General features: G+C 63.0%; 57 protein-coding genes and 1 pseudogene (2 of these 58 running past the window's edge). 21 read left to right on the top strand and 37 right to left on the bottom strand.

Going from position 1 to position 55,887, the window contains the following annotated elements; all coding sequences use genetic code 11:
• Positions 1-312, bottom strand: partial view of a non-ribosomal peptide synthetase gene (locus tag BMX59_RS18580; protein ID WP_093124426.1) — the 5' portion only. It extends 5,898 nt beyond the left edge of the window; 312 of the gene's 6,210 nt are visible here — the first part of the coding sequence; its start codon is at positions 310-312; the stop codon falls past the left edge of the window.
• A 487-nt stretch (positions 313-799) separates the two neighbouring features.
• Here BMX59_RS18580 and BMX59_RS18585 point away from each other — a divergent pair, with 487 nt between their 5' ends.
• Positions 800-1,591 carry a helix-turn-helix transcriptional regulator gene (locus BMX59_RS18585; RefSeq protein ID WP_092244553.1) on the top strand — a complete coding sequence of 264 codons (792 nt, stop codon included), beginning with the start codon at positions 800-802 and terminating at the stop codon, positions 1,589-1,591.
• Positions 1,591-3,042, top strand: a complete 1,452-nt coding sequence (locus tag BMX59_RS18590; protein ID WP_093124432.1) for an efflux transporter outer membrane subunit — start codon at positions 1,591-1,593, stop codon at positions 3,040-3,042. The genes BMX59_RS18585 and BMX59_RS18590 overlap by 1 nt, the downstream gene beginning before the upstream one ends.
• On the opposite strand, the gene hpaA is transcribed toward BMX59_RS18590, so the two are convergent.
• Positions 2,969-3,829, bottom strand: coding sequence for a 4-hydroxyphenylacetate catabolism regulatory protein HpaA (gene hpaA / locus BMX59_RS18595; protein WP_092244547.1), 861 nt, complete (start codon positions 3,827-3,829; stop codon positions 2,969-2,971). The genes BMX59_RS18590 and hpaA overlap by 74 nt on opposite strands.
• 128 nt (positions 3,830-3,957) lie before the next feature.
• On the opposite strand from hpaA, the gene BMX59_RS18600 reads away from it, so the two are divergent.
• The 8 genes from BMX59_RS18600 to hpaI are packed head-to-tail and all read left to right on the top strand — an operon-like array spanning position 3,958 to position 11,152.
• Positions 3,958-4,623, top strand: a complete 666-nt coding sequence (locus tag BMX59_RS18600) for a fumarylacetoacetate hydrolase family protein (RefSeq protein WP_092244544.1) — start codon at positions 3,958-3,960, stop codon at positions 4,621-4,623.
• The gene (locus BMX59_RS18605) at positions 4,620-5,390 is read left to right on the top strand and encodes a fumarylacetoacetate hydrolase family protein (RefSeq protein ID WP_092244541.1); all 771 of its coding nucleotides are present in this window, start codon (positions 4,620-4,622) and stop codon (positions 5,388-5,390) included. The genes BMX59_RS18600 and BMX59_RS18605 overlap by 4 nt, the downstream gene beginning before the upstream one ends.
• 5 nt (positions 5,391-5,395) lie before the next feature.
• Positions 5,396-6,856, top strand: a complete 1,461-nt coding sequence (hpaE, locus tag BMX59_RS18610) for a 5-carboxymethyl-2-hydroxymuconate semialdehyde dehydrogenase (protein ID WP_093124948.1) — start codon at positions 5,396-5,398, stop codon at positions 6,854-6,856.
• A 47-nt stretch (positions 6,857-6,903) separates the two neighbouring features.
• Positions 6,904-7,761 (top strand): 3,4-dihydroxyphenylacetate 2,3-dioxygenase, encoded by an 858-nt coding sequence (gene hpaD, locus BMX59_RS18615; RefSeq protein ID WP_093124439.1) that lies wholly within the window; start codon positions 6,904-6,906, stop codon positions 7,759-7,761.
• 15 nt (positions 7,762-7,776) lie between these two features.
• Positions 7,777-8,169: a tautomerase family protein gene (locus BMX59_RS18620; RefSeq protein WP_092244535.1), complete on the top strand. Its 393-nt coding sequence runs from the start codon at positions 7,777-7,779 to the stop codon at positions 8,167-8,169.
• A gap of 46 nt (positions 8,170-8,215) precedes the next feature.
• Complete coding sequence (locus tag BMX59_RS18625; protein WP_093124444.1) at positions 8,216-9,520, top strand: MFS transporter; 1,305 nt, start codon at positions 8,216-8,218, stop codon at positions 9,518-9,520.
• An 11-nt stretch (positions 9,521-9,531) separates the two neighbouring features.
• On the top strand, positions 9,532-10,335 hold the full coding sequence (hpaH, locus tag BMX59_RS18630) for a 2-oxo-hept-4-ene-1,7-dioate hydratase (RefSeq protein ID WP_093124448.1): 804 nt from the start codon (positions 9,532-9,534) through the stop codon (positions 10,333-10,335).
• Positions 10,336-10,351: 16 nt separating this feature from the next.
• Positions 10,352-11,152, top strand: coding sequence for a 4-hydroxy-2-oxoheptanedioate aldolase (hpaI, locus tag BMX59_RS18635; protein WP_093124451.1), 801 nt, complete (start codon positions 10,352-10,354; stop codon positions 11,150-11,152).
• Positions 11,153-11,275: 123 nt separating this feature from the next.
• On the opposite strand, the gene hpaR is transcribed toward hpaI, so the two are convergent.
• Positions 11,276-11,698 carry a homoprotocatechuate degradation operon regulator HpaR gene (hpaR, locus tag BMX59_RS18640; RefSeq protein ID WP_092244522.1) on the bottom strand — a complete coding sequence of 141 codons (423 nt, stop codon included), beginning with the start codon at positions 11,696-11,698 and terminating at the stop codon, positions 11,276-11,278.
• 207 nt (positions 11,699-11,905) lie between these two features.
• On the opposite strand from hpaR, the gene BMX59_RS18645 reads away from it, so the two are divergent.
• From BMX59_RS18645 to BMX59_RS18655, 3 genes are read left to right on the top strand one after another with little or no spacing between them, the layout of a single operon-like run.
• A complete protein-coding gene (locus BMX59_RS18645; RefSeq protein WP_093124456.1) occupies positions 11,906-13,204 on the top strand; it encodes an NAD(P)/FAD-dependent oxidoreductase in 1,299 nt (432 codons plus the stop codon).
• 30 nt (positions 13,205-13,234) lie between these two features.
• Positions 13,235-13,600 (top strand): cupin domain-containing protein, encoded by a 366-nt coding sequence (locus BMX59_RS18650; protein ID WP_093124459.1) that lies wholly within the window; start codon positions 13,235-13,237, stop codon positions 13,598-13,600.
• 13 nt (positions 13,601-13,613) lie between these two features.
• Positions 13,614-14,435 (top strand): molybdenum cofactor biosynthesis F family protein, encoded by an 822-nt coding sequence (locus BMX59_RS18655; RefSeq protein WP_093124462.1) that lies wholly within the window; start codon positions 13,614-13,616, stop codon positions 14,433-14,435.
• A 134-nt stretch (positions 14,436-14,569) separates the two neighbouring features.
• On the opposite strand, the gene feaR is transcribed toward BMX59_RS18655, so the two are convergent.
• The 3 genes from feaR to BMX59_RS18670 form a co-directional block, all read right to left on the bottom strand.
• Entirely contained in the window at positions 14,570-15,511 is a 942-nt protein-coding gene (feaR, locus tag BMX59_RS18660; protein ID WP_092244508.1) for a transcriptional regulator FeaR, read from the bottom strand.
• A gap of 113 nt (positions 15,512-15,624) precedes the next feature.
• Positions 15,625-16,191 (bottom strand): DUF3156 family protein, encoded by a 567-nt coding sequence (locus tag BMX59_RS18665; RefSeq protein WP_093124466.1) that lies wholly within the window; start codon positions 16,189-16,191, stop codon positions 15,625-15,627.
• Complete coding sequence (locus tag BMX59_RS18670) at positions 16,154-17,653, bottom strand: APC family permease (protein WP_093124471.1); 1,500 nt, start codon at positions 17,651-17,653, stop codon at positions 16,154-16,156. Before BMX59_RS18670 ends, BMX59_RS18665 begins: the two co-directional genes overlap by 38 nt.
• A gap of 217 nt (positions 17,654-17,870) precedes the next feature.
• Here BMX59_RS18670 and BMX59_RS18675 point away from each other — a divergent pair, with 217 nt between their 5' ends.
• On the top strand, positions 17,871-19,193 hold the full coding sequence (locus BMX59_RS18675) for an alginate export family protein (protein ID WP_093124475.1): 1,323 nt from the start codon (positions 17,871-17,873) through the stop codon (positions 19,191-19,193).
• Between the two features lie 32 nt (positions 19,194-19,225).
• Here the strand turns inward: BMX59_RS18675 and BMX59_RS18680 are convergent.
• A pseudogene (locus BMX59_RS18680) lies at positions 19,226-19,705 on the bottom strand (flavin reductase family protein); the annotation flags it as partial.
• A gap of 57 nt (positions 19,706-19,762) precedes the next feature.
• Positions 19,763-20,932 carry a p-hydroxyphenylacetate 3-hydroxylase oxygenase component gene (locus BMX59_RS18685; RefSeq protein ID WP_093124481.1) on the bottom strand — a complete coding sequence of 390 codons (1,170 nt, stop codon included), beginning with the start codon at positions 20,930-20,932 and terminating at the stop codon, positions 19,763-19,765.
• A gap of 236 nt (positions 20,933-21,168) precedes the next feature.
• Here BMX59_RS18685 and BMX59_RS18690 point away from each other — a divergent pair, with 236 nt between their 5' ends.
• Positions 21,169-22,656: an aldehyde dehydrogenase family protein gene (locus BMX59_RS18690; RefSeq protein WP_093124484.1), complete on the top strand. Its 1,488-nt coding sequence runs from the start codon at positions 21,169-21,171 to the stop codon at positions 22,654-22,656.
• Between the two features lie 174 nt (positions 22,657-22,830).
• On the opposite strand, the gene BMX59_RS18695 is transcribed toward BMX59_RS18690, so the two are convergent.
• From BMX59_RS18695 to BMX59_RS18720, 6 genes are all read right to left on the bottom strand, one after another.
• The gene (locus BMX59_RS18695) at positions 22,831-23,763 is read right to left on the bottom strand and encodes a pyridoxamine 5'-phosphate oxidase family protein (RefSeq protein ID WP_093124487.1); all 933 of its coding nucleotides are present in this window, start codon (positions 23,761-23,763) and stop codon (positions 22,831-22,833) included.
• Between the two features lie 79 nt (positions 23,764-23,842).
• Positions 23,843-24,727, bottom strand: coding sequence for a LysR family transcriptional regulator (locus BMX59_RS18700; protein ID WP_093124490.1), 885 nt, complete (start codon positions 24,725-24,727; stop codon positions 23,843-23,845).
• Positions 24,727-25,647 carry a LysR family transcriptional regulator gene (locus BMX59_RS18705; RefSeq protein ID WP_093124493.1) on the bottom strand — a complete coding sequence of 307 codons (921 nt, stop codon included), beginning with the start codon at positions 25,645-25,647 and terminating at the stop codon, positions 24,727-24,729. Before BMX59_RS18705 ends, BMX59_RS18700 begins: the two co-directional genes overlap by 1 nt.
• A gap of 91 nt (positions 25,648-25,738) precedes the next feature.
• On the bottom strand, positions 25,739-26,359 hold the full coding sequence (locus BMX59_RS18710; RefSeq protein WP_092244478.1) for a glutathione S-transferase family protein: 621 nt from the start codon (positions 26,357-26,359) through the stop codon (positions 25,739-25,741).
• A 113-nt stretch (positions 26,360-26,472) separates the two neighbouring features.
• Positions 26,473-27,264, bottom strand: coding sequence for an ABC transporter permease (fetB, locus tag BMX59_RS18715; protein ID WP_071492141.1), 792 nt, complete (start codon positions 27,262-27,264; stop codon positions 26,473-26,475).
• Positions 27,261-27,938: an ABC transporter ATP-binding protein gene (locus tag BMX59_RS18720; RefSeq protein ID WP_093124496.1), complete on the bottom strand. Its 678-nt coding sequence runs from the start codon at positions 27,936-27,938 to the stop codon at positions 27,261-27,263. The genes fetB and BMX59_RS18720 overlap by 4 nt, the downstream gene beginning before the upstream one ends.
• A gap of 131 nt (positions 27,939-28,069) precedes the next feature.
• On the opposite strand from BMX59_RS18720, the gene BMX59_RS18725 reads away from it, so the two are divergent.
• The 4 genes from BMX59_RS18725 (at position 28,070) to BMX59_RS18740 (ending at position 31,658) form a co-directional block, all read left to right on the top strand.
• Positions 28,070-29,146, top strand: coding sequence for an aldo/keto reductase (locus BMX59_RS18725; RefSeq protein ID WP_092244472.1), 1,077 nt, complete (start codon positions 28,070-28,072; stop codon positions 29,144-29,146).
• 51 nt (positions 29,147-29,197) lie between these two features.
• Positions 29,198-29,440 (top strand): hypothetical protein, encoded by a 243-nt coding sequence (locus BMX59_RS18730; RefSeq protein ID WP_058426121.1) that lies wholly within the window; start codon positions 29,198-29,200, stop codon positions 29,438-29,440.
• A 150-nt stretch (positions 29,441-29,590) separates the two neighbouring features.
• Positions 29,591-30,787 (top strand): DUF1835 domain-containing protein, encoded by a 1,197-nt coding sequence (locus BMX59_RS18735; protein WP_092244469.1) that lies wholly within the window; start codon positions 29,591-29,593, stop codon positions 30,785-30,787.
• A gap of 46 nt (positions 30,788-30,833) precedes the next feature.
• Entirely contained in the window at positions 30,834-31,658 is an 825-nt protein-coding gene (locus BMX59_RS18740) for a 5'-nucleotidase, lipoprotein e(P4) family (protein ID WP_092244466.1), read from the top strand.
• 16 nt (positions 31,659-31,674) lie between these two features.
• Here the strand turns inward: BMX59_RS18740 and BMX59_RS18745 are convergent, their stop codons facing one another.
• Positions 31,675-31,959: a hypothetical protein gene (locus BMX59_RS18745; protein WP_092244463.1), complete on the bottom strand. Its 285-nt coding sequence runs from the start codon at positions 31,957-31,959 to the stop codon at positions 31,675-31,677.
• Between the two features lie 19 nt (positions 31,960-31,978).
• The gene (locus BMX59_RS18750; RefSeq protein WP_092244460.1) at positions 31,979-32,467 is read right to left on the bottom strand and encodes an Hcp family type VI secretion system effector; all 489 of its coding nucleotides are present in this window, start codon (positions 32,465-32,467) and stop codon (positions 31,979-31,981) included.
• Between the two features lie 184 nt (positions 32,468-32,651).
• On the opposite strand from BMX59_RS18750, the gene BMX59_RS18755 reads away from it, so the two are divergent.
• Positions 32,652-33,566, top strand: a complete 915-nt coding sequence (locus BMX59_RS18755; protein ID WP_093124503.1) for an Ssp4 family T6SS effector — start codon at positions 32,652-32,654, stop codon at positions 33,564-33,566.
• A 78-nt stretch (positions 33,567-33,644) separates the two neighbouring features.
• Here the strand turns inward: BMX59_RS18755 and BMX59_RS18760 are convergent, their stop codons facing one another.
• On the bottom strand, positions 33,645-34,979 hold the full coding sequence (locus BMX59_RS18760) for an LLM class flavin-dependent oxidoreductase (RefSeq protein WP_139212903.1): 1,335 nt from the start codon (positions 34,977-34,979) through the stop codon (positions 33,645-33,647).
• Between the two features lie 298 nt (positions 34,980-35,277).
• Between BMX59_RS18760 and BMX59_RS18765 the strand changes: the two genes are divergently transcribed.
• Entirely contained in the window at positions 35,278-35,655 is a 378-nt protein-coding gene (locus BMX59_RS18765) for a c-type cytochrome (RefSeq protein WP_093124506.1), read from the top strand.
• A 3-nt stretch (positions 35,656-35,658) separates the two neighbouring features.
• Here the strand turns inward: BMX59_RS18765 and BMX59_RS18770 are convergent, their stop codons facing one another.
• The 20 genes from BMX59_RS18770 to fecC all read right to left on the bottom strand — a co-directional run.
• Positions 35,659-36,093 (bottom strand): RidA family protein, encoded by a 435-nt coding sequence (locus BMX59_RS18770; RefSeq protein WP_092244453.1) that lies wholly within the window; start codon positions 36,091-36,093, stop codon positions 35,659-35,661.
• Positions 36,094-36,104: 11 nt separating this feature from the next.
• On the bottom strand, positions 36,105-37,688 hold the full coding sequence (locus BMX59_RS18775) for a flavin monoamine oxidase family protein (protein WP_092244450.1): 1,584 nt from the start codon (positions 37,686-37,688) through the stop codon (positions 36,105-36,107).
• Positions 37,689-37,700: 12 nt separating this feature from the next.
• Positions 37,701-38,624, bottom strand: coding sequence for an ABC transporter substrate-binding protein (locus tag BMX59_RS18780; RefSeq protein WP_071492149.1), 924 nt, complete (start codon positions 38,622-38,624; stop codon positions 37,701-37,703).
• An 18-nt stretch (positions 38,625-38,642) separates the two neighbouring features.
• A complete protein-coding gene (locus BMX59_RS18785) occupies positions 38,643-39,416 on the bottom strand; it encodes an amino acid ABC transporter ATP-binding protein (RefSeq protein WP_092244447.1) in 774 nt (257 codons plus the stop codon).
• A complete protein-coding gene (locus tag BMX59_RS18790; protein ID WP_092244444.1) occupies positions 39,409-40,374 on the bottom strand; it encodes an amino acid ABC transporter permease in 966 nt (321 codons plus the stop codon). Before BMX59_RS18790 ends, BMX59_RS18785 begins: the two co-directional genes overlap by 8 nt.
• Before the next feature lie 16 nt (positions 40,375-40,390).
• The gene (locus BMX59_RS18795) at positions 40,391-42,784 is read right to left on the bottom strand and encodes a TonB-dependent receptor plug domain-containing protein (RefSeq protein ID WP_092244441.1); all 2,394 of its coding nucleotides are present in this window, start codon (positions 42,782-42,784) and stop codon (positions 40,391-40,393) included.
• A 1,107-nt stretch (positions 42,785-43,891) separates the two neighbouring features.
• Positions 43,892-46,003 carry a type II secretion system secretin GspD gene (gene gspD, locus BMX59_RS18805; protein WP_093124514.1) on the bottom strand — a complete coding sequence of 704 codons (2,112 nt, stop codon included), beginning with the start codon at positions 46,001-46,003 and terminating at the stop codon, positions 43,892-43,894.
• Positions 46,004-46,008: 5 nt separating this feature from the next.
• On the bottom strand, positions 46,009-46,527 hold the full coding sequence (locus BMX59_RS18810) for a general secretion pathway protein GspN (RefSeq protein ID WP_093124517.1): 519 nt from the start codon (positions 46,525-46,527) through the stop codon (positions 46,009-46,011).
• Positions 46,524-47,126: a type II secretion system protein GspM gene (gspM, locus tag BMX59_RS18815; protein WP_093124520.1), complete on the bottom strand. Its 603-nt coding sequence runs from the start codon at positions 47,124-47,126 to the stop codon at positions 46,524-46,526. The genes BMX59_RS18810 and gspM overlap by 4 nt, the downstream gene beginning before the upstream one ends.
• Positions 47,101-48,090, bottom strand: coding sequence for a type II secretion system protein GspL (locus tag BMX59_RS18820; RefSeq protein WP_093124524.1), 990 nt, complete (start codon positions 48,088-48,090; stop codon positions 47,101-47,103). Before BMX59_RS18820 ends, gspM begins: the two co-directional genes overlap by 26 nt.
• Complete coding sequence (locus BMX59_RS18825; RefSeq protein ID WP_093124527.1) at positions 48,087-48,788, bottom strand: general secretion pathway protein GspK; 702 nt, start codon at positions 48,786-48,788, stop codon at positions 48,087-48,089. The genes BMX59_RS18820 and BMX59_RS18825 overlap by 4 nt, the downstream gene beginning before the upstream one ends.
• Positions 48,785-49,354, bottom strand: a complete 570-nt coding sequence (locus tag BMX59_RS18830) for a prepilin-type N-terminal cleavage/methylation domain-containing protein (protein WP_093124530.1) — start codon at positions 49,352-49,354, stop codon at positions 48,785-48,787. Before BMX59_RS18830 ends, BMX59_RS18825 begins: the two co-directional genes overlap by 4 nt.
• A complete protein-coding gene (locus BMX59_RS18835; RefSeq protein WP_058427615.1) occupies positions 49,351-49,683 on the bottom strand; it encodes a type II secretion system protein in 333 nt (110 codons plus the stop codon). Before BMX59_RS18835 ends, BMX59_RS18830 begins: the two co-directional genes overlap by 4 nt.
• On the bottom strand, positions 49,680-50,105 hold the full coding sequence (locus tag BMX59_RS18840; RefSeq protein WP_092250470.1) for a GspH/FimT family pseudopilin: 426 nt from the start codon (positions 50,103-50,105) through the stop codon (positions 49,680-49,682). The genes BMX59_RS18835 and BMX59_RS18840 overlap by 4 nt, the downstream gene beginning before the upstream one ends.
• 7 nt (positions 50,106-50,112) lie before the next feature.
• Positions 50,113-50,502, bottom strand: coding sequence for a type II secretion system protein GspG (locus BMX59_RS18845; protein ID WP_010209194.1), 390 nt, complete (start codon positions 50,500-50,502; stop codon positions 50,113-50,115).
• 13 nt (positions 50,503-50,515) lie between these two features.
• The gene (gspF, locus tag BMX59_RS18850) at positions 50,516-51,712 is read right to left on the bottom strand and encodes a type II secretion system inner membrane protein GspF (protein WP_093124534.1); all 1,197 of its coding nucleotides are present in this window, start codon (positions 51,710-51,712) and stop codon (positions 50,516-50,518) included.
• Positions 51,709-53,370 carry a type II secretion system ATPase GspE gene (gene gspE, locus BMX59_RS18855; protein ID WP_305432721.1) on the bottom strand — a complete coding sequence of 554 codons (1,662 nt, stop codon included), beginning with the start codon at positions 53,368-53,370 and terminating at the stop codon, positions 51,709-51,711. The genes gspF and gspE overlap by 4 nt, the downstream gene beginning before the upstream one ends.
• Before the next feature lie 530 nt (positions 53,371-53,900).
• The gene (gene fecE, locus BMX59_RS18860) at positions 53,901-54,692 is read right to left on the bottom strand and encodes a Fe(3+) dicitrate ABC transporter ATP-binding protein FecE (RefSeq protein WP_093124538.1); all 792 of its coding nucleotides are present in this window, start codon (positions 54,690-54,692) and stop codon (positions 53,901-53,903) included.
• A gap of 4 nt (positions 54,693-54,696) precedes the next feature.
• Positions 54,697-55,665 carry an iron chelate uptake ABC transporter family permease subunit gene (locus BMX59_RS18865; RefSeq protein WP_093124541.1) on the bottom strand — a complete coding sequence of 323 codons (969 nt, stop codon included), beginning with the start codon at positions 55,663-55,665 and terminating at the stop codon, positions 54,697-54,699.
• Positions 55,662-55,887, bottom strand: partial view of an iron-dicitrate ABC transporter permease FecC gene (fecC, locus tag BMX59_RS18870; protein ID WP_093124544.1) — the end only. It continues 764 nt past the right edge of the window; the window shows 226 of its 990 coding nt (coding positions 765-990); its start codon lies off the right edge, out of view — the gene reads right to left on this strand; its stop codon occupies positions 55,662-55,664. The genes BMX59_RS18865 and fecC overlap by 4 nt, the downstream gene beginning before the upstream one ends.

Raw genomic sequence — 55,887 nt, forward strand, 5'->3', positions numbered from 1 at the left:
CTGCATCAGGGCGTGGCTCGCGGCCTGCGGGTCGCAAGCCTTGGAAACGTCATGCAGCGCCAGGTCCACAGCCAAGGTGGCAGCGAAGGTCTGGCGAGGCAGGCCGTCGGCGTCGCTGTGCAGTTGCGTGCGCAACGCGTCGTGCCTGGCCACCAGGCATTCAACGGCGCGCTGCATCAGGCCGGGGTCAATGGCGCCGGCAAAGTCCACATAACCACCGATGTTGTACAGCGGCGAGTCGCCTGCGCGCAGTTGGTCGAGCCAGATGTCCTGCTGGGCGGCGGTAAGGGGGAAGCTGGATGAATGCTTCATAAGATCCTTCTCATGGAGGTCAGGCACTGGCCGCGCAGGGGTGCCCATTACGACGAATGGGCCGGATTGGAGCATGGGGGCCAGGGGCTGTCTGTCACCCTAAACCCGGACATCCGAATGGATAGACCGGGCTTGGCTGATGGTTCATTGCTGAAACGATTAAAGAGTTGTAGGACATTGGCTATATCTGGCCGATGCTTTTTTGTGCGAATGCTTTCTAAAGATAATATTTTACTTATCTATCAAAGAGTTACTTAAACCTAAAAATCTCCATTGGCTATTCGTAGTGGGAATTACCTCTCAGAAACGTCGAATTAATGACGTGGTTTTTATGGCAGGTTATGTCCCTCGTTTCCGCTACATACGTAGGACAAATCCACTGGCTAAATACACTTTCGAATACCGACTCTGGTGTGTGAGCAACGGATCGCCCCGCAGAGGCCCAGAGGGTCTGTACACGGTTTTCGATATCAAGGATGAGAAGGCTATGAGTTTGACCAGCAGTATTGCCAACACCCAAAGCCCCCATTTCTACGCCGAAATGGGCGAGTTGATTGCCAGCAGTGGCCACCCGGGCTTTGCCGCCCACATGCTGCACCTGGTGGACAAGTGGGTGCCGATCCACCTGGTGGATCTGAGCGAATGGACGCTCGACGAGCTACGCGACCGTGTGCTCGATATCAAGCTGCTGGGCAGCGCCGGCCAGACGCAGGACCTGCCGCCCCTGGCCCTGAATTCCATGGACGACCATCCGCTGTTGCGCGAAATGCTCGGCATGCAGGACCCGCTGCTGATCCAGTTGAAAGCCAAGGCCAACAGCGCAGACCCGCGTGACACCTCACACCAGTGCAACCTGGTGTCGCGCCAGGGCAACCGGCGCTGTGTGATTTCGTTTTATCGCCCGCCGACCCAGCGCGGGTTTTCCCTGGCCGAGTTGTCGTTTCTCAAGTGCCTGTCGGACACCCTGCTGCCGCTGATCGAGTGCCACGCCCAGAGCCTGCGCCAGGCACCGCACACCGAGGTCGAACCGGCCCACACGTTGCTGGAGCAATCGCAATTGCAACGTGAGTTCTACAAGCGCCTGTCCCTGGGCGACATCACCTTGTCGGCGCGCGAGCAAGAGGTGTGCCTCGGCTTGCTGACCGGCGGCACCGTGCCGCAGATCGCGGAGAAACTCAGCGTGAAGAACAGCTCCATCGAAACCTACCTCAAGCGCGCCGCCGCCAAGTTGGGCGTGAGTGGAAGGCACGGTCTGGCCAAGTGGATGGTGGGCGCCTGATGCATAAATTGAGTACCTTTGCGATGGCCTGGATGCTTGGCGGCTGCTCGCTGATCCCGGACTACCAACGGCCTGCGGCGCCCGTGCCTGCGCAGTATCCCCAGGCTGGCGTGTATGCGCTGGCGCAGTCCGGCACATCGGACTGGCAGCAGCTGTTCCACGACCCGGCGCTGCAAAGGTTGATTGGCGATGCGCTGGTCAATAACCGCGACTTGCGCGTGGCTGCGTTGAACGTCGAGGCGTTCCAGGCGCAGTACCGTATCCAGCGTGCCGATCTGTTCCCGGCGGTGTCCGCTACCGGCGCCGGCCAGCGTCGGCGTGTGCCCGGGGACGTGACCGGCACCGGCAAGGCCGCCATCACCTCCAGCTATTCCGCGACCCTGGGCATCAGCGCCTATGAGCTGGACCTGTTCGGCCGCATCCGCAGCCTCAGCGAACAGGCCATGCTCTCCTACCTGGGCACCGAAGAGGCGCGGCGCAGTGCTCAATTGAGTCTGGTCGCCAACGTCGCCAATGCCTACCTGACCTGGCGTGCCGACCAGGAATTGCTGGCCCTGGCGCGGCAAACCCTGGTGGCCAACGAGCATAGCCTGCGCCTCACCAGCCGCAGCAAAACCGCCGGCAAAGCCTCGGCGCTGGACGTGGTGCAAGCCAGCACCAGCGTCGAAAGCACCCGCGCCAGCGTGGCCCGTTATGAGCGCCAGGTCGCCCAGGACCTCAACAACCTCGCCCTGCTGGTGGGCGGCCCGGTGGACGAACAATTGCCGTCGCGTCCACTCGCCGCCGACCTGGTGGCCCGCGTGCCGGCCGGCCTGCCCTCGGACTTGCTGCAGCGCCGCCCGGATATCCTCCAGGCCGAGTACCAGTTGCGCGCCGCCAACGCCAATATCGGCGCGGCACGTGCAGCGTTTTTCCCGTCGGTGAGCCTGACCGCCAACGCCGGCAGCGCCAGCACCGAACTGTCGGGGCTGTTCAAGGGCGGCTCGGGCAGCTGGACGTTCCAGCCGCAGATCAACCTGCCGATCTTCAACGCCGGCAGCCTGCGCGCCAGCCTCGACTACGCCAAACTGCAAAAAGACATCAGCGTGGCGCAGTACGAAAAATCGATCCAGACCGCCTTCCAGGAAGTCGCCGATGGCCTGGCGGCGCGGCAGACCTATACCGACCAGTTGGAGGCGCAACGGGATTTCGTCGCGGCCAACCAGCAGTATTACAACCTGGCCGAGCATCGCTACCGCAGTGGCGTCGACAGCAACCTCACCTTCCTGGATGCGCAACGTACGTTGTTCAGCTCGCAACAGGCGTTGATCGTCGACCGCCTGGCGCAACTGGTGGCGGAAGTGAAGTTGTATACAGCGCTGGGCGGCGCGTGGGACGTCAGCGCAAGCCCGACTGCCGCAGCCGATACTCCCCCGGCGTCACCCGCGCATACCGAAGGAAAAACCGGCTGAAATACGCCGGGTCCTTGAAGCCCAGCTGGTAGCAGATCTCGTTGGCGGAACTGCCGGTGAACAGCAACAGGCGCTTGGCTTCCTGCATCACACGTTCCAGGATCAGGCGCTTGGACGGCAGGTCGGCCAGGCGCCGGCACACCTCATTGAGGCGCGCCTCGGTCACGCCAATCCCCTCGGCGTAACGCGCCAGCGGCCAGTGCTCCAGATAGTGGGCCTCGATCAGTTCATTGAAGCGATGGAAGATGCGCAGGTCTTCGTGCCGGGTCGGGCGCGCGGGCAGTGAGTGGGCGCACAGGCGCAGCAGGCGAATCATGATCAGGCGCGTGAGGCTATCCAATGCGGCGGCGCGCCCTGCCCGCTCGGCGTTGATCTCATCGTTGAGTTCTTCGAACAGCTGATCCAGGCCTTGGTCACCTGCGTTCAGCGCCACGCAGGCTGCGCCGGAGGCCAGGCTGGGATCAGCGTCGATCAATCCCCACACCAACTGCTGGCGCACGGTCAGCACATGCCCATCGGCATCCGCCTCGGTGACAAAGGCGTGGGGCACCGTGGGCGGCGTGAGGAAGAACATCGGCCCGGACTCCACGAACTGGCGGTCATCCAGGTACACCCGTACCGCGCCGCTTTTCACATAATGCACCTGGAAAAACCGGTCATGCCGATGCACGGGCATGTTGCGCCCGAAAAAACCCGCCAGGTTGCCGAGCTTGTCGTAATGCACCTCGGCATCGCTGTAACGCTGGTCGTAGACCTGCCCGATGTTGATGTTGGGGATCGGCTGCACGGTGCCCTCTTCTTGTTGTTTTGATGCTGCCTGATTTTGCCACGCTTGACGGTAGTTAACATATTAATTATAACGTTAACACATTAACGAACTGCCTATGCAGCAGTCGCCACCGCCAGGAGAAACGCATGAGCCGTACCCTGCATGATGTTGCCAGCGGCACCCTGTTCGGCGTTGCGCTGAACTACCAGGGCCTGCTGGACCAGCATCTCGCCGCCTTCCAGCAGGCGCCCTACCAGAAGCCGCCGAGCAAGCCGGTGCTGTTTATCAAAACCCCGAATACGCGCAACGAGCAGGGTGGCGTGGTGCTGCACCCCCAGGGTGAACGCCTGCAACCCGGCCCCGCTCTAGGCGTGGTGATCGGCCAGCTCGCCAGTCGTGTCAGCCTGGAAAATGCCATGGCCCATGTGGCCGGCTATGTGGTGGTGAATGAATTCAGCCTGCCGGAAGACAGCTACTACCGCCCCGCCGTGAAAGCCAAGTGCCGCGATGGTTTTTGTGTCCTCGGACCGCAGTTGATCCCTCGGGACCAAGTCGCCAACCCCGGTCAACTGAGCCTCAAGCTGTGGGTCAACGGCGAACTGCGCCAGGAAAACACCACGGCGAATTGGGTGCGCGATATTGCGCAACTGCTCGCCGAAATCAGCGAATTCATGACCCTGCACCCCGGCGATGTGCTGATCACCGGCACCCCCGAAGGCCGCGTGGATGTGCTGCCGGGCGACAGGGTAGAAGTCGAGATCGACGGCGTGGGCCGTCTGCTCAATCACATTCAAGCGGAGACTCAAGCATGAAACACGCCCGTATCCGCTTTGAAGGTGACGTGCACGCCGTACAGGTGCAAGCCGACAACGCCGTGCGCCTGAGCGATGGTCGCCTGCTCGCCGAAGACCAGGTGCAATGGCTGCCACCGGCCACCGGCAGCATGTTCGCCCTGGGCTTGAACTACGCCGACCACGCGGCTGAACTGGCCTTCACCCCACCCACCGAACCCCTGGCCTTCATCAAGTCCGTCGGCACCTACACCGGCCACCGCCAGGTCACTTGGCGCCCGGACGACGTCGCCTACATGCACTACGAGTGCGAACTGGTGGCGGTGATCGGCAAGACCGCGCGCAACGTCAAGCGCGCCGACGCCCTGGACTACCTGGCCGGCTACACGGTGTGCAACGACTATGCGATCCGCGACTACCTGGAAAACTACTACCGCCCCAACCTGCGCGTGAAAAACCGCGATGCCACCACCCCGGTCGGCCCGTGGATCGTCGATGTGGCCGATGTGCCCGACCCGGGCAACCTGACCCTGCGCACCTGGATCAACGGTGAACTGCGCCAGGAAGGCAGCACCCGCGACATGATTTTCGACATCCCGTACCTCATCGAATACCTGTCCAGTTTCATGACCCTGCAACCCGGCGACATGATCGCCACCGGCACGCCCGAAGGCCTGGCCGACGTGGTGCCCGGCGATGAAGTGGTGGTGGAAGTCGAAGGCGTGGGCCGCCTGGTCAACCGGATTGTCAGCGAGGCGGAGTTTTTCTCCGCCCGGAAAGAGGCGTGAGCAGCATGATCAAACACTGGATCAACGGCCGTGAGGTCGAAAGCAAAGACACCTTCATCAACTACAACCCGGCCACCGGCGAGGCGATTGGCGAAGTCGCCAGCGGCGGTGCCGAGGAAGTGGCCCAGGCCGTAGCGGCCGCCAAAGCGGCATTCCCGAAGTGGGCCAACACCCCGGCCAGGGAACGCGCACGCCTGATGCGCAAGCTCGGCGAACTGATCGAACAGAACGTGCCGCACCTGGCCGAACTGGAAACCCTCGACACCGGCCTGCCGATCCACCAGACCAGGAACGTGTTGATCCCCCGCGCCTCGCACAACTTCGATTTCTTCGCCGAAGTCTGCACGCGCATGGATGGCCACAGCTACCCGGTGGACGATCAGATGCTCAACTACACCCTGTACCAGCCGGTGGGCGTGTGCGGGTTGGTGTCGCCGTGGAACGTGCCGTTCATGACCGCCACCTGGAAGACCGCGCCGTGCCTGGCGTTGGGTAATACGGCGGTGTTGAAGATGTCGGAGCTGTCGCCGCTGACCGCCAATGAACTGGGGCGCCTGGCGGTGGAAGCCGGGATTCCCAACGGCGTGCTCAACGTGATCCAGGGCTACGGCGCCACCGCCGGTGACGCGCTGGTGCGGCACCCGGATGTGCGTGCCATTTCGTTCACCGGTGGCACCGCTACCGGCAAGAAGATCATGCAGACCGCCGGCCTGAAAAAATACTCCATGGAACTGGGCGGCAAGTCGCCGGTGCTGATCTTCGAGGATGCCGAGCTTGAGCGCGCCCTTGATGCGGCGCTGTTCACCATCTTCTCCCTGAATGGCGAACGTTGCACCGCCGGCAGCCGCATCTTTATCCAGGAAAGCGTCTACCCGCAGTTTGTCGCCGAATTCGCCGCCCGCGCCAAACGCTTGATCGTCGGTGACCCGCAGGATCCGAAGACCCAGGTCGGCTCGATGATCACCCAGGCCCACTACGACAAGGTCACCGGCTATATCAGGATCGGTATCGAGGAAGGCGCCACCCTGCTCGCCGGCGGCCTGGAACGCCCGGCCAACCTGCCGGCGCACCTGAGCAAAGGCCAGTTCATCCAGCCGACCGTGTTTGCCGATGTGAATAACCGGATGCGCATTGCCCAGGAAGAAATCTTCGGCCCGGTGGTGTGCCTGATCCCCTTCAAGGACGAAGCCGAGGCCCTGCAACTGGCCAACGACACCGAGTACGGCCTGGCCTCCTACATCTGGACCCAGGACATCGGCAAGGCCCATCGCCTGGCGCGCGGGATCGAAGCCGGCATGGTATTTATCAACAGCCAGAACGTGCGCGACCTGCGCCAGCCATTTGGCGGGGTGAAAGGTTCCGGCACCGGGCGTGAAGGCGGCCAGTACAGCTTCGAAGTGTTTGCCGAGATCAAGAACGTGTGCATTTCCATGGGCAGCCATCACATTCCGCGTTGGGGTGTTTAACCCCCGCCAAGGCGCTCCAACAACAATAATGAACCTGGAGAATCATCATGGGCGAAGTGGTCCTGGCAGCGAAGATCTGCCACGTGCCGTCGATGTACCTGTCGGAACTGCCCGGCAAGCATCACGGCTGTCGCGAAGCGGCGATTGCCGGTCACAAGGAGATCGGCCGGCGCGCCCGCGAATTGGGCGCCGACACGGCGGTGGTGTTCGACGTGCACTGGCTGGTCAACAGCGGTTACCACGTCAATTGCGGCGAGCGGTTCCAGGGCACCTACACCAGCAACGAGCTGCCGCACTTCATCAAGAACATGGAGTACGCCTACCCCGGCTGCCCCGAGCTGGGCGCGTTGATCGCCGCCGAGGCCAACCTGGCCGGCGTGCGCAGCATGGCCCATGACATCCCGAGCCTGGAGCTGGAATACGGCACGCTGGTGCCCATGCGCTACATGCACATGGACGTGCCGGAGGATGAGAAATTCAAGGTCATTTCCATCGCCGCCTGGTGCGCCTGGCACCGCCTCGAAGACAGCTTCGCATTCGGTGCCGCCGTACGCCGGGCAATCGAAAAGAGTGACCGCAAGGTGCTGGTGCTGGCCTCAGGCTCCTTGTCGCACCGTTTCTCGGACGACCGCCAGGCGGAGGCGAATATCCACACCTGGACCCGCGAGTTCGACAAGCAAGTGGACCTGCACGTAGTGGAGATGTGGAAGCAGGGCCGCTTCAAGGAGTTCTGCGCGATGCTGCCGGACTACGCCGAGCACTGCTTCGGCGAAGGCAAGATGCACGACACCGCGATGCTCCTGGGGCTGCTCGGTGGGCCGGATTACGCCAGGCCCGCCGAGATCGTCACGCCGCCGTTCGGCAGTTCGGGCACCGGCCAGGTCAATGCGATTTTCCCCCTGTAGAACCGGGAGCACCCCATGCCGCACTTTATCGCCGAGTACACCGACAACCTCGAACCACAGGCCGACCTGCCCGGTCTGTTTGAAAAAATCCACCGCGTGCTGGGCGACAGTGGCGTGTTCCCCCTCGGGGGTATTCGCAGCCGTGGCGTACGCCTGGACACCTGGCGCATGGCCGATGGCAAGCACGACTACGCCTTTGTGCACATGACCCTCAAGGTCGGCCATGGCCGCGACCTGGCCACGCGCCAGGCGGTGGCCGAAACGGTGTTCGCGGTGATCACCGCGCACTTTGCCGAGTTGCAGGCGCAACGTTTGCTGGCGCTGTCATTCGAGATGGTCGAGCTGCACCCGCAACTCAATTTCAAGCAGAACAATGTGCATGCGTTCCTGAACAACCCGGCGGGGTAAAACCCGCTGCTCTCCTCACGGCCTCTCAGACAAAAAGTACAACATCATGAGCACAGCCCACTCCACCGCCAGCCGCGTGCTGGCCGAGCACGACCGTACCCATCGTTCAGTGACGTGGCGCCTGCTGCCGCTGTTGCTGGTGTGTTACCTGTTCGCCCACTTGGACCGCATCAATATCGGCTTCGCCAAGATGCAGATGAGCAGCGACCTGCAGTTCAGCGACACGGTCTACGGCTTCGGCGCCGGGCTGTTTTTCATCGCCTATGCGCTGTTCGGCGTGCCGAGCAACATGGCCCTGGACCGCGTCGGCCCCAGGCGCTGGATCGCCAGCCTGATGGTGATGTGGGGCCTGTTGTCCACCGGCATGCTGTGGGTGGAGAGCGCCCGTGGTTTCTACGTGCTGCGCTTTTTGCTGGGGGTGGCCGAGGCCGGTTTTTTCCCGGGCATCCTGGTGTTTCTCAACCGCTGGTACCCGGCTCGCCGCCGCGGCCAGGTCACCGCGTTGTTCGCCATCGCGGTGCCCATGGCCGGGGTGTTGGGCGGGCCGTTGTCCGGGGCGATCCTCGAACACTTCCACGATGTCGGCGGGATGCGTGGCTGGCAGTGGATGTTCCTGATCGAAGGCCTGCCCGTGGTGCTGCTGGGGCTGGTGGTGCTCAAGTGGTTGCCGGACGGCTTCGACGCGGTGCACTGGCTGACCGCCGAGCAAAAACACCAGTTGCGCGACCAACTGCGCAGCGAGGAACAGCGCAAGACCATCACCTCGTTCGGCGCCATCCTGCGCGACCCGCAGGTATGGCTACTGGTAGCGGTGTACTTCGCCGTGATGCTGGCAGTGAACACCCTGGCGTTCTGGATGCCCACCCTGATCCACGGCGCCGGCATCGGCCGCGACAGCCAGGTCGGCCTGCTCAGCGCCGTGCCCTACCTGGCCGGGTGCTTCTTCATGATTGGCTGCGGGCGTTCCTCCGACCGCCATCGCGAACGCCGCTGGCACCTGTGCGTGCCACTGCTGATGGCGGCGGTCGGGATCGCCGTGGCCGGCCTGGCGCCGGGCAATCCGCTGTTGGTGATGGGCGGGCTGGTGGTTGCCGGCATGGGCGCCAGTGCCGCCCTGCCGATGTTCTGGCAACTGCCACCGGCGTATCTATCCACCACCACCCAGGCCGCCGGCATTGCCATGATCAGCTCCTTCGGCAGCGTCGCCGCGTTCCTCGCGCCGTACCTGATCGGCTGGATGCGCGACGCCACCCAGAGCGCCAGCCTGGCGCTGTACGTACTTGCCTTGTTCATCGCCCTCGGCGGCCTGCTGGTGCTGCGCACCCACGCCGCCATCGTCAACCCAGACTAGAGACCGTTGCCATGCTCGACTCCCAGCAGATCCTTGATGCCGCCCTCCGCCTGGACCGCGCCGAACGCAGCCGCGAACAAGTGCGCCAGTTTTCCCTCGACTATCCGAATATCACGATCGAAGATGCCTACACCATCCAGCGCGCCTGGGTCGCACTGAAGATCAAGGGCGGGCGCACTCTCAAAGGCCACAAGATCGGTCTCACCTCACGGGCCATGCAGGTCTCGTCGAACATCACCGAGCCCGACTACGGCGCCCTGCTCGATGACATGTTTTTCGACGAAGGCAGCGACATTCCCTTCGAACGCTTCATCGTGCCGCGAGTGGAAGTGGAGCTGGCGTTTATCCTCGGCAAACCGCTCAAGGGGCCCAACTGCACGGTGTTCGATGTGCTCGACGCCACCGAGTGGGTGATCCCCGCGTTGGAGATCATCGACGCGCGCATCCAGCAGGTAGACCCGCAGACCAACGCGACGCGCAAGGTGTTCGACACCATCTCCGACAACGCCGCCAACGCCGGCGTGGTGCTGGGTGGCCGTGCCGTGCGGCCGACCGAGATCGACCTGCGCAAGGTGCCGGCGGTGCTGTACCGCAATGGCGTGATCGAAGAGTCCGGCGTGTCGGCGGCGGTGCTCAACCACCCGGCCAAAGGCGTGGCCTGGCTGGCGAACAAACTGGCGCCGTATGACGTGACCCTGCTGCCGGGGCAAGTGATCCTCGGCGGCTCCTTCACCCGACCGGTCGCGGCCCGCCCTGGCGATACGTTCCATGTCGACTACGACCTGCTTGGGTCGATTGCCTGCCGCTTCGTCTGAACCCTGGAGGATTGCCATGGACCTGCCCATCAACCGCTTCAAACAACGCTTGCACAGTGGCGAGGTGCAAATTGGCCTGTGGCTCGGCCTGGCCGACGCCTATTGCGCAGAGCTGGCCGCCAATGCCGGTTTCGACTGGCTGCTGATCGACGGCGAACACGCGCCCAATCACCTGCACGGCATGCTCGGCCAGTTGCAGGCCATCGCGTCCTACCCCAGCCAGGCACTGATCCGCCCGGTCATCGGCGACAGCGCATTGATCAAGCAACTGCTGGATATCGGCGCCCAGACGCTGCTGGTGCCCATGGTGGAAAGCGCCGCCCAGGCTCGTGACCTGGTGCGTGCCATGCGGTACCCGCCCCAGGGCCTGCGCGGTGTCGGCAGTGCCCTGGCGCGGGCGTCGCGCTGGAACAGCATCCCCGGCTACCTGGATCAGGCGGACGAACAGATGTGTCTGCTGGTGCAGATCGAAAACCGCGAAGGCCTGGCGAACCTGGATGAAATTGCCGCCGTCGAGGGCGTGGACGGTGTGTTTATCGGCCCGGCGGATTTGAGTGCGTCGCTGGGGCACCGGGGCAATCCCGGGCATGCGGATGTGCAGGCGGCGATCGAGGATGCGATCACACGCATCGTGCAGTCGGGCAAGGCGGCGGGGATACTCAGCGCAGATGAAAACCTGGCGCGGCGCTACATTGAGCTGGGCGCGACCTTTGTCGCGGTGGGCGTGGATACCACTGTATTGATGCGTGGGTTGCAGGCGCTGGCGGGGAAATTCAAAGGCACGCCCACGGCCGGCCACAGTAGTGGCGTCTACTGAGATCTTATGTGGGAGGGAGCTGGCCCCGATAGCAGTGGTTCAGCCAAACATCTGGTGACTGACACACCGCCATCGGGGGCAAGCCCCTCCCACATTTTGCTCGGTGGGGACTCAGCTGTTACCTCAGCGGTTGATGTTCTTCAAGTCATCCAGCAGACCCAGCAGGGTCTGCAACTTCTCTTCGCCAAACTGATCCTGCAACCGCTGGTAGTTGGCCTCCATGCACTGGCTCATCGACTCGAAGCTGGCCTTGCCCTTGTCAGCCAACGTCACCAGTACCCGGCGCTGGTCCTGCTCGGCCTTGCGCCGGTGCACCATGCCGGCGGTTTCCATGCGCACCAGCACGCCGGTCATACTCGGCTTGAGGATGCAGGCCAGTTCCGCCAACTGGTAAATCTCCAGTTCACCGTATTGCTCGAGGATGCGGATGATCCGCCATTGCTGTTCGGTCAGGCCGTGTTCATTCAGGGACGGACGGAAAAAACTCATGGCGGCTTCGCGGGCTTGCAGCAAGGCCAGGGTCAGGGATTGTCGAGGTTTGGACATAGGGATCAGGGTCACGAAGTATTTAGTTAATAATTTAACGAAACTCTAACATTCCCTGCCGGCGAGCGCGCTATAACTTGTCGAGCGCACCGCCCATGGCGCGCTGAATCAAATGCCTGGGCACGCAGGGTCAAGACTTCCATCCTGCCATGGCCCCTAATGGAGGCATCCGCTTCAGAGCCTTCCTTCACTTTTTCAGGCTGCGCCATGATCAACATCGAAACCCCTACGTATTACACCGCCACCAAGAAATACAACCTGAGCTTCCCCACCCTGGAACAGGACATCGACGCCGACGTTGTGGTGATCGGCGGCGGTTTTTCCGGCATCAACACGGCCCTGGAACTGGCGGAAAAAGGCATCACCAACATCGTGGTGCTTGAAGCGCGCTACCTGGGGTTCGGCGGCACCGGCCGCAACGGCGGGCAGATCATGGCCGGTATCGGCCATGACCTGGAGAAGATCAAGAAGGACGTGGGCGAAGACGGCCTGCGCCAGGTGTTCGAGATCAGCGACCTGGGCGCAGACATCATCAAGAACCGCATCGCCAAGTACAACATCGACGCAGACTTCTGCCACGGCTACGGCTACATGGGCTTCAATGCCCGCCAGGAAAAAACCCTGCGCGCCTGGGAAAAGGACTTCAAGTCGATCAACAGCCAGCACGAAATCCGCTTTCTCGGCGGCGCCGACGTGCAACAGATCATCGGCTCCAAGGCCTACAGCAGTGCCCTGCTGCACATGGGCGGCGGACATGTGCATTCGCTCAACCTGCTGCTGGGCGAAGCCACCGCGCTGGCCGGTCATGGCGTGCGGATTTTCGAGAACAGCCCGGCGCTGGAAGTCAGCTACGGCGAACGCATCACCGTGCGCACCGGCCGTGGCTCGGTGCGCGCGAGCAAGCTGCTGTGGGCCTGCGACAGTTTCCTCAACAAGCTGGAGCCGGAGCTGCACCGTTCGACCATCAACACCTACGCGTTCCAGATGATGACCGAGCCGTTGTCAGAGGAGCTTATCCAGCGCATCAGCCCGATTCGCGGGGCCTACAGCGATATTCGCCCGGTGATCGATTACTACCGCGTCACCCAGGAAAACCGCCTGTTGTTCGGCGCGGCCACACCCTTGGTAGAGCATATTCCCGGTGACCTCAAGGCCTGGAACCGTCGACTGATGCTGAAGATTTTCCCCTACCTCAAGGACGTGAAAATCGACCTGGCCTGGGGCGGCCCCATGGCGTGCAGCCCCAACCTGTTCCCGCAGATCGGCACCTTGCCGGGGCGCAGCAACGCGTTTTTCGTGCAGGGCTATTCCGGTTTTGGCGTGACCCCGAGCCACATCATCTGCAAGGTCCTGGCCGAAGGCATGAGCGAAGGCTCGGCGCGCTACGACCTGGTCAGCTCGATTCATCGCCCGACCATCATCGGAAAGGACGCGATCCGCCCCTTGCTGCTGACGGCGGGCAAATCCTGGCACCAGCTTTCCGGTTACTGGAACGGGCGCCGCTAACCGCATTATTTACTCAACTGGAGAACTGCCATGCCCCTTACCACCCTCAAGCATAACGTCCAACTCTCGGAACTCGACCCTTGGGGCACCGTGGCCGACCTCGGCTCCGAGATCCTCGAAGGCCAAGTGCGTGCTTTCGGCAAGATGACCTTCGGCGCGCCCACCGACCCGGTCAGCAGCGCTTACTTCGGCACCACCCAGGGCAAGTTCCGCATGGTCTACCCGTTCGCCGAGCAGGCCACGGTGGTCACCGGCGAAGTGCTGCTCACCGACGAATCCACCGGCCAGTCCACGCGCTACAAGGCCGGTGACAGCTGGTTCGTGACCAAGGGCACGCCGGTGTTGTGGGAAGTGCTCAGCGAAAGCTTCGTCAAACATTACTTCGCCGTCGTGTAAGGGAGGGGTTGGCATGACAAGTTCTCCCGACTGGATCACCGTAGGCGCACTGGCTGACGGTTTCGCCCCGGACGCCTTTATCCTGCCCAACCTGGCCGAGCTGGCGGGCCAGGCCTTCACCTTGTACTTCGCCAATGGCTGGCAGATCGAACACCGTTTCGAGCAGGACCGCCTGGCCTGGCGCGCCGCCGATGGCCACTCCAGCGGCAACGCGCCTTACCGCGCCACCTCGATTCGCCCGGGCCTGTACCTGGTGGACTTCATCAAGCACGAGGCCGGGCATAGCTGGTCGATCAGCCTGGTGCTGGACACACCGAACGCCTCGTTCACTGCCGTGATCGGGCGCCTGCCGGATCAGGCCCAGACCCACGAAGGCCTCTACCACCGCGCCCTGGCCGGCAAGCCACTGAGCTCGGTGGAGGTCGACTTCCTCCACGGCAGCCTCGACCGCCCGTGGCAGGCCGGCCACTGCCTGCATGCGCCCACCGCCGAACTGGTGGGCCTGCGCAACCAATACCGCTACAGCCCCAGCGAAGTCTACGAGCACATCTATCTCAACGAGCGCTTCTACGCCTGGCAATGCCTCAAAGGCGTGGAGCAAGGCCTGTGCGACACCGACCGCTGCCATTACTACAAGATCGCCGACCAGCTGTACCTGTTCGTGTGGCAGGAGAAGATCGTACCGACCCTCGGCCTGGTGCTGATCGACCTGCAGCAGCACCGCAGCGACGGCAAGATTTTCGGCTATGCCGGCGCATCCTTCGATGCGCTGTCGAACTTCCCCATCAGCTCGTATTGCCAGGTGCTCAACCGCACGGAGTATCCCGATGACTGAGCCGCGCACGGTCTAAATGTGGGAGGGGGCTTGCCCCGATAACAGTGTGTCAGTCACCACAGGCTTGGCTGAACCACCGCTATCGGGGGCAAGCCCCCTCCCACATTTGATCTCCTTTGTTTTGAAGATCCCGTTTATGCCCCCACCGCCTGCATCCGGCTTGAGCGGAAATCCTTCGGCGACACCTCGAACTGCTTCTTGAACGACCGGCTGAAGTGCGCCGAGTCGGTAAAGCCCCACTTATAGGCAATCGAGGTGATCGACTCGCTGCGCAGGCACGGGTTGGTCAGGTCATCCGCGCTGCGCTTGAGCCGCGCACGCTGGATGTAGCGGCACACGCTGTCGTCCTGTTCTTCGAACAGACGGTACAGGTGGCGCACCGAGATATTCAGCCGGTTGGCCAGACCGATCGGGCTGAGCCCCGGCTGGCTCAGGGATTCATCGATGACCTTCTGCACATAGCTGCGCAGGTTACTGCCCTGCAACGCTGCCAGGCCCTCGCGACACTCGTCGCCCTGCTCCAGGGCCGAACCCAGCAGTGACACGAAGGCCGTTTGCAGCGCCTCCACTTCACCCGCGCCGTCTGCGGTGTCGTCCTTGCACAGTTGATCCATCAGCACATGCAGCATGCGTCCGCAGGCTTTGGTCGAGGAGATCTTGGCGAAAGCCCGTGCGTCGCCGCCCAGGTGCTTGCACACCTGCGGGCGCGAGAGTGACAACGAGGCGTGTTCGATCAAACCGAAGGGGGTGATTTCGATGGAGCCCACCGAGTCCATCAACAACATCTCGCCAGGCGCCAGGTGCAGGGTCTGGCCGTTCTGCGCGATCTGCGAATAGCCGCTGCGCTGGCTGACCAGGAAACAGTCCTGGTCGTTGTCATGGTCGGCGTGGTGCGCCGGGCGTTTGATCAGCCCGGCATTGGTGCGCAGGATGGCCACGCCGCGCGGCAAGTCTCGGATCTCGCCGATGAACAGCGAGCGGTTGAACGCCAGTTCCGTCTCGAAATAACCGCACGCCGCGCGCAGCTCGCGGTTCCAAGTGTCCAGCCCGTCGTGTGCATGCTGTGGGATGCTCATGGGGTGTCTCCGCAATGGCTTCTTTTTGTTGTTCTGATGCAATAGTTAACATGTTATCTATATGCACGCAACAACAACCTGTGTACCCATTGCGCAAGCACTAATGATGCCAATCAGAGGTTCGACAACACCCGATTCAACCCGACCAACGCCGCGAGCAAATGACTGCGCTGCACCGGGCTCAGGACGATATAACGTCGAAACGCTGGCAGACGATTGACCACCTCGCTGCCCCCCATATGCTCCAGGCGCACGCACCATTGCCGGTCGTGCAGCTCGATGCGCAGACGCTTGAAATCCAGCGGCATCAGCGCCTGGAACAAGGCCTCGTCGGCCAGCAAGCGTGCCTGCAACTCACGCCCCAGCGCCTGGTTGCCGGCACAGCGCCGCACGCGAATTCCATGGCGCCGGATCGCGCCGCCATGGTGCACCGCGAAGCTCGCCGTGCCCCCCGTTGCTGCCGGTACGCACAGGACAAACTCGGTCAGCACCAGATGCATCAACCATTGCGATTCGGTGCGCTCGACAATCTCGAACCCCACGCCGTCCACTTCAAGCGTTGCCAGCCCAAGGTTGCGCCGCAGGTGCGCCAGGGTCACCCCCGGTCGATATCCCGATGGCGCACGATCGGCACGCCACAGCTCAAACAGTCTTTGCCGCAAAGTCGCCATAACCGTCATCAGCCTGCTCCGGTTGGTTACTGAACTCCTTTGCCAATACTTCCTCCACGGAGGCCGGCTTGAAGGGGTTGACCTTCTGCACCACCAGGGTCCAGAACAGCGCATACGCCGCCGTGCCCGCCAGCATCACGCCAAACGGCACATAGATGTCTGCCGGGTTCATGCCCGGAGGCGTGATGAACCACATGCCCAGCAGGATCCCGATGCTCGACACGATCTGCGGCAGCGGAAACCACGGCGAACGATAGGCCCGTGGCAAGTCCGGCCGACGGATACGCAGGCTCACCACTGAGATCGTCACCAGCAGATAGGCAAAGCTCCACGCACACACCGCCGCCAGCACCAGGTGCATGATGTTGTCGGTGTTGCCCCCCAGGTACAACGCGTGCAGGCAGGGAATCAGCATCGCCACCAGGATGCACAGCAGCGGCGTCTTGAAGCGTGGGTGCAGGTAGGTGAAAACCTTGGGCAACGCGCCGTCCACCGCCATGCCGTAGAGGATCCGTGGCACACCGGCCATCAGGGTGTTGATGGTGGCCGCGCCGGCAAACAGAAAACCGATGCCCAGCCACAGCGGGCCGATCTGCCCCATCACCTGCTCGGCGAAGCTGGGGATGGCCATGGGCGTGTCCAGCAGGTGCACGCCTGACGTGGCGTCGAGCACCACGTTTTCCACCTGGCGTTTCATCGCCCCACCATAGATGAACATGCAGGTGGCCACGCCCATCAGCCCCAGCATCATTGCGCGCGGCATCACCTTGGCCGATTGGCGCAGGTCCGGCGCCAGGGGCGTGACGAACTCGCAACCGACAAACATGAACATCGCCATGCCCACCAGCGACAGCACGGTGATCAGGTCGGTGCCTACCAGCGACTCGCCGAACCAGCCGTCCAACTGCACGGCGGGCGCGGCGATCAAGCCGAGCACGCCGAACACCATCAGGGTGATCCACATGCCGAAGGTGAGGATGATTTCCGCTCGGCCAAAAGCACTGACGCCAAACGCGTTCAGCACGCCAAAGACGATCACAAAGCCCACGCCGAGCAACCACGAGCCACCCGCCGATTCCGCCAGGGTGTTGAGATGCTCGAAGTTCACCAGGGCCATGACCCCGGACAGGATGGTTTCGGCGGTGCCGGCAAATACATGCACGATCAGGTACGCCGACAAGGTGCCGGTAATCGCGAAAAACCGCCCCATGCCGCAATTTATGTAGTCGTACACCGAGCCGGTGGTGGGCAGGATCGACGCCGCCTCGGCAAAGGTGGTGGCCTGGGCCAGCATCATCACCACGGCGATCAGCATTGCCAGGGCGAACGCACTGCCGCCGATGCCAAAGCCCATGGTGGCGGTGAGAATCACCGGGCTGGCCATGATCAGGCCAATGGTGCTGGCCAAGGCGGTGGGGAAACCTACCGTGCCCCGGTTGAGGTGCGCGGTGAGTCGGTCGTTGATCGACATGGTGGGGTCCTCGAAGACGGTTTTTTTAATGTGTCGGTACTCTGCGCCCCACTCCAATTGCTCGTCTTGCCCCTGTCTGCCGCCGCTTTTGTTGCTCCCTGCCACAGCGGGCGGCGTGGCGGCCACGGTCAATTCCCTGGCACGCAGAGAAAAGACTCAGGCCCCCGTCACTCGCCCTAATGCGCCCTCACTCTTAACCAAGCTGGGGACAATGACAATGGAGCACACACTGAAAAATCGCGGCCTGCGCCAGGCGGTCGGCCTGGGGATTGCGTTGCTGGTGGGCCAGGCCCAGGCGGTCGAGCTGTACGCCGATGCCGACACCCACGTCACCGGCAACTTCCTCGCCGTGTACGGGATGTTCAACAGCCCGAAGAACTACGATGGGCGCAGCGGCGGTTCCACTTGGCGCGAAGCCTTCATCAAGTACGGCCTGAGCGTCGACCAGAGCCTGGGCCGCTTTGGTGGCGTGTATGGCACGGCCAACCTGGTGAGTTCCGGCACCTGGGGCGATGGCGATGCCTCCGGGGTCACCACAGGCAAGGAGCGCACCACCAAGTTCGATGAAGCCTTCGCCGGCTGGCGCTCGGGCGAGCTGTTCCCGGCCTTGGGCAAGGACGGCGTGGACCTGTCGTTCGGCCGGCAGATCATCATGCTGGGCGACGGTTTCCTGATCAACGACGATGGCCCCAATCTCGGCAAGGGCGTGGGTGACGGCGAGTTCAATCGTGGTGGCGCCTACTACATCGCCGCGCGCCATGCCTTCGACAAGACCGCGGTGATCCGCCTCGGTGGCAAGGACGGCGTGCATGGCAGCCTGATGTGGATCAAGTCCGACAACCCCGCCCAGGCCATGACCGAAATGGCCGCCGGCACCCTGGAGTACAGCGCCGCGCCGGGCACTCTGGGGCTCACGTATATTCATGGGATCGATGTGGACGAGCGCTTCGCCAACGACGTGCAGCGCCAGCGCAAAGGCATGAACCTGTACAGCCTGCGCGGCGCCGGCAATGCCGGTATCGACAACGCGCACTTCGCCTTTGAACTGGCGCGCCAGGACCGCCGCGACAGCCAGGAAAATGCCGGCTACGCCGAAGGCGGCTACACCTTCGTCGACCTGCCCTGGTCGCCGGACCTGACCTACCGCTACGCGCGCTATTCAAAGAACTGGGATGCAATGTTCGCCGGTTTCAACCGTGGCTACGGCACCTGGGTGCAGGGCGAAGTGGCAGGCAACTACTCCGGCCCGTACAACACCAACACCTCCGTGCAACACCTGGCGCTCAAGGTCAAGCCGCTGGAGAACCTCACCCTGGGTGCGCTGTTCTTCGACTACAAGACCGTCAGCACCCGTGGCCAGTTGAACCTGGACGGTCGCGAGCTGGACCTGTACGCCGAGTGGGCGGTGAACGAGCACCTGATCATCACGCCGCTGCTGGGTCTCTACACACCCGACAAGAATGCAGAGACCGGTGGCAACCAGGTCGGTGGCAACGGCACCAATGTCTACAGTCAGTTGGTGGTCGCCGTACCGTTCTGAACCGTCTCGGGCGCGCAGGGACGCATCGCCTGGACCTCGGCATAGGCGCCCTGGTGATACAACAGCGGCGCACGCCCGAAATCATCGAAGGCCACCACCTTGCCGATCATGATCCAGTGGTCGCCACCGTCCACCTGCTGGTATTTTTCGCAGTGGAACCGTGCCGAACAATCGGCGAACACCGGTGAACCGCCCTCCCCCGGTTCGTACTCGATCAGGGCGAAGCGGTCTTCACGCGGGCGCGCAAAGTTGTTGGACAGGTGCACCTGATCCGCCGCCAGCACATTCACTGCGAAGTGACTGGCCTCCTCGAACACTTCGTGACTGTTGGAGCGTTTATCGATGCTCCACAGCACCAGTGGCGGGTCGAGGGACACCGAGTTGAAACTGTTGGCGGTCACGCCCACCTTGCGCCCGGACGCGGTGGCGGCGGTGACCACGGTCACGCCAGTGGCGAAGTTGCCCAGGGCGCGGCGAAAGGCCCGTGGGTCGAAAAGACTGTTGTCAGGCATGCAAGACTCCCGGGCGCCCTCGAACGGACGCCCTGATTGTTGTAGTGGAAGAACGGGTCACACCATGCTCGGGTCCGGCTCCAGGCCCATCAGCTCACGGCCGAGGATCTGCGCGCAGACGTCGTAGTCGGTGTAAGCATGGGCGCCGGTCATATGGGAATCACGGAACAGGCGCTGCATTTCGTTGTGTTCGAACCAGGCATTGCCACCGGCGGCGGCGAACAGGCGGTCCACTGCCTCGATGCACATCTTGGTGGCGTAGGCCTGGTTGGTACGCCAGAAGGCCAGGGTTTCGCGGCTCGGGTAACGCTGGGCGGCGCTGTGTTCGGCGTGGTCCTGCCAGGTCTTTTCAAGGAACGCACGGGCAGCGGCCACCTGGTGGGTGGACTCGGCCAGGCGCATCAACGCCGGCGTTGCCGCGCCCACGGCGGCACCGGTGTAGGCGCGCACGCGAGTTTTGGTTTTTTCGCGGAACACCTCCAGCATGCGCTCGGCCACGCCAAGGCTGACGGTGGAAAAACCACTGGCGAAATACGGCCGGTACGGCGCGTAGAAAATCTGGCTGTCGGGGTAGAGGCCAAAACCTGCGGACTTGCCCTCCATCATGTCCTTGGCCTTCTGGATCCGGTGCTCGGGCACCCAGGCATTGTCGATGACCAGGGTCTTGGTGCCGCTGCCCTTCATGCCGGCGGCGAACCAGTCATCGCGGATCTGGTAGTCACTGCGCGGCAGCACGGCAAAGCAGTAATCCTGGGTGCCTTCGGCGTTCTGTCGGCGGCAGCCGACAATCGCCCACTCGCCATGGTCACAGCCACTGCTCCAGCCCATTTCACCGCTGAAGTGCACACCGCCTTCGCCCTCCACCACGCGCCCGAACGGCGCAATACTGCTGCTGGCGGTGGCATCCGGGTTTTCGCCCCAGATTTCCTGCTGCAACCGGGCCGAAAACAGCGCCAGTTGGTGGCTGTGGGTGCACAGCAGGCTCATGGCCCAGGCGGTACTGGCACAACTGCCGGCGAGCAAGGCGATGCAGTCGGCGAACTCGGGCAGCGACAGTTCCAGGCCACCAAAGGCCTTGGGTTGAAAGACACGGTGCAGGCCGATGCTTTTGAGCAAGGCGATGTTCTCATCCGGCACCTGGCGTTGCTGTTCGGCACGCGTGGCATTTGTCGCAATCTGGGGCAGGAGGGGCTTGAGGTCTTCGAGGAGCGGATTTGGCTTTTTCATGGACGGCCCTGCTTATTATTGGAAGTCCGGCAGCCGCTCCAAGTCGAGGAGCAGCGCTGGATGCAGGGCCAGTATCGAACGGGTCGGGCGCGTGGAAAATGCACGTTCCACAGGCAAGGTTGTACTTTTCACAGGCGCGGCAGCCACAGGCATGACGCCTGGCAGGCACAGTCAAGCCAGGCGCGGGCGGCTTGGATACCCTCGGGTTTTCTTTTGTGAACTGCCAGGAACCCGCCATGAGTGATATCCCGCTGTTGCCTCACGTCGAAGCGTTTTTACGTCGCCCCCATGGGCTGTTCATCGACGGCGTCAACGTCCACGGCCATTCCAGCCAGACGCTGGCGGTGACCAACCCGGCCACCGGTGAAGTGATCGCCCACGTGGCGGAGGCCGACCTGGCGGATATCGATGCAGCGGTGGACTCCGCCAACCGGGGCTTTGAACTGTGGTCCCAGGCTGCGCCGGCGACACGCGGCAATGTGCTGCACAAACTCGCCGACCTGCTGGAGCGCAACCGCGAAGAACTGGCGCAGATCGAGACCTGTCAGTCCGGCAAGATCATCCAGATTGCCCGCGCGTTCGAGGTCGACCAGGCGGCGCACTTCCTGCGTTACTACGCAGGCTGGGCGACCAAGATCAGCGGCCAGACGCTCACCCCGTCGCTGCCTTCGTTCAATGGCGAACGCTACACCGCGTTCACCCTGCGCGAACCGGTGGGCGTGGTGGTGGGCATCGTGCCGTGGAATTTCTCGACCATGATCGCCGTCTGGAAACTCGCCTCGGCACTGGTGACCGGCTGCAGCATTATCATCAAGCCCAGCGAATTCACGCCGCTGACAATCCTGCGCATCGCCGAGCTGGCCATCGAAGCGGGGTTGCCGGCGGGTGTGCTCAACGTGTTGACAGGCGGCGGCAATGTCGGCAAAGGCCTGGTGGAACACCCCGGCACGCACAAGGTGTCCTTCACCGGTTCGGTGCCCACCGGCATCGCCGTGGGCCGCAGTGCCATGGGCGCCGGCCTCACCCGTGCGACCCTGGAACTGGGCGGCAAGAACGCCGCCGGGTTCCTGCGCGACGTGGAGGTGGAGAAAGCGGTGGACGGCATCATCGAAGCCGGCTTTTTGCACGCCGGGCAAATCTGCGCAGCGGCCGAACGTTTCTTCGTGCACCGTTCGCAGATCGACGCGGTGCTGGACACACTCAGCCAGCGCCTCAGCCGCCTCACCATCGGTTCGCCGCTGGACGAAAGCACCGAATTCGGCCCGGTCACCCACCATCAGCACCAACTCAAACTGCTCGGCTATTTCAGCCAGGCCCGCGCCGAAAACAACCGGATCATCCACGGCGGCAAACTCATCGACCGCCCCGGCTGCTACGTCGAGCCCACGGTGATCCTCGCCAACAGCATCAACGACACCCTGCTCAACGAAGAAACCTTCGGCCCCATCGCGACCTTCCTGCCCTACGACAGTGAAGAGGAGCTGCTCGCGCTGATGAACAACGGCCCCTACGGCCTCAGCGCCAGCCTGTGGACCAACGACTTAGGCAAGGCCCTGCGCATGGTGCCGGCGATCAAGGCCGGCACATTGTGGGTGAATATGCACACACTGCTCGACCCGGCCGTGCCGTTTGGGGGCAGTCGGTCTTCGGGGGTTGGCCGGGAGTTTGGCAGTGCATTCATCGAGGATTACACCGAGCTCAAGTCGGTGATGATTCGGTACTGAGGGTCAGCTCTTTCAAGGCCTTTGAAAACCGGCCATATCTGGCTGATACCCTCCCAATTGGGGCGGACACTGCAACTGTGGCAAGCCCGCTCGCCACAGAAAACCCACCAAAGCAATTGTTCAATCCGGCGGTTCAACATCCCGCAACATATCGGGATCATCGAGGGGTGTTGGCTACCAACTCCCCATCGCCAGACTGAACGGCGAAAACTCCGCGAACTGCCACCGCAACGCCAACGCCGCCGGGCGCCGTACGACATGCTCTACGGTGACGGTCCACAAGCGCTGGGCGCCCTCGAACAGCGCCACTTGCGGGCCGTCGAGGATCAGTGAAGTGCGCCCGGCCACCTGCAGCACATCCCCCGATTCAAAATCGATGAATAACAACCCCGCCACCGGGTTCACCTGCAGATTGCCCAGGGTGTTGAAGAACAGGTTGCCGGCAAAGTCGGGGATGGTCAGCACGTTGCCTTCGACCCGCACAAAACCCGTATTGCCGCCGCGATGGGAAACGTCCACCGAGCGCTGGCCATCCACCTCGACGTAGCTGGCGACGAAGAAGGTGTCGGCATTGCGGATCAGCGCTTGGGCCGCGTCATCCAGGCTGCTGGAACGTTCGGCCACGCTGCCGGGTTTGCGTGCGATGGCATCCACCGGCCGCAATTGGATGTACTTGGGGCAGTTGCCGAACGTGTGCACCACGTCGACCGAAAAGCCTTCGTGATCGAGCGCACCGATATGCCCGTTCATGCGGTTGCGGCGGCGGGTGTTGAGGTCGATGCCCAGCAGGCCGATGGATGCACCTTCACGCAAGGCGTTGCGAGCCGGGTCGTTGGCCGACGGCAGACTGTCGACCTGCAAGGTCTGCGGGTCCGGCGAGTGGGCAAAGCCCGGGGCGCCTTCAAGCAGCGTCGCCCAGGGAATGCCTTGCTCGTCCACCACACCCAGCATCAGGTACGGCAACAAAGGGTAGAAATCCCGATGCTGTTCGGGCAAATGATCACGGATCACCTTGGGCCCGACCACGGCCATGCGCTCGGCGACCCCCACTGCTTGTTGCATGTGCCGTTCACCGGCATGCCAGGGCGATGGTTCGATCAGGTTCATGGCAAGCACCTCATGTTGGATAGCCCGATGCTGCGCCCTGCCCGCCACCGAGGGAATCACCACGCCAGGCAATCCACTGTTACGCCAGTTGAAATGCCGGGTGTTCACGCAGCGCCGCCACGCAGTGGTCGACAAAGCTGCGCACGCGCATCGGTGCGTTGCGGCCTTCGCGGTACACCACGTGCACGGGCAATGGTGGCTGTTCAAAACCCGGCAACAGGCGACGCAATTGCCCGCTCTGCACATGCTCGTGAACCGGGTAACTCAGGCAGCGAATCACCCCCGCCCCATGCACCGCCGCATTGATCGCGCCCTGCACCGTGGCGCAGCCCAGGCGCGCACGGGCCTTGAGTGGGTAGCCCTGGAAATCCCAATGCACCTGGTCGGCAGTGGCGATCAGCCGATGGTGCTGGAGGTCGTCCGGGCGTTGAGGCTCACCGTGAATCGCCAGATAACCGGGGCTGGCGCAAAGGATATGCCGCACCTGCCCCACCGGCCGCGCGATCAACGACGAGTCGGGCAACTCACCGACGAGGATCGCCACGTCCAGCCCTTCTTCGTGCAGGTTGGGATAATAGTCGTGGTAGTGCGCCGCGAGGCTCACCTCGGGATAACGGTCCAGGTAGTCGGCCAAGACCGGCGCCATCACATGAGCGCTGAACAGAAAGGGCAAAAACACCCGCAGGTTGCCCTGGGCCTGCACATGCAAGCCTTTGGCCGAGGCTTCGGCGGCGTCCACGGCGGCGAGCAGGCGCACGCAATCGGCCAGGTACGCGTTGCCGGCGTCGGTCAGGCTCACGCCCTGCGTGCTGCGTTCAAGCAATGGCACGCGCAGGCGCGCTTCCAGGCGGGCCACCGCACGGACCAGTGTCGGCCCGGACACCTGCGCACTGCGCGCGGCGCCGGCCAGGCTCGAGTGTCCGGCCAGTGCGGCGAACAACTGCATATCGCGATAGCGCTCCATCAACCGCGCCGTTTCATCGCAGGGTTCAGGGCGGCGTCCTGGCCCAGGCGATGGCTGAGAAAGTCGACAAAGGTGTTGACCTTGGCCGGCACGCGGCCGCTTTTCTGGAACACCACCTGGATCGGCAACGGCTCGGCCTCATACGCTTGAAGGACGATCTCCAACTCGCCCGCCGCCACCGCCGTTGCGACCTGGTAGGACAGCACCCGCGTCATGCCCCAGCCCAGGCGCGCCAGGTTGATCGCGGCATTGTTTGCCGTAACGACCAGGCGCGGTTCGATGGGCACGGACAAGGGTTGGCCGGCGTCGACAAACTCCCAGCCACTCACCAGCTGGCTCGACGATGACGTGACGATCTTGGCCTCACGCAACTGCGACGGGTGCTCCGGTCGCCCGTGCTGGTCGAGATAGGCTGGCGCTGCACAGACGACCCGGCGCACTTCGCCGACCTTGATCGCCTGCTGGCCCGGCTCGTGCAGATGACCGATACGCACCGCGACATCGACGCCTTCGTCGACCAGATTGACCACGCGGTCGACCAGCAAGGCATTGATGTTCACCAACGGAAAGCGGTCCAGGTACTCCCCCAGCACCGGCGCCACATACAGCTCGCCAAACAGCACTGGCGCAGTGACCGTCAGGTGGCCGCAGGGGATGGAGTAACTGCCGGCCGCCGCTTCTTCGGCTTCATCGAGGTCTGCCAGGATACGCCGGCAATCCTCCAGGTAACGCTGGCCGGCTTCGGTCAGGTGCACGCTGCGGGTGGTGCGCGCCAGCAGTTGGGTGCCGATACGTTCCTCCATGGCGGCGATGGCCCGGGTCACGCTGGGTGGCGAGGTGTTCAGGCGGCGTGCGGCGGCGGCAAAACCCTCCTCCTCGGCCACCGCCAGGAACACCTGCATTTCATGAAATCGGTCCATCGGCACTCCTCTCGAGCAACTGCATATTGCTATTCCCCTGTGGCAAGCTCGCCTGCCACAACAGGCTCAGTGACCACAACCGGGGTTCGCGTTAGTGGGATTGCAAGCCCACGGCTGTGCGTGGCATGCCGACAAATCCCGGCAGTGCTTCGATGCTGGCGAGCCAGGCACGCACCTGAGGGTAGTCGGCCAGGGACACATTGCCTTCCGGCGCATGGGCGGTGTAGGTGTAGAAAGCGACATCGGCGATGGTCGGTTGCTCGCCGGCCAGGAAGCGGTTTTGGCTCAGTTGCGTCTCCATCAGTTTCAGCAAGGCGTGGGAACGGGCAATGGCGACGCAGGTATCGATGTCCGCGCCAAACACCGTGGCCAACCGCGCCGACGCGGGCCCGACGTGCAGTTGACCGGCGGCGGCCGAGAGCCAGCGCTGCACCCGCGCCTGCCCCACAGCATCACCCGGCAGCCACTGGCCCTTGCCGTAGGTGTTGGCCAGGTAGACCAGGATCGCATTGGAGTCGGCCAACACCACGCCGTTGTCATCAATCGCCGGCACCTGGCCGAAGCTGTTGATCGTGGCCAGATAGTCCGAGGACTTATGGGCGCCTTGCTTGAGATCCACCAGGATAAATTCCGTGGGCAAGCCCAGCAGGGACAACATCAGCTCGACCCGATGAGAGTGGCCGGACAACGGAAAACCGTAGAGTTTGATCATGAAAGGCTCCAAGAGAATGGGATGGCAACGCCGCACATGCTCTACCGCTGGCCCCTGACGTTGGAATCACCACGCTCTACAATCGAGCATTTCACCCAGTGAAACAATACCGCTCAGCGTTCCTCGAGTCTGTCCCGCAAAAACCGATGGCTCGCAGAAAACAACCGCTGGTAAGTGAGCAACACCGCCCCCACCGTACCCAACGCCGACGACGCGGCAATCAGGAACATGATCACGATCTGATAGCGCACCGCGTCCACCGGGCTTTCTCCCGCCAGCACTTGCCCGGTCATCATGCCGGGCAGGCTGACGATGCCGACCACCGTCATCTGGTTCAGCGTCGGGATCATCCCGGCGCGCACCGCCTGGCGAATGGCATCCTGCGCGGCCTCCCAGCGTGAGCCGCCGAGGGCCAGGATCATTTCGATGGTGTTGCGCCCCGAGGTCAGTTCCTGGGTCATGCGTTCGATACCCAGGGAGACCCCAGTCAGGGTGTTGCCGAGGATCATGCCAAGGATCGGGATCGCGTATTGCGGCTCGTACCAGGGGTGGATGCGGATCACCGCAAACAGGCCCACGGCGGTGACCAGCCATGAGCTGCCCCATACCGACAGGATGCTGTCGACCCGCTGGCCCCGGTAAGTCCGCCGTCCTCGCCCGGCGGCGGAGAGACCGGCGATCAGGGTCATGGCGCACATCAGCGGCAGCACCACGTACCAATAGGCGAACTCGAAGACCCAGCCCAACAGGTAACCGATGGCCAGCAGTTGCACCACCGTGCGCACCGCCGCCCACAGCAATTGGCGGCCCAGGCCCAGGCGCAACAGCAGCGACAGCGCGCCATTGATCAGGATCAGCGAGGCGGCAATGCCCATGTCCAGCGCGGTGAGGTTCTGGTAATTCATGGCTGGGCCACTCCGCTCAGTACACCGGCGCTCATCTGCAAGTGGATGTCACTCATGCGCCGGGCCTGGTCCAGGTCGTGGGAGACCCAGATGCAGGCACGGGAACTGTCCTCGGCAAACCAGGCGTCGATCAGCGCTTCCACTTCGCGGGACGAGGTGGGATCGAGGGCGGCAGTGGGCTCGTCCAGCAGCAGCACTTCGGGTTTGAGTTGCAGGGTGCGGATCAGCGAGACCACCTGGGACTCACCGCCTGAGAGGTCGGCTGCGTGTTTGGCCAGAAAGTCCGGCGTCTTGCCGGCGTGGCCCAGCAGTGCGGTCACCGTCGCCAGGTCGAAGCTGCGCTTGCGCGAGGTCTTGAGGCTGTAGGGAAAACGCAGGTTGTCTTCCACCGTACCGTCGAGCAGCGCCGGACGTTGGGAGAGGTAGCTGATATGGCAGCGGTAGTGAGGAATCTGCGCGTTGCCGATCGGCTCGCCGTTCCACAGGATCTGCCCGGACGTGGGCGCATCCAGCAACGCCAGTGCGCGCAGGAATACGCTTTTGCCGGAGCCGGATGAGCCGGTGATCGACACCCGGTCGCCGGCCTGCAGGCTGAAATCGGTGGGCTGGAGCAACGGCACCTGGCGACGCTCGTCCAGGCGCGTGAGGGCGCGGGTTTCAATCAGTGCGCTCATGGACGCGGTGTTCCTCTCAATCCGGATGATGCAATGGTGAGGCACACTCGCCAGGATTTCATGCAAAAAATTCAAACTATCGCATCCGGTGTGGCTCAGAGCTTTAGATTCAACGTTACCGAGGAGGCGACATGCAATACCGACAACTGGGCCATTCCGGCCTGCTGGTATCCGAAATCATCCTGGGCACCGTGCCCTTCGGCGGTCGCGCCGAGTTTGAACAATGCGGATCGGTGGACGTCCCCCAGGCCAAACGCATGTTCGATATCGCGTTCGACGCGGGTGTGAACATGGTCGACACCGCCGACCTCTATTCCCATGGCCTGGCCGAGGAAGTCGTCGGCAAAGCCTTGGGCGCCAAACGCAACGATATCCTGCTGGCCACCAAGGGCCGCAGCCCGGTGGACAACAACCCCAACAACTCCGGTTCTTCGCGCTACCATCTGATTCGCGCGTGCGAAGCCAGCCTGAAACGCTTGGGCACCGACCATATCGACCTCTATCAACTGCACAACTGGGACGGCATGACCCCCATCGAGGAAACCCTCGAAGCGCTGCGGCTGTTGGTAGGTTCGGGGAAAATACGCTACTTCGGCACCAGCAATTTCACCGCCTGGCAGATGATGAAGACCCTGGGCAAGGCCGAACTGCACGGCATGCTCAAACCTGTCACCCAGCAGATCTACTACACCCCGGAATCCCGCGAAGCCGAGTACGAACTGCTGCCACTGGCACTGGACCAGTCGGTGGGCACACTGGTGTGGGGCCCGATGGGCGAAGGCCTGTTGACCGGGTCTACCCGTCGGGGTCACAAGCCGCCCGCCAACACCCGCCAGGGCAGTGGCTGGCCGGAACCCTATGTGCACGATCAGGAGCGTGCGCTCGACATCATCGAAACCCTTGCCGCCGTCGGTGACGAACATGGCGTGTCGGTAGCCCGCACGTGTCTGGCGTGGCTCAAGGACCGACCGGGCATCACGTCGCTGATCGTCGGCGCCCGCACCGAAGAGCACCTGCGCGACAACCTCGCTGCGACTGAGTTGACACTGACCCAGGAACAAGCTTCACGCATCGAAGCCGTGACGCGCCGCCAGCCGTTATACCCATACTGGCATCGCTTTACCGCCGGGATCGACCGCTTTGATCCGGCGGAGCAGCCGTTTTTGGCTGAGCATCAAAAGACCATGGATGCGCGCAAGGACAAGTAATGCCTTGGCAGCCTTGCGCCAAGGCTGCCTTTTCCCATTCAAGGAGCCCCCGTGATTGCCCAAATCATGATCGCCGCCCTCGGCGTCGTTGCCATCTGGTTCAGCCAAAGCAAACGCTTGAAAGTGCGCCGCTACGCCTGCCTGTTCGGCATGGCGGGCCAGCCGTTCTGGTTCTGGTCATCCATCAATGCCGAACAGTGGGGGATTGTATTGCTGAGCTGTTTCTACACGGTGGCGTGGGCGAAGGGGATCAAGACCCATTGGGTTGATCACACGCCAGACGCGCAACACTGATTTGCAAACGAGCGCGGCACTGCCTATATTTCCCGCCTGGCGCTCTCTACGCCACCTTCCGCGGAAAGGGCTGCGCCCAGGACACTGCAACACTCTCTTTTTCTACGACTCCCCACCTTGAAGCGGAAAAGGTTTGTGCAAGGAGATCGTATGTCCCAACCACTCAACACCGATGGCCGTCTCAACCTTGAGCAACAGCGCAAGCGTGCCAAGGAACTGCTGCCACGCCTGAAAGCCGAAAACCCGAACGCTACCCTGTCCCTGGCCCAATGGGAAATCGCCAGGCAGCTGGGTTTCAGCAGTTGGCCAAAGCTCAAGGCCCATATCGATGCCATCGACTTCGCCGCCCGCCACCCCGATTTTGCCGCCAGTGATGAAGCCCGTACCACCCATTGGCGCTGCGGCAATGACATTGCCCACAGCCTGCAACTGGCAGGGTTCAAAGGGCAGTTCCGGATGCTCGCCGACCCGCTGTGCATGGGCCCGGTCCGCGATTTGCCCCGCCAGGCGTTCCGCGCCCTGCGCAGTGCCTTTATCAGCCAGGCCTTCGCCATCGATGAAGCCGATGCAGCTCGTCGCGTCGACGTTGAATATGACCACCTCGACGCATTGGCCAGCGCCGACCACAGTGTGCTGTGGTGCGAAGCGGATGCCTATGACCAGCTGTTCCTGATCCGCGCACTCGCCGGTCTTGAACAGGTGCCGCACAAACTGGAGCTCATCGAGGTGGACCGCATTCCCGGCGTGCAGCGTTTTATCGGCATCGGCCAACTGGCGCCGGATGTATTGGCGTGGCTATGGCCGCAACGGCGCTTGCTCGAGGAGGACGCCGTGCAACTGGCCAAACAGGCCTGGTCGGCGTACTGCGACAGCTCGCCAGTCAGATGGGCGCAAATAGCCCACGACAGCCACACCGCCTTGCCGTTGCTTGCCCCGGCGTTGTTGCGTCAATTACAGGAATTGCCCGGCCTGCACGACGGCCTGTCGCTGACCGAGCGCCTGGCCCTGACGTACCTCGCCGAAAACGGGCCAACGCCATTCGGTCGGGTGTTTGCCGAACTGATGGCCAAGCGTGAACCGCTGCCGTTCCTGGGGGACATGATGTTTCATGCGCTGTTGCGACCGCTGATCGATGGCGACAACCCTTTACTGACAGCCACCGAGACGCACCTGGAATGGCCACGCCAGGTGCTGGCGTTGACTGCGCTGGGGCAGGCCGTGTTGAACGGTGACGCCAACTGGCTGGATCACGCCAGCCATGTGCGATGGGTGGGTGGCATATGCCTGCGACCTCGCCAACCCCACTGGGCGATTGATGAACACATCATGCCTGTATGGCGCCCGTGATTACGCTAACGTGCTGCCCATTCAACCCTCACTTGCGAGACTGCCCATGCGCAACCTGATCTTCGCCAGCCTGCTTCTGCTGGCGGGCTGCCAACAAACGCCGCCGGCCAATGACCAACTCGATGCCGTGCTCTGGACCCAGACCTCCATCGAGCATGAGTTGATTTACCGCCAGCTCTTCGCCAATGCCACCCGTCAACTTGACGTGGCGTTGGCCGATCCCACCTGGGATGCCCTGCCCTTTCCCCCACGCAACCTGAACGGGTTACCGCCGGCGGTGGTGGTCGATATCGACGAAACCCTGCTGGACAACGTACCGCTCAACGCCCGCGATGTGGTCAACAACCAGGTCTATTCCTACGACCGTTGGAACACCTGGGTCGACCAGGCCAGGGCCCAGGCCTTGCCCGGTGCCGTGGCGTTCCTGCAGGCAGCCCGGCAAAAAGGCATCAAGGTGTATTACCTGACCAACCGCGAACACAGCCAGGTCGCCGCCACCGTGAAAAACCTGCGCCTGCGCGGTTTCCCGGTTGACAGCGACCAACAGGTCCTGGCCGCCAGCACTCCCACCGGCCACTGCGAAAGCGCCGGCTACGGCAAGAACTGCCGCCGCCAATGGGTCGCCGCCCATGCCCGCGTGTTATTGATGGCCGGGGATTCCCTGGGGGATTTCGTGCAGGCCGAGCACAACACCCTCGCGGATCAGCGCAAGGCGGTGGAGCCCTATGTGAACTGGTTGGGGCAACGCTGGTTCTTGTTGCCCAACCCGACCTATGGCAACTGGTACAGCGCGCCGTATGGGGATGATGAGAAGCTGCCGTTCGAGCAAAAGCGCAAGCTCAAGCAGCGGGCGTTGCAGTTGCAGGAGTAGCGATGGTGCCTGGATATCAACGTTTTTTGGGGCGCTCGTTTTTAGACATCGCCCTGGCGGCCCAAGCCATACCAAGGGTCAGAGCAATGAATACGGCTTCACATACTACGTTCCAGATGATCGTGAACCAGAACAGCTTCGGCTGCCCTACAAGCGTGTAGGTGATGGAAGGCCCCACGCGACTGTAAGAAATCGCCACACCGCGAATTAACCCGTCGACAATGAGATAGCCATGAAGCCCTACAACAAAGATGAGAGCGGCTGTGATACACCAAAGCGATCGGCTGTCCGACAGCCTCATAGCATTTCTCCTAGAAGCCTCAGACCTTGACGTTCTGCCGGATATTCCAACCGAACTTCACTGGGCCACCGTCCTTGGCACCATCGGCTTTCTGTGGCTGGTAGCTGACGTCGACGGTGGCAAAATTCAGCGCAACTCTGTCGTAAAGCACATCATCCTTATTTCCGGCACTCGTGCCGTAGGACACCACCATCACTTCCTTCAAGGTGATCACCAGATACTCCACAGGGCTGGAACCACCCGCCTTGCGCACCACAAGCCGTGCTTCGGGGTAATGCTTGCCGCTAGCGCAGGCCATCATCAAATTTGGGCTGGATTTATCCAGCGGCTTGGTCAGATTGAGGTTGGCAAAATCGGCCTTGCCGGCGCCGCCACCTCTCCCGGAGTGCATCGATCCTGCCTGAGACACTCCCCACGCCCACTCGGTGATATCGATCTCGTCGAGATGAGCGTGGTCGCGTGATTCACCCTTGATATCGCCCAGTTTCAAAAACATATCGACGGCCATATTGGCTCCTTGTCCTTGTCAGCGTCGGAAGTGACGCGGGGCGAACTGTTCCTTATTCGACAAAGGGCCGACAAGGTTGAAAACCGGTATTGGGACGCGCCTGTCTCGAAAAGACGAAACATCCGACATTAATTTGCGCAACCGCGCCTTTACTCTCTCGACTCCCAAAACCAGGAGTTAAGGAATGACGGCCTCACTGCTCAAGGATGGATTTCCCTCGGCCCATCGCACCACACGGCAACGTATTGAAAGCAGCATTGATCTGCCTCGATTGTTCTCAGCCATCGACGCCGACCCGTCAGTGATTGGTGCTGGCGTGGTGTATATCGATGCGGAGTTCAACGTCGTGGTCCTGCGTGAGTTTCAGGCGATTTGCAGGGTACAGCCGATCAAAATAGTACTGCGGGAGGCGCCAAGGTACGTGGGGCCAGTGGAGTTCAAGCGGATGCTGGAACATGAGACGCGGGAGTCCAGGTTGGTCGCGGAGGCGACCAACACCACAATGACTTGTGCAGGGGCATTATTGAGTTGGGTGGTAGTCTGGAGCGGGATTGCGTTCATGCCCTTCACTGCGGGAGCAAGTGCAGTGATTTCCTTTGTAGGAAAGGCTGCTGCAGTAGCGAGTACAGTTCAATGCATCGCTGGCACTGTTCGAACGGCATTTGAGGTTTACAGCCCTCAATCTAACGATAATCTGGACAATGAAGCTTGGTACCAGGCGGCAATGGTGGTGTTGGATAGCATTGCGCTGCTAGGTGTAGTTACTTCAACACTCGTGACAATCAGAGCGGTTAGCACTGCTACGCGAGTGACAGGAAAATCACTGCGCCAAGTCCTGCGAGGTCTTTCACGACCAGAGCGAGCACAACTGAACAACGAGTTACTCAGAATCCGTGACCCTCGACTCACAACGAAACTGCTCAAATTGGAACAGGCGGCAGGCCGGCTGCCCAAACGCATCAGTGCTACAGAAATGCATCAGACCACCCTTCACCACCTAACGGAGAGCTTGGCAGCAACTCTGAGCTTTACCAGTAGCGCTATGTCCGGAAACGTCAAAACACTTGCGATCGGCCTTTACGAAGAGTTGATCGATTGAACAAGCAGAAAAAACAAGAGGTATGAAAAACCTAAGCGACCCTGAAAAAACAGGGTCGCTGGAAGTGGTGGTAACCCGTCATGCCGCGACGTCACGTGCCGCCGTATGCCGATTCACCGGCACCGGCAACCCCAGGTGCCCGCGCAACGTGCTGTGACTGTACTCACTGCGAAACAACCCGCGCTCGCGCAACAGCGGCAATACCTGATCGGTAAACCGCGCAAAGTCCTCCGGCGCGCCCACATGGATGTTGAACCCATCCACCGCGCCCTCCACAAACCAGCGCTCGATCTCATCCGCCACGGTCTTGGGCGAGCCGACGAAACTGGAAAACGGCTTGGCAAACCGCAGCGCCGCCTGACGCAACGTCAGACCCTGTTCACGGGAAACTTGCTTGATGTTTTCCGCATGCCCACGATAGCCATTGCTACCCAAGTCACCCAACTCCGGGAACGGCTCATCCAACGGATATTGGCTGAAGTCGTGGTAATTGAATGGCCGGCCTAACTGCACCAGCGCTTTGTGCAGATCCAGCTCGCCATTGCGCTCGCGGTCGATGGCCTGGGCCTGCTCATCGGTATCCGCGATGATTGGAGAAATACCCGGCAGGATGGTTACGTGGTCAGGGTTACGTCCAGCGGCGGCGGTGCGTTTCTTGATGTCGCTGTAGTACGCCTGGGCATCTTCGAAATTGCCCACGCCGGCAAAAATCCCCTCGGCATAGTTCGCCGCCAGGCTGCGCCCGGATTCGGAGATTCCCGCCTGGAAAATCACCGGTTGGCCTTGGGCTGAACGGGCTATATTCAACGGTCCGGTGACCGAGAAAAACTCGCCGTGGTGATCGAGGCGGTGTTGGCGCTGCGGGTCGAGGAACACCTTGGTTTGCTTGTCACGCACAAAGGCGTCGTCTTCATAGGAGTCCCACAAGCCCTGCACCACCTCCAGATGTTCGGCCGCGCGGCGATAGCGCTCGGTGTGGTCGATGTGTTGCGCGCGGCCAAAGTTACCGGCCGCGCCTTCCAAGCCGGTGGTGACCACGTTCCAGCCGGCGCGGCCGCCACTGATGTGGTCCAGGGACGCAAACTGCCGCGCCACGTTGAAGGGTTCGGTATAGGAGGTTGTGAGCGTCGCCACCAGGCCGATTTTCGAGGTCGCCCCGGCGATGGCTGAGAGCAGCGTCAAGGGCTCCAGGCGGTTGAGGAAATGCGGCGCGGAATCCGGGGTGATGTAGGGGCTGTCGACGATGAACACCAGGTCGAACTTGGCCGCTTCTGCCTGCTGGGCCTGGGCGCGGTACCAGTCGATATCCACACTGGCATCGCCGGGGATCTGCGGGTGCAGCCATTCGTTTTGTGCAGTGCCTACACCGGTGAGAATGGCGCCGAATTTGAGTTGCCGGGGTGAGGTGGGCATCAGGGTATTCCTCCGTGGGTGGCCGCGGTGCTGGCCTGTAGAGATCGACGTTAATGCCCGCGAGCGGGGCTTGTGAAAGGCTTTGTAGATATATGCTAATTATTAAAATTACTGATATAAACCAAGAAAAAAAATCCGCAACAGGCATAAAAAACAACAGCGCTGTCGCGGGCCGTTGAAGCGGCTTTGGACACGGTCATGAGAAAACAAGGAGAATGGCGACCTTTCAAACTCAACGCGCTGGCATCAGGTTATTCCCTCGATCCCAATCTGATTCAAGCCACAAGGTCATATGGATATGAAACGGGCACTTATCGCTTGGCTCGGCCTGTTATCGCTCACCCAACCCTCACTGTCCTTCGCGGATAACCTCAACGGGAAAACCCTCTTCACCCAGCGGTGTGCGATGTGTCACGGCGCCGATATCAAAGGCACTGGCCCCCTGGCCAACAAGAGCAATCCCCCCACACCTGACCTGACCACCGCCGCGTTCAAAAAACGCCTGAATGACTACCCAGGCGTTATCGTCTCTTCAATCATACTTCGCCCCAATGGCGACCTGATCCCAAGGACGTTGCGAGAGAACGGCGTGAAGCTAGCGCCGTTCGCATGGAGGGTTAGCGACTTCCGCGATTTGAATCAATACATGAGCGGTGTGATTGCCAAGACTCGTTGAGCCTCACACCGCTCTTGCAGCAACCGCCTCGACCTCAATCAACGCACCAGGCAATGGCAACGCCACCACTTGCAGCGCCGTACGTGCCGGCTTGTTCGGTTGATCAGGAGTACCGAAGAACTGCGTGTACCCCGCCTGCAAGCCGGCGAAATCCAGCTTGCCGCCTGTCTCTTCGGCCCCTACCAGGAACACCCGCAACTGCACGATATCGCCCAGGTCCAGGTCCTGCTGGCGCAGGATCTTGCGCAGTTTGTTGAACACCGACACCGTCTGCACTTCGGTATTGCCATAGGCCGCCGGTGTGCCCGCCGGGGCGCTGGCATCGTGCAGGTCGGGCAAGGTGCCGCTGATGAAGATCAGGCTGGCGGATGCCGGCACCGTGACGGTCTGGGAAATCGGGAAATCGCCGACGCTGGTACGTTGAATGCTGTCGCTCATGATGAATCTCCTTATGAAGCGGCCAATGCCGCGCTATGACGGTGTTGAGTCACCCGTTCAGCCAGTTGCCCCACCACATGGCGCGCCGAGTTGGCCGCCGATTCCTGCCAGATACCCACGCCGCTTTGCACCAGCCCGTCGCCGGCGAAATACACCCGGCCATGCCCGGCTTCAAGCAAGGCGCTGGCGTCGGCCGGGAAATGCTCGCGCTGCAGCCACGGGCCTTCGCTGTAGGGAATCTGCTCCCAGGACACCGCCAGCGGGTTGCGCAGGTGCTTGGAATACCCGGGATGCAGCAGTTCCACGGCCTCCCTGGAGGTGGCGTACTGTTTGTCGAACGGTTGCGCGCCAAACACATCGGCGCCCTCCCCGGTCACATAGCCCGCCACCAGCAGGCCTTCGCGAGTGTTGAGGTCATTGCTCGGGTACCACAGCAGGCGCGCCGGGTGTTCGATCCACGACAGGCCGCCGTAGGTGCGGTAGTCGGTCTCCCAGAAGCGCGGCGACTGCCACGCCACTTTGGTCGCCTGGTCGCTGCGGGTGCTGAGCAGGGCGGCCTTGATCGGGTCGTTGAAGTCGGTGTCGAGCCTGGCCAGCAACGGCAGCGGCAACGTCGAGATCAGGTAGTCGGCGCGCACGACCTGCTCGCGGCCGCTGCGCTGGTCGTGATAGGTCACCGCCACGCCGTCTTCCAACTGGCGGATACGGCGCACCTGGGCGCCCAGTTGTACATGACCGCTGACGCGCTGGTAGAAGGCGTCGGTGATGCGGTCCATGCCGCCCACCGGTTGGAACATGGTGGCAGAGAACTCCGGGAATTCGGTGTGCAGCAACGCGCCCCACAGTTCCGGATGCAGCAGTTGGTCCAGCGCCAACGGGCGGCGGCTGGCGGGCAAGGCGCCGGGGTGCGCTGGCGATTCCAGGTGCCCCGAACGGATCGTGCCTTCGAAAGCCAGCTCCTGGGACAGGTCGCCATACACCCGCAGGAACGCCAGCAAGCGCGTACGCTCTTCACCGCTCAACAGATCATCGAGGGCATCGCGCTGCACAGCTTTGGCGAGCAAGCCGGACAGGTGCCCGCGCGCATCGTTGATGGCCTGGCCGACCGTGAATGCAGGCTTGCCCACATCAGGCCGTACCTGGGCGCCATGACTGCTGTTGACCAGCACTTCCAGCGGCACGCCCAGCTCATTGCAATAGTCGAGAATCGTGCGGTGCTGGCTGGGAATCCGTGCCGGCCCGGCGTTGAAGTAATGCCCCGGGTCGAATGCGGCAGTTTGCGTGCGGCCGTCCTTGTAGTCCACGCGGTCGCCGTTGCGGATCGTCCAGGTGCGGCCGCCCACCCGCTCACGGGCCTCCAGCACTTGCACCTCGAAGCCGGCGCGGGTCAGTTCCAGGGCTGTGACCAGCCCCGCGATCCCCGCGCCCAGCACCAGCACACGCGTGCCCTGCCCCAGGCCTTCCTTGAGTTTCAACGGTTGCGGACGGCGGTGTGACGACGGCCCCAGGCCCAATGCCGCCAGCGCGTCCTTGACCGCCAGCTCGCCCCCTACCGCAGCGATGCTCGACAGCGCTTCACGTCGTGTCAGTCCCATGCTCGATGCTCCTTAATCCGGCAGGCCCGGTGGGTTGATCAGCGACGTGTCGACCCGCTCGATGTCCAGGCCCCAGCGTTGCAGCACCTGCTCATATTGGCCGCCGGCAATCGCACCTTCCAGGGCGGTGTGGATCGGCTTGACCAGGCCGTTGTCCTTGCGCGTGGTCACCGCGATATCGGCCTTCAACGGCCAGCCACCATTCACCGTGCCGACGAGCTTGATACCGCCGGTGATTGCCGCCGAATAGGCATACACCGAGTTAGGCCCGAACAGCGCATCGCTGCGCCCGGACTGCACGGCCAACTGGGCGGCAGCCTGGTCGTCGAAGTATTGCAACAGCGCCGGCTTGCGCCCCTCCTTCTCGTTGGCCTCGTTCCAGGCCAGCAGGACTTTTTCCTGGTTGGTGCCGGAACCGACGATGATCTTCAACCCGGCGATGTCCGCCGCCTGCTTGATCTCGCTGATCTTGCTGGTGCTCTTCACGTAGAAGCCGAGCACATCCTGGCGGTAGGTGGCGAAGTCAAAGCGCTTCTTGCGCGCCTCGGTCACGGTGACGTTGCTGATCACCGCGTCGTACTTGCCCGAACTGACACCCAGGGGCCAGTCCTCCCAACTGGTCTGCACCACATTGAGTTGCAGGCCCAAGCTATCGGCAACAAGCTGCGCGGTGTCAGCCTCGCTGCCGATGGTGGTCTTGTCGTCGCTGGCCAGCAGCGCCAGGGGCGGCCCGGCCACGCCGGAGACGGCCACGGTGAACTTGCCCGGCTGGGCGAACTTGAAGCCCGGCGGGATCTGTGCGATGGCCGCCTCGTTACGCGGCACATGGATGCGCGGGCGGTCGGGGCTGAGGTCGACCTGTTGCACGGCGAATGCGTGTTGCGCGGTGCTGACGGCAAGCGCCAGCAGGGCCACGCGGGCAGTAGAGATAAACATGGGCAGTCACTCCTTGAACTACAGCACCTTGCCGAGAAAGGCCACAGTGCGGGGATGTCGCGGTTGGCGGAAAATCTGTTCGGGCGGGCCTTCTTCAATCAACTGGCCGTCGCAGAGGAACACCACGTGGTCGGCCACCTCACGGGCAAAGCCGATCTCGTGGGTGACGATCACCAGGGTCACGCCCAGTTGGGTCAGGCCCTTGATCACGTCGAGCACTTCGCCCACCAGTTCCGGGTCGAGGGCCGAGGTGGGTTCATCGAACAGCAGCACTTTGGGGTCCAGCGCCAGGGCACGGGCGATGGCCACGCGCTGTTGCTGGCCGCCAGAGAGCTGGCGCGGATAGGCATCGACCTTGTCCGCCAGGCCGACCTTGGCCAGCAACCCGGCCGCCTTGGCCTGGGCCTCGGCCTTGCTCCAGCGCTTGTGGGCCAGGGGCGCTTCGGCGACGTTTTCCCAGGCGGTGAGGTGGGGGAACAGGTTGAAGTTCTGGAACACGAAACCGACGTCGATACGGCGCTTGAGAATCTCCCGTTCTTTGAGTTCGTAGAGCAGATCGCCCTTTCGACGGTAACCGACGTATTCACCGTCAATGGTGATATGCCCGCTGTCGATCTTTTCCAGGTGGTTGATGGTGCGCAGCAAGGTCGACTTGCCCGAGCCGGACGGCCCGAGGATCACCGTGACCTTGCCCGGGTCGATGGTCAGGTCGATGTCTTTCAACACCTGCTGGTTGCCAAAGCGCTTGCCCACGCCCTGGATCTGGATGCGCCCGGCGCGTGCTTCAGCCATGGGTCTTCTCCTTGATCCAGCCGCGAATGCGTTGCAGCGGCGTGGGTGGCAGCACCCGTGCGGTGCCCCGCGCAAAGTGGCGTTCGACGTAGTACTGCGCGCTGGTCAGCACGGTGGTGATGATCAGGTACCAGACCGTCGCTACGATCAGCAGCGGGATCACCGCCTGGGTGCGGTTGTAGATGACCTGCACGGTGTAGAACAGCTCCGGCAGGGCCAGCACGTAGACGATGGACGTGCCCTTGACCAGGCCGATGATCTCGTTGAAACCCGACGGCAGGATCGAGCGCAGCGCCTGGGGCAGGATGATCCGGAAGATGCGCCGCGAGGCCGGCAACCCCAGGGCCGCGGCGGCTTCATGCTGGCCGGCGTCGACGCCGATCAGGCCGCCACGGATGATCTCCGCCGCATACGCCGCCTGCATCAGGCTCAAGCCCAGCACGGCCACGGTGAACTGGCTGAGCACATCCACCGTCGACCACTCGGCGAACACCACGCTGGTGAACGGCACACCGAGCACGATGTGGTCATACAGGTAGGCAAAGTTGTAGAGGATGATCAGCACCAGCAACGCCGGCATCGAGCGGAAAAACCAGATATATCCCCAGGCCAATGCCGCCAGCAGCGGCGAGCCCGACAGCCGCGCCAATGCCAGCGCGGTACCAAGGATGATGCTGAACAGCGTGCTCAGCAGGGTCAGCAACAGCGTCTGCCCCAGACCACGCAGCACCGACGGCGAAAAAAACCACTGGCCGAATACGCCCCACTCCCAGCGCGGGTTGGTGGCCAGCGAGTGCACGATGGCCAGCAGCACGAGCGCCGCAAAGATCGACCCGGCCCAGCGCCAGGGATGCCGGGCGGGCACCACCTGCAGGGCCTTGATCGGCGTGGAGACACGGGCCTGGCGCACCGGACTGGGCGCGTCGATCAGGTCATAGGGTTTGGCGACGATAGGCATGGTGTATTCCTCGGCCTCAGAAGGCATAGGTCAAGCGGGTGTAGTAGTACCCGCCGGTAAAACCGTAGGGCGAATAGACGCCATAGCTGCTGACCATGGTGCTGCTCGGCACCCCTTGTTTCTTGGGGTAGATGTCGAACAGGTTCTTGGCGCCGACGGCGATGTTCAGGTCTTTGGTGAGGTTGTAGCCAAGGTCGAGATCGGTGATCCACTTGGCGCTGTAGATGCGGTCCAGGTCGCGATTGGCCGATGAGTTCACTTCCTTGTAGGAGCCGTAGCGCGTCAGGGCCAGGTTGAGGTTGAAGCGATCGATGCTCCAGTCGCCGCCCAGGATCAACTTGGTGTTGGGCTGCACGCCGGTGATCAGGTTGCGCGCCTCGCGGTTCATCAGCTCGTAGGAGGTGCCGAGGATGTGGGTGGATTCCTTGTAGTTGAGGATTCTGGTCTGGTTCCAGTTGAATGCTGCGGTCCATTTCACCGAACCGTACCGGCCGAGGTCCTGGCTGTAGTTGCTGACCAGGTCCAGGCCTTTGGTACGGGTGTCGGCGCCATTGATGAAGTACTGCCCGCCGGAGGTGGAGTGGATGCCATTGTTCTGCAATACCTGGGTGATCTCGGGGCCGAGCAAGGTGCCCGTGAGGGTGATGCGGTCGCGCAGGTTGATCACGTAGGCGTCGGCGGTGAAGCTCAGGCGGTCGGTGGGTGTGAGGGTGAAACCCAGGCTGAAGTTGGTCGAACGCTCGGGTTTCAACTCCTGGGCACCCAGGGCTTGGGCCGCGGCGGAACCCACGGGCAACACGCCGTAGTTGATCGACTGGTACACGCCGTCCACCACGCCATAGGTGGTGGAGCGTGCGCTGAACAGGCTGTTGGCCAGGGACGGCGCTCGGAAACCGTTGCTGACAGTGGCGCGCACGGCGAACTGCGGGGTGAAGTCATAGCGGGTGGTCAGCTTGCCGCTGCGCGTGGCGCCGACGCCCTGGTTGTAGTGCTCGTAGCGAAACGCCGTGCCGACGTACCAGTCCGGCACCGGGTTGAAGCCCACGTCGACGTAACTGGCCAGGCTGTTGCGCGAGGCGCTGCTTTCTTCGTCCGGCGAAATGCCGTTGGTGACCTGCGCGCCCGACGACGCGCAATTGCCCGGCGCCACGCAGTAGCCGCCGTTGGCATAGGATTCATAGTCACCGGCCTGCACCTCATAAGTGTCGCGCCGATGCTCGAAGCCGACGCTCAGGTCCAGAGGCTTTTGCAGGCCGATGTCGAAGCCGCGCTTGAAGTCGAGGTTGGTGGTCAGCTCGGTGGCGATCCAGGTACCGGAGGTAAAGTGATTCGGCGTGGCCTCCCCCAGGGACGGGTTCTGATTATGGGTGGTGCCCTGCTCCGCCTCGTTGCGCCCGTAGGTGGTGGACAGGTCCCAGTCCCACTCGCCCACCGTGCCTTTGCCGCCGAATGCCGCCTGGAAATCATCCTCGTCGATAAACCACGTCGGCGTGTAGCCGCCGGGATAACCGTTGGGCCCGGTGGTAATGGTGTTGGTGATGGTCGGCAGGCGGAAGTTCTGCCCCTGCTCGGCCTTGCGCCGTGAATAGGTGGTGAAGGAATACAGGCTGAGGCTGTCGTCGATCGGCAACTCGGCGTTGTAGCCCAGGGTCAGCAGGTTGGTCTTGGGCGTGCCATAACCGCCGTACGTCGACCGCCCGGCCTGCTCGTAGGCCTGGGCATAGGTGTAGCCGTTGGCGCTGGCTTTGTTGTCATCGTTCTGGCTGCGCGCGTCGAGGGCGAGCTGCACGATGCCGCCGTCGCCGATCTCGAAACCCTTGTTGAGGCTTTGCTGCACCGTCTGTTTCTTGCCGTCATAGCCCTGGCCGATATTGGTCACCGCGGTGCCGCTGGTGTCGGCCTTGAGGATCACGTTGATCACCCCGGCGATGGCATCGGAACCGTACTGGGCGGCGGCGCCGTCGCGCAGGACTTCCACATGGTCGATGGCGCTGATGGGGATCAGGTCGAGGTCGGCCGGGGCCGCACCGATATTGATCCCGTTGATGTTCAAGGTGGCGGCGGTGTGACGGCGCTTGCCGTTGACCAGTACCAGCACCTCGGCGGCACTCAGGCCACGCAGGTTGGGGGCTCGGGCAATGCCGCTGGCGTCCCAGCCGGTTTTTTCCGGCAGGGTCAGCGAGGGGATCACTGCGCTCAGGGCCTCCATGAGGCCGGGCTTGCCGGTGTTCTGCAATTGCTTGGCGCTGACCACATCGATCGGCACCGGGCTGCTGGTGACGGTACGCTGCTCGGCGCCGCGGTTGCCGGTGACGACCACGGTGGACAGGGTGCTGTCATCCTGGGCGTGTGCGGTGTTGGCCAGGATGGCCAGGGTAAATGCGGCAGTGGGTTGTAGCACTCGCTTCATAGGGGTTCCTGCGTTTCCAAATCGCGAAGTCGGGCCGTCACGCGGGTGGGCGCGGTGCTCGGTTTTTTTCTGGGGTGTCAGGGCGATTTGGGGCTAGGTGTGGGGCGAGGTTTGAATTGGCAACATACGTTGAACTCCCTTCCAACGGTTCTGCTGCGGGGTGGCAGCGCAGAATCCGAGTCTAGATTGGTACCATCCGAGGTCAGGGGTAGGCTGTTGAGTTCAAACATAACGGAATGGGTTTTGAAAATATAATGCTATTTGGGCATAAGCTAATATTCTTGGATTTCATTATTTATGAATTTTGTTATTCATATAAGTAATGTTTTTTTGCGATTTGGGGATTGGGGCATATCCGTTATTTGGGTCACGGCGGCTTATGGTTCCGCCCTTACGGCGGGTCACTTTTGAAAAGAGCCCAAAAGTAACCAAATGGCTTTTGCCCCAACACTCGGCACCTCGCCTAGGCTCGGTGTGCCCGTAATCCGACAGTGATTTGGGGGGCCGCCTAAGATCAAAATCAAAAGCCAGATCAAAAGCAGACGGATATCTGACTGCTGTATGGAGATCAAACTGTGGGAGGGAGCTTGCTCCCGATAGCAGTGAAGCAGGCACAGATGCATCAACTGACAGACCGCTATCGGGAGCAAGCTCCCTCCCACATTTAACCGAGATCGACAGTAAAATACCGGCCACTCTGGGCTGAGGAATCAACCAGCTCTGCTTTTGATCTACACCACTCAGGTCGGCTACCAGGCCGCCGTGCTCTTGCTCTTGCTCTTGCTCTTGCTCTTGCTCTTGCTCTTGCTTTTGATCTTGATCTTGATCTGGGGCGCCCCGTCAAACACGCTGGCCGAACGCAGGCTTGAATCCGTGGGTAACCCGGCAGGACGCCGGGTTAGCCGCACTGGGCCATGGATGGCCCATTGCGGCGGCCCACGGATTCAAGCCGGAGTGAGGGCACACCGAGCCAAAGCGAGGTGCCGAGTGTTGGGGCGAAGGCCTTTTGCTTACTTTTGGCTGGGCCGGCTTCCGGCCTTTCCAAAAGTGAGCCGCTGTAAGAGCGGAACCATAAGTAGCCGTTACCGAAGAAACGGATATGTACACCTACCTACCCGGCCGCAACAACTGCATCTGCTGCCGATAATCATCCGTCACCTGCCGCGCCTGCCCACTACTGGTAATCACCCTGGGCGTAATCAACACAATCAACTCCGTCCGATCCTTGGACTTACTGGTACTCCCAAACAACCAGCGCAACCCTGGGACCTTTCCCAGATACGGTACGGCACTGACACTCTCCCCGTTGTCCTGCTTGATCAACCCTCCCAGCAACACCGTCTGCCCACTCTGCACCGCCACCTGCGTCGACACCGAACGCGTCGAGATACGCGGATTCACCGGCGTATCGCTAGTACCACTCTGACTCTCGGCATCACTGACCTGCTGCTGGATATCCATGTATACCAACCCCCCCGGATTGATCCGCGGCACCACATCCAGGATCACCCCGGTCTGCACATACTCGACACTGCTCAACGTGGTATCGGCGTCCCCGGTGTTGACGGTGGTCTGGCTGATTGGAATGTTGTCCCCCACCTGAATCTGCGCCGGCTGGTTGTTCATCACCACCAGCGACGGCGCCGAGAGCACCTGGGTGCGTCCATTGGTTTCCAGCGCATGCAACGCCACCTGCAGATTCGAACTGACAAATGAGTAGAACAACGAGTCCGTCGCCCCCAGCCCTGCCCCGCCACCGCCCAGCGCACCCTGGCTGCCGGAGGCATTGGCCACCGTGGTGCTGCCGGAATTGCCCGCCAGCCGCCCTAGATACCACTGCACACCCAGGTCCAGTTCACCGGTGAGCTTGACCTCAAGAATCCGTGTCTCGATCTGCACTTGCAGGGGCGGATTGTCGAGACGCTTGATCGCCGCTTCGATCTCTTTCCACTGCGCGGGACGGGTGCGCACCAACAGTTGGTTGCTGCTCTTTTGTGCGGTGATACGGGTGCCGGCTTCCAGGGCGTTGGTGGCGGCGACCGGCTGCTCTTGCGGCTCGGGTTCTTCAGCGGCAGGCGGGTTGTTCTGCAAGTCACCGGTATTGAGTGACGACAGGGTTGTCGTGCGCAGGCCAGGCGCAACCTTGGCCGGCGTGTCGTCCTTGATCGCGCCGGTGCCGTAGATCTGCCGCAGGTACTTGGCCAGGTCGGCGGCCTTCATGTTGCGCACGTCGTAGACGTACATCTGTGGCTCGTTGCCGCCGCCTTCGTCGATGGTGCGGATCCAGTCGCCGACTTCGCTGAGGTACTGGGGCTGGGAAGAAATCGCTACCACCGAGTTGGTCCGTTCAATCGGCAGAAAGCGCAGCATGCCCGCCAGGGGCATGCCGCTGTCCGGGCCGAACAGGCTTTGCAGCTGAGGCATCAACTCGGCCACCGACGCGCGTTGCAGGCCGAACACGCCCACCGACATGCCCTTGAGCCAGTCCACGTCGAAGGTGTCGATGGTGTCCTGGTAGTTGGCCAGCTCATCCGGCGTACCGGCCAGGCTCAGCACATTGCGCACCGGGTCGACCAGCAGAAACGCATTCTCGCGGGCGAAGGGCTTGAGCAGTTTCTGCATCTCGGTGGCGGAGATGTAGCGCAGCGGAAACAGCCGCGCCGACAAGCCGCTGGAAGGTTGCGCCACGCTCATCTGCGGCACCAGCTTGCCCGCCACCGCCTGGCTGGCCGGCAGGATCACGTAGCGGTCACCCTGCTTGATCATCGCGTTGTCGGTCCAGGACAGCAGGGTTTCGAGAATCGACAAGGCCTGCTGCTTGTCCACCGGCCTGGAGGTGGAAAAGCTGACGTTGCCCTTCACGCCCTGGGCGATGCTGTAGTTTTCGTGCAGCAGGTCGCCCATCACGCTGTTGATCACCGCTTCGATGGGTTGGTCGGCGAAGTTGAACACGATGTCGCCGCCCTCTGCCTTCACACCCGGCGCGGTCGCCGGCGGACGCACGAACTGCTGGTTGCCCCGAATCAACTGGCGCTGCGCGGGGGACTTGACCAAGGGCCGGGCAACTTCCACTGGGGGCGCCTCGCCGGGCGGGCGTTGCGAGCCAGTGCCCTGCATGGCCTCGTGCAGAAGCTCATCATCCGGTTCGAGACGGTCGGGGAAGCTGCCACAGCCGCCCAGGGCAAGGGCGGTGGCCAGGCATAACGTGGAGGTGCGCATGTCGATCAAGGGAGGGGCTCGCGGGGCAAAGTAAGGGGGGGTCGCTTGGACGGTGGCGGCAAGCGCTTGGCGTAGAAGCTCAAGGTCTGGGTGCGACCGTCCAGGCTGAAACGGGCGGATTGCGGAGTGAGGTGTTCCAGGCGCCAGCCGTTGGGCAGGGTCTGGCCCAGGCGCACGGTCAGCAGCGGGCCGTCGACCTGCTTGAGCATGGCCATCTGCAGGTTGCCGGTGATCATGATGCCGCTGAGGGTGAGATGGGCCAGGCTGCTGACCTGTGCCTTGCCCACCACACGATCCGGGCTGCGATCCGGGCTGAACAGCGGCGCTTGCCACGTCGCGGCCAGGTTGTCCAACGGCACACTGGGCAGCCCTTGTACTCGAGGAGTGGGATAGGCGCGCACAGGCGCTTCGGGCAGCCATTGCGGTTCATCACCGAGGCTGCTGAGGATCACCGCCATCAACACGCCCAGCAACCCCGACAGGCCGAGCAAGCCCCACTCCACGGGACGCAACCGGCTCATCATGGCGTCACCCGCGACGGTTGCAGGTAGCCGCGCACCAGCAGGTGCACCACCAGCTTGCCCGCACCACCACTGGCCGGCGCCTGCTGACTGCGGCGGATGCGCAACTCATCCACAAACAGGAACGGCGGCTGGTACTCCAGCTCATGCAGCAGCGCTTCCAGGGGTTCGATGGCGCAATCGAGTGTGAGGCTGACCTTGACCTGGCGATACGGCTCGCCATCGTCCTGCTCCGCGGTGATGGGCTTGCGCTGGGTCAGGCTGCACCCGCCGCCGAGGTTGGCGTGGCTATTGATCAGGTCAGCGAGACGCTGCATCAGATCAGCGGCGACCACGTCCGGGTCGTCCCCCGGCAGCAGGCTGGTGCTGCTGGCGGGGTCCTGGCGGGCTTGCTCAAGCTGTTGGCGTAACGCATCGCGTTGGCGCAACACACCGGCATAACGTTGCTGTTGCTCGCGCAGTTGTTCGGCCTGTTCGCCCATGTCACGCAAGGGGCCGGCAAACCAGCTGTCGACCAACAGCCAGTAGGCCGCGCCGACCACCAAGGCCAGTAGCAGCAAGGCCGCGCCGCGACGTTCACGGGGTGTGAGGGGTCGGCGCATCGGCGGCCTCCTGGCGTAGGTGGGCGCGCAAGGCAAACTGGTCCTTGCCGGTGCGCGCATCGGGCTGGATCACCCCTTCGAACTGGGCGTTTTCCAGGCTGCGGCAGCCCTTGATGCGGGTGATCAGCGCACTGGCCTTGGCACTCTGGCCGGAGATGGAAATTTCACCATCCTTCACGTCCAGTTGATCCAGCCAGGTGTCGGCGGGCAGGCAGGTGGTCAGGTCGTTGAGCAGCGCCGCCAGTGGCGGTTGCGCCAGTTTGCGCCGGGTGAGGTACTGCGCGGCGCCGCGGGTATTGAGCAGTTGCTGGCGCAGCGCGTGCACCTCGGCGACCTCGGCTTTTTGCCGTTGGACGCTGGCGTGCATCACGTCGATAACGCGCTGGCGGTCGTTGAGCCAGAGCAGCATCGCCGCGATCAGCAACGCCCCGCACAGCCACGGCAGGCTGCGTTGCAGGCCCATGCCGGTGGGCCGCTGCGGGCGCAGTGGCGCGGGCAGCAGATCAACGCCGAGGTCGGCCGCATCCACGCGGTGGGGATGCAGGCCGAGGGTGGCACAGTCGGCAAGGATCCGGTCCAGGCGCTCGCGCAGGATCGCCACCACTGTCACCTCAAGGTGGGTGGGCGTGCGCCGCTCCTGACGCGCCACAAAGTAGAGCTGGTCCGCCTCGAATGGCGTGTAGCGGTCCAGCTCATAACCGACCACGGCGCTGAGGTTGCGCGCGGCCGCCAGGGGCAGTTGTACGGTTTGCACCAGCACAGCGTCGGCGCCGAGCATCAGCACCTGGCGCGTGCTGGCTGCTGCGACCGGCGCGCTCAATGGCCAGTGATGGATCTGCTCGGGCGGCTCTTGCCACGCCAGCCACGCAGGTACACAGGCGCGCAACTCCGCGATCCATGCCTGCCAACCCTGTTGCAGCAGGCTGCCGCGCCAGTGTCGGGCGATGGGTTCCAGTCGATTCATTCTTGCCAACGCAACACCCGGTAGGGTTGTGCGCTGTCCTCCGATGGGCTCAATAAAACGGTGACTTGCAGCCGCGCCTGATAACCGCCGGGCCGCTCGGCGCGGCTGTCGACCACCAGTACTTCGCCGGGGTCCACGCCTTCGACGTCCTGGCGCGGCAGGTTCAGCGCCTTGCGCATCAGCGGGCTGGCGAAGGCGGGATCGGGGCGGTCCAGGTCGCTCCACAAGGTGATTTCGGGCAGCAAGCGGCTGTAGAGGGTTTGCGTCATGCCGGGCAACTGGCGTACTTCTTCCAGCACCCGCAACGGCGCCAGGCCCTGGTTGCGTCGTGCTTCGAGGGCCGTGGCCAGTTGCCTGGCCTGGGTCGGCGTAGCGCCACAGGCCAGGGCCAGGCGCGTGAAGTCCTGGGCATCAGCGTTGATCAGGTAGAGCTTGCCGCGCTCGCTGCGCAGGCTCACGTGCAAGATGGCGTCGTCAAAGCTCAGGGGGATATCGCGGCCATCGGCAACCCAGTGCCGCTCGGCCATGACCAGCGCGATGCCGGCTTCGGCGGCCAATACGGTCTGGGTGTGCTGGCGCAGCCACAGGGCCTGGCGACTTTCCAGCTGTACCCAGCCAGCCAGGCCGCCGAGCAACACGCTGAGCAGCGCCAGTACCCACAGCACCAGCAGCAACGCTGCACCGCGTTGGCGCCTCATTCTTCAACGCTTCCGCTGGACAGGTTCAGGCGCAGGGCAATCACCTGGGTGACCCAGGGCACCGGCCCCTCCACGCTGGCAGCGATACGCACGGCCGAAGGCAAGCGCCTGGGCCAGGGCCATTCACTCACCCAGCCGGTGGGTTGGCCCAGCGGCGACTCACCGCGATAGCTGAACTGCAACACCTCGATGTTGTTCAGCAGCACTTGGGGTTCACGCTGAGAAAACCCCACCTGCAACGCCTGTTCGACCCGTTGCAGGCTGAACCGATGGATACCGCCACCGAGCACGCCGGGCAAGGTCGAGACGAACTCCAGGCGCTGCGCCGTGCCGACAAAGAAACCATCGCCCTCGCCCACCGCCAGCGGCAACGCTTCGCTGATCGCCGTGCGCAAGAACTGTTGGGCGGCACGCACTTCATCCAGGTTCACTGTGTATGCCTGGGCCTTGGACACGGCACGATTGGCCCCCAGCAATGCACCGCCGACCAGCACCAGCAACACGCCGAGCAAGCTGAGCACCACAAGGATTTCCAGCAAGGTGAAGCCCTGTTCACGGCGCTTCACAGGCGCGCCTTCAAGGTGCTGAAGCGGGCCTGGTGCGAGCCTTCGCTGAGGACCAGGTCGAGGCGCACAATCCGTGCCTGCTGCCGGGTGCTGGTCAACTGCCAGTGGATGCCGTCGAGTTCGCCCTGACTGACGCCGTTGCTCAAGCGCCCCGCCGCTTCCTGGTCGAAAATCGTCAGCGCTGCGTGGGTCAACCGGTCGCTGTGGGCCACTTGGGACAACGAGCGCGCACTCTGGCCAAACGCAACCAGCAGCACCGTGCTGCACACCGCCATCAGCGTGAGGGCGGCGAGCATTTCCAGCAGGGTGAAACCGGCCTGGCGCTTCATGGCAGCGCCTTGGATTGCACGCTGCCGGTGAGCCAGCCGATATCGATGCGCCAACGCCGGGCGCCACTGGCCACCAGAAGATTGCCGCCGGTGGAGCTGCCGTCGGGGTAGAACTCGACGCCAGGGCCGACCTGTTCGGCGGTGTGCAGCGTGACATGCAACCGCGACGGCCACCGTTGCAACGCACGCCCCGGCGCCTGGAACGTACGGTCGCTCAGATCGAATACGGTACGCGCAGGCTGCCCGCTGACAATCGCCCCCGCCCGCGTGGTACGCAGCGCCTCCACCATCTGCCCCACCGCACGGCGTTCCTGCGCCACCTGCAAGCCCTGGCGCACGCCCAGCCCCAGCACGCTGGCAGCCAGGCTGATCAGCAGGATCACCACCAGCATTTCCAGCAGGGTGAAGCCGCGCTGCAACATGGCGGCCCTACTCCCAATTGCCCAGGTCGGCGCTGTAGCCTTCGCCGCCCGGCTGGCCGTCCTGGCCATAGAAGATCAGATCGAACGCGCCGTGTTCGCCGGGAAAGCGATAACCGAAGGCGTGCCCGAACGGGTCCTTGAGGTCCGACGGCTTGGCATAGCCACCGGGCCTGTCCACCAGCTGTTGCAGGCTGGTGGGCGGTGCACCGACGTCGAGGGCGTAGCTGTCGATCTTCATGCTCAGGCTGGCCAACTGGGCCTTGCCCGCACCGTACTTGCCCTTGTCCACATTGCCGCCGACCTGGCGCACGACGATGGTGGCGACGATGCCCAGCAGCACGATCACCGCGAGCATTTCCAACAGGGTGAAACCGCCTTGGCGGCGTGGTTTTCTCATGGGGTCAGCTCCTTTATAGATTGCTGGTCAGGCTCATCAGCGGCAGCATGATCGCCAGCATGATCACCGCCACCAGCACCGCCATGACCACTGTCAGGGACGGCACCAGCGCGGCCAACAGGCGGTCGATGCCGCGCTTGGCTTCGACGTCGAAGATGTCGGCCATCTTGAGCAACATGCCGTCGAGTTCGCCGGCCTGTTCGCCGACTTCAATCATTTGCAGGGCCAGTTCGGGCAACAGCGGCTGGCTGCCGAACGCGCTGGCGAGGGTGCCGCCGCCTTTTACCGATTCCGCCGCACGCCCGACCTGCGCCTGCAACGCGTGGTTGGTGCAGACTTGCCGCGCAATCACCAAGGCCTGCAGCAACGCCACGCCATTGCTCAGCAGCGTGCCGAGGGTGCGTGCCAGACGCGCCGCCTCGACGCGTTGCAGCAACGGGCCGACCACGCGAATACCGAGCAGCCGCCGGTCGCAATGCTCGCGAAACAGCGGATCGCGCAAGCGCGCGGCCCCCAACCAGACGATCACGATCAACCCGGCCAACAGCGCCAGGCCATAGGCGCCGAGAAACGTTCCAAGGGCCAGGATCACCTCGGTGATCAGTGGAATCGGCACGCCCAGGTCCTGGAAGATCGGCACGAACTGCGGCACCACATACGCCAGCAGCAACGCCAGGGATCCCAGCACGCCCACCACCAGGAACGCCGGATAGATCAGCGCATTGATCACTTCGCCACGCAGCAGTTGGCTGCGTTCCAGGTAATCACTGAGTTGGCGCAGGGTTGCTTCCAGCGCGCCACCGGCCTCACCGGCGCGCACCATGCTCAGGTACAACGGCGAGAACGCCGCACCCTCTTCCTCCAGCGCGGCGGACAATGGCTTGCCGGCCTTGACGCGGTCGCGCAGGCGCTCGATCAGCGCACGTACCTGGGGTGGGCCAGGCTGCTTGAGTAGCAGGCTCAACGAGCGCTCAAGCGGCTGGCCCGCCCCCAGCAGCGTCGCCAATTGCTGGGTAAAACTCACCAACGCCTGGCCCTTCAACGGCCTGTGTGCCGTGCGCAGGCCAAGGCTGCCGGCCGGTTCGATGTGCAACAGCAGCCACCCGCGCTTGTGCAGGACCGCCACCGCAGCGGTTTGATCGGTGGCCTCCAACGTACCGTTCTGCGGCGTGCCCTGGCTGTCCAGGGCGCGGTATCTGAACAGGCTCACGCATCCTCTCCACGGGTCACGCGCAGCACTTCTTCCAGCGAAGTAATCCCCGCCAGTGCCTGGCGCAAACCTTCTTCATACAAGGTGCGCAAACCGGCGCGGCGCGCGGCCTGCTCCAGGGTCGAGGCATCGGCGTGGCGCATCAGCAGGCTGCGCAGTTCGTCGTTCATCACCAGCAGTTCGGTGAGGGCGCTGCGGCCGTGATAGGCGCCGCGATAGAGCAGGATCGGGCGTTGTTCGGTGAGGCGATCCAGGCCGTGTTCGGCGATCAGTTCAGGCGGCGCTTCGAAAGCGACACGCGTGGCCGGGTCCAGGCGCCGCACCAGGCGCTGGGCGAGGATGCCGCTGACGGTCGAGGCGATCAGGTAGCTTTCCACGCCCATGTCCAGCAGCCGCGTGATGCTCGCGGCGGCGCTGTTGGTATGCAGGGTGGAGAGCACCAGGTGCCCGGTGAGGGAAGATTGGATGGCGATGCGGCAGGTTTCCAGGTCGCGGATCTCGCCGATCATGATCACGTCCGGGTCCTGGCGCACGATGGAGCGCAACGCCCCGGCGAAGTCCAGGCCGATGGCGGGCTTGACCTGGATCTGGTTGATGCCTTCGAGCTGGTACTCCACCGGGTCTTCCACGGTGATGATCTTGCGCTCGGCGGTGTTGAGCCGCGACAGCGCGGTGTAGAGCGTAGTGGTCTTGCCGGAGCCGGTGGGCCCGGTGACCAGCAGGATGCCGTGGGGCCGTTCCAGCAGGTCGAGGAAGGCGGCCAGGCGCTGGCCGTCGAAGCCCAGGCTGGGAAAGTCGAACTGCACGGTTTGCCGGTCCAGCAGGCGCAGCACCACCGACTCGCCGAAACTGGTGGGCACCGTGGACACCCGCAGGTCCAGTTCCTTGCCCTGGATACGCAACATGATGCGCCCATCCTGCGGCAGCCGGCGCTCGGCGATGTCCAGCCGCGCCATGATCTTCACCCGCGAAATCACCGCCGCCGAGGAACTGGCCGGCGGCGCTTCGGCGTCATGCAGCACACCGTCGATGCGGTAGCGCACCTTGAGCTGGTGTTCGAAGGGTTCGATGTGGATGTCCGAAGCACGTTGCTCCACGGCGCGTTGCAGGATCAGGTTGACCAGGCGGATCACCGGCGCTTCGGAGGCCAGGTCCTTGAGGTGTTCGATATCGTCCTGGGCGCCGCCCTGTTCATCGAGGTTTTCGATCAGCGTGCCCATGGCCGAACGGCCCTGGCCGTAGTAACGCTCGATCAGTGTATCGACCTCAGTGCGCGGACCGATGGCCAGCCACACCGGCACCTGGCATGCATAGGCCAGGGCCTGGAACGGATAACGCAGCGCCGGGTTGGCGGCCAGCACGCGCAGGCCACCCTGGGTCCAGCCCATGGGCGCGACCTGGTAATGGCGCATGAAGCGTTCAGTCAGGGCAGGCAAGGGATCGAGCAACGGCGGCGCGGCGTCCGCCAGCAACAGCGGCGCACCGAGCAACGCCGCCCAGGCGCGGGCCAGTTCGATATCGGAAACCAGGCCCAGGCGGGTCAGCAGGCTTAGCAGGTCATCCGACGGCAAGCGCCGGGCGCGCTCCAGGTCCACCGTTTTCAGCCCAGCATGCTGCATCAGCCACGCACACACCTGGTCGGTGTGCGGGATCTGCATCTGGCAGGCATCGATAGGCGCTGACGACATAAGGTTGAGGTATCTAGTATTGCGAGAAAGTATGGCTATTTGGAACTACTTAAACATGCCATTAGTTAGCCATAACCCAAGCGAGAGCAAGCCGGGGTTATCGACTGGAAGTTATAGCGCTAGTTCCTGAAAGAGGGGAATAAAATAAACACAATGACCAAGAACCCCGTGACAGAGCCTTAGCAGCTAATAGCCACTACTTCGCCAGTTGCAATTAGCCACTTGTGCGCTTTCCCACAATTAAACGGCAGCCCGATAAATTCACAGGACTTACTTCACCTTCGATGCGAAGCACACTTAGACTTTCTAGTGGCTGTTCACCAGGATTATCGAGCGTTGAAATGTGGGAGCGCGCGGGCTTGTCTGGGTGTCTGGTTTTGGGGGCTGCTTCGCAGCCCAACGCGGGGCAAGCCCGCTCGCCACAGCAAGCCCGCTCGCCACAGCAGGCCGGCTACACAGAACAAAAACCGTATCCACGATGCGAAGCGAGTCGGTCTTGATCAAGCCTTGGTCCGAGTGCTTTTTTCAACCAGGCACATCGGCGTGCCGGCGACCGGCTCTTGCATCACCTGCACCTGCACCTCAAATACCCGCCGCATCAACTCGGCACTGACCACCTCCGCCGGTGCGCCATCAGCGACCAGTTTGCCGCCGTGCATCACCGCCAGGTGATCGGCATAACGGCAGGCCTGGTTGATGTCATGCAGCACAGTGATGACGGTCTTGCCCTCGGCAGCCAGTTCGCCCATCAGGTCGAGCAGTTCGACCTGATGGCTGATGTCGAGGTAAGTGGTGGGTTCATCCAGCAGCACCACCGGCGCATTCTGCGCCAACACCATCGCCAGCCAGGCACGCTGGCGCTGGCCGCCGGACAGGTCCGCCAGGGCGCGATCAGCCAGCACGTCCAGTTCCAGGCGCTGCATGGCTTGGCTCACGTGAGCTTGATCACTGCCGCTCAGGCGTCCCCACAGCGAGTTATGCGGGCTGCGGCCATAGGCAACCAACTGGCGCACGCTGACGCCTTCCGGCACCGGCAACACTTGCGGCAAGAATGCGATGTGCCGGGCCAACTGGCGGGCAGACAGGCTGGCATAGGCCTGGCCATCCAGGGTCAGCTCGCCCTGAGTCGGCTTGAGGATGCGCGCGAAGGCCTTGAGCAAGGTGGACTTGCCGCAGCCATTGGGGCCGATCAACGCGGTGACCTTGCCGGCGGGCGGTGCAAAGGACAGACCTTGCACGATACGGGTGGCGCCGTAGCCGATGTCCAGCTCGCGTGCCTGGAGAATACTCATGTCATCAACCCCTGAACCGTGCCAGCAACCAAAGAAAATACGGCGCGCCGATCACCGCCGTAAGCACCCCGGCGGGGATTTCGCTGGGCGCGATCAGCGTGCGCCCCAGCGTATCGGCGAGCACCAGCAGCAACGCACCGATCAGCATCGCCGCCGGCAGCAGGTACTGGTGATGCCCGCCCACCAGCCGGCGCGCCATGTGCGGCGCGACCAGGCCGATAAAGCCAATCGGACCGATCACCCCCACGCCCAGGCTGGTGAGCAACACCGCGCAGGCCATCGCCGACCAACGCGTACGGCTCAGCGCGGTGCCCAGGCTGTGGGCCGCCTCATCGCCCAAGGCGATCAGGTTGAGCGGCTTGGCCAGGCACAGGCCCACGGGGATCAATACGAGGAACGGCAACACCAGCGCCACATGGTGCCAGTTGCGGCTCCACAGGCTGCCGGTCAGCGCGAGCAGCGCGGTGTTGATATCCAGGGGATGAGAGAGGATCAGAAACTCGGTGATACTGGACAAGGTCACCGCAATCGCCACCCCGGACAACGCAAAGCGCACCCCGGAAAAACTCACGCCGGTGTTGTACAGCGCCAGCAGCAACGCGCCGCCGGCCCCGCCCAGGCAAGCCACCAGCGGCAGCCAGGCAATCGGCAACTGCGGCCAGCCAATGATCGCCACGGTCAGCGCGAGCCCGGCGCCCTGGGTTACGCCGAGGATCTCCGGCGAGGCCAGCGGATTACGGATCACGCCCTGCACAATCGCCCCGGCCAGGCCGAAGGCCGCACCGGCGAGAATCGCGATCAGGCTGCGCGGCAGGCGGTGGTTCCACACTTCGAAGTCAAGGACGTCGTGGGCCAGCAGGCGTTCGAAAACGGTTTGCGGCGTGAGCCACAGGGTGCCGGCGCTGAGGCTGACCCCGGTTGCCAGCAGCAGCAACCCGAGCAGCAGCCACAGGCGCAGTCGTGGTCGGATCATAGGGCGCGCCTGGCAAGAAAGAGGAAAAACGGCGCGCCGATCAGCGCGGTGACCACTCCCGCCGGCGTTTCCACCGGGAAGGCAACGGCGCGGCTGAGCAGGTCGGCCCCCAGCACGATCACCGCGCCCAATGTGGCGCTCAGCGGGATCAGCCAGCGGTAGTCATTGCCCAGGAACTGACGCAGGATATTCGGCGCGATCAGCCCGACAAACCCGATCGGC

It is taken from the genome of Pseudomonas sp. NFR09 (genome assembly GCF_900111535.1).
GTDB lineage: Bacteria > Pseudomonadota > Gammaproteobacteria > Pseudomonadales > Pseudomonadaceae > Aquipseudomonas > Aquipseudomonas extremorientalis.

Bases quoted from the DNA above. Each gene is read 5' to 3' on its own strand.
- BMX59_RS18585 (WP_092244553.1), top strand. From the start codon at position 800: ATGAGTTTGACCAGCAGTATTGCCAACACCCAAAGCCCCCATTTCTAC.
- BMX59_RS18590 (WP_093124432.1), top strand. From the start codon at position 1,591: ATGCATAAATTGAGTACCTTTGCGATGGCCTGGATGCTTGGCGGCTGC.
- BMX59_RS18600 (WP_092244544.1), top strand. From the start codon at position 3,958: ATGAGCCGTACCCTGCATGATGTTGCCAGCGGCACCCTGTTCGGCGTT.
- BMX59_RS18605 (WP_092244541.1), top strand. From the start codon at position 4,620: ATGAAACACGCCCGTATCCGCTTTGAAGGTGACGTGCACGCCGTACAG.
- hpaE (WP_093124948.1), top strand. From the start codon at position 5,396: ATGATCAAACACTGGATCAACGGCCGTGAGGTCGAAAGCAAAGACACC.
- hpaD (WP_093124439.1), top strand. From the start codon at position 6,904: ATGGGCGAAGTGGTCCTGGCAGCGAAGATCTGCCACGTGCCGTCGATG.
- BMX59_RS18620 (WP_092244535.1), top strand. From the start codon at position 7,777: ATGCCGCACTTTATCGCCGAGTACACCGACAACCTCGAACCACAGGCC.
- BMX59_RS18625 (WP_093124444.1), top strand. From the start codon at position 8,216: ATGAGCACAGCCCACTCCACCGCCAGCCGCGTGCTGGCCGAGCACGAC.
- hpaH (WP_093124448.1), top strand. From the start codon at position 9,532: ATGCTCGACTCCCAGCAGATCCTTGATGCCGCCCTCCGCCTGGACCGC.
- hpaI (WP_093124451.1), top strand. From the start codon at position 10,352: ATGGACCTGCCCATCAACCGCTTCAAACAACGCTTGCACAGTGGCGAG.
- hpaR (WP_092244522.1), bottom strand. From the start codon at position 11,698: ATGTCCAAACCTCGACAATCCCTGACCCTGGCCTTGCTGCAAGCCCGC.
- BMX59_RS18645 (WP_093124456.1), top strand. From the start codon at position 11,906: ATGATCAACATCGAAACCCCTACGTATTACACCGCCACCAAGAAATAC.
- BMX59_RS18650 (WP_093124459.1), top strand. From the start codon at position 13,235: ATGCCCCTTACCACCCTCAAGCATAACGTCCAACTCTCGGAACTCGAC.
- BMX59_RS18655 (WP_093124462.1), top strand. From the start codon at position 13,614: ATGACAAGTTCTCCCGACTGGATCACCGTAGGCGCACTGGCTGACGGT.
- feaR (WP_092244508.1), bottom strand. From the start codon at position 15,511: ATGAGCATCCCACAGCATGCACACGACGGGCTGGACACTTGGAACCGC.
- BMX59_RS18665 (WP_093124466.1), bottom strand. From the start codon at position 16,191: ATGACGGTTATGGCGACTTTGCGGCAAAGACTGTTTGAGCTGTGGCGT.
- BMX59_RS18670 (WP_093124471.1), bottom strand. From the start codon at position 17,653: ATGTCGATCAACGACCGACTCACCGCGCACCTCAACCGGGGCACGGTA.
- BMX59_RS18675 (WP_093124475.1), top strand. From the start codon at position 17,871: ATGGAGCACACACTGAAAAATCGCGGCCTGCGCCAGGCGGTCGGCCTG.
- BMX59_RS18685 (WP_093124481.1), bottom strand. From the start codon at position 20,932: ATGAAAAAGCCAAATCCGCTCCTCGAAGACCTCAAGCCCCTCCTGCCC.
- BMX59_RS18690 (WP_093124484.1), top strand. From the start codon at position 21,169: ATGAGTGATATCCCGCTGTTGCCTCACGTCGAAGCGTTTTTACGTCGC.
- BMX59_RS18695 (WP_093124487.1), bottom strand. From the start codon at position 23,763: ATGAACCTGATCGAACCATCGCCCTGGCATGCCGGTGAACGGCACATG.
- BMX59_RS18700 (WP_093124490.1), bottom strand. From the start codon at position 24,727: ATGGAGCGCTATCGCGATATGCAGTTGTTCGCCGCACTGGCCGGACAC.
- BMX59_RS18705 (WP_093124493.1), bottom strand. From the start codon at position 25,647: ATGGACCGATTTCATGAAATGCAGGTGTTCCTGGCGGTGGCCGAGGAG.
- BMX59_RS18710 (WP_092244478.1), bottom strand. From the start codon at position 26,359: ATGATCAAACTCTACGGTTTTCCGTTGTCCGGCCACTCTCATCGGGTC.
- fetB (WP_071492141.1), bottom strand. From the start codon at position 27,264: ATGAATTACCAGAACCTCACCGCGCTGGACATGGGCATTGCCGCCTCG.
- BMX59_RS18720 (WP_093124496.1), bottom strand. From the start codon at position 27,938: ATGAGCGCACTGATTGAAACCCGCGCCCTCACGCGCCTGGACGAGCGT.
- BMX59_RS18725 (WP_092244472.1), top strand. From the start codon at position 28,070: ATGCAATACCGACAACTGGGCCATTCCGGCCTGCTGGTATCCGAAATC.
- BMX59_RS18735 (WP_092244469.1), top strand. From the start codon at position 29,591: ATGTCCCAACCACTCAACACCGATGGCCGTCTCAACCTTGAGCAACAG.
- BMX59_RS18740 (WP_092244466.1), top strand. From the start codon at position 30,834: ATGCGCAACCTGATCTTCGCCAGCCTGCTTCTGCTGGCGGGCTGCCAA.
- BMX59_RS18745 (WP_092244463.1), bottom strand. From the start codon at position 31,959: ATGAGGCTGTCGGACAGCCGATCGCTTTGGTGTATCACAGCCGCTCTC.
- BMX59_RS18750 (WP_092244460.1), bottom strand. From the start codon at position 32,467: ATGGCCGTCGATATGTTTTTGAAACTGGGCGATATCAAGGGTGAATCA.
- BMX59_RS18755 (WP_093124503.1), top strand. From the start codon at position 32,652: ATGACGGCCTCACTGCTCAAGGATGGATTTCCCTCGGCCCATCGCACC.
- BMX59_RS18760 (WP_139212903.1), bottom strand. From the start codon at position 34,979: ATGCCCACCTCACCCCGGCAACTCAAATTCGGCGCCATTCTCACCGGT.
- BMX59_RS18765 (WP_093124506.1), top strand. From the start codon at position 35,278: ATGAAACGGGCACTTATCGCTTGGCTCGGCCTGTTATCGCTCACCCAA.
- BMX59_RS18770 (WP_092244453.1), bottom strand. From the start codon at position 36,093: ATGAGCGACAGCATTCAACGTACCAGCGTCGGCGATTTCCCGATTTCC.
- BMX59_RS18775 (WP_092244450.1), bottom strand. From the start codon at position 37,688: ATGGGACTGACACGACGTGAAGCGCTGTCGAGCATCGCTGCGGTAGGG.
- BMX59_RS18780 (WP_071492149.1), bottom strand. From the start codon at position 38,624: ATGTTTATCTCTACTGCCCGCGTGGCCCTGCTGGCGCTTGCCGTCAGC.
- BMX59_RS18785 (WP_092244447.1), bottom strand. From the start codon at position 39,416: ATGGCTGAAGCACGCGCCGGGCGCATCCAGATCCAGGGCGTGGGCAAG.
- BMX59_RS18790 (WP_092244444.1), bottom strand. From the start codon at position 40,374: ATGCCTATCGTCGCCAAACCCTATGACCTGATCGACGCGCCCAGTCCG.
- BMX59_RS18795 (WP_092244441.1), bottom strand. From the start codon at position 42,784: ATGAAGCGAGTGCTACAACCCACTGCCGCATTTACCCTGGCCATCCTG.
- gspD (WP_093124514.1), bottom strand. From the start codon at position 46,003: ATGCGCACCTCCACGTTATGCCTGGCCACCGCCCTTGCCCTGGGCGGC.
- BMX59_RS18810 (WP_093124517.1), bottom strand. From the start codon at position 46,527: ATGATGAGCCGGTTGCGTCCCGTGGAGTGGGGCTTGCTCGGCCTGTCG.
- gspM (WP_093124520.1), bottom strand. From the start codon at position 47,126: ATGCGCCGACCCCTCACACCCCGTGAACGTCGCGGCGCGGCCTTGCTG.
- BMX59_RS18820 (WP_093124524.1), bottom strand. From the start codon at position 48,090: ATGAATCGACTGGAACCCATCGCCCGACACTGGCGCGGCAGCCTGCTG.
- BMX59_RS18825 (WP_093124527.1), bottom strand. From the start codon at position 48,788: ATGAGGCGCCAACGCGGTGCAGCGTTGCTGCTGGTGCTGTGGGTACTG.
- BMX59_RS18835 (WP_058427615.1), bottom strand. From the start codon at position 49,683: ATGAAGCGCCAGGCCGGTTTCACCCTGCTGGAAATGCTCGCCGCCCTC.
- BMX59_RS18840 (WP_092250470.1), bottom strand. From the start codon at position 50,105: ATGTTGCAGCGCGGCTTCACCCTGCTGGAAATGCTGGTGGTGATCCTG.
- BMX59_RS18845 (WP_010209194.1), bottom strand. From the start codon at position 50,502: ATGAGAAAACCACGCCGCCAAGGCGGTTTCACCCTGTTGGAAATGCTC.
- gspE (WP_305432721.1), bottom strand. From the start codon at position 53,370: ATGCAGATCCCGCACACCGACCAGGTGTGTGCGTGGCTGATGCAGCAT.
- fecE (WP_093124538.1), bottom strand. From the start codon at position 54,692: ATGAGTATTCTCCAGGCACGCGAGCTGGACATCGGCTACGGCGCCACC.
- BMX59_RS18865 (WP_093124541.1), bottom strand. From the start codon at position 55,665: ATGATCCGACCACGACTGCGCCTGTGGCTGCTGCTCGGGTTGCTGCTG.